At 62.2% G+C, this 55,329-nt stretch carries 57 protein-coding genes and 1 pseudogene (1 of these 58 only partly in view); 28 read left to right on the top strand and 30 right to left on the bottom strand.

Annotation, left to right across the window (positions count from 1 at the left end; all coding sequences use genetic code 11):
- Positions 1-184 (bottom strand): annotated as a pseudogene (locus L598_RS21385) (pseudouridylate synthase); the annotation flags it as partial.
- Positions 185-246: 62 nt separating this feature from the next.
- Here L598_RS21385 and L598_RS07300 point away from each other — a divergent pair.
- Positions 247-717, top strand: a complete 471-nt coding sequence (locus L598_RS07300) for a nucleoside deaminase (RefSeq protein WP_246658668.1) — start codon at positions 247-249, stop codon at positions 715-717.
- A 41-nt stretch (positions 718-758) separates the two neighbouring features.
- Here L598_RS07300 and L598_RS07305 read toward each other — a convergent pair whose 3' ends face one another.
- The 3 genes from L598_RS07305 to L598_RS07315 all read right to left on the bottom strand — a co-directional run bounded on the left by L598_RS07305 (position 759) and on the right by L598_RS07315 (position 3,857).
- Positions 759-1,526, bottom strand: coding sequence for a hypothetical protein (locus tag L598_RS07305; RefSeq protein ID WP_246658669.1), 768 nt, complete (start codon positions 1,524-1,526; stop codon positions 759-761).
- A gap of 111 nt (positions 1,527-1,637) precedes the next feature.
- A complete protein-coding gene (locus tag L598_RS07310; RefSeq protein WP_144861316.1) occupies positions 1,638-2,981 on the bottom strand; it encodes a cytochrome c peroxidase in 1,344 nt (447 codons plus the stop codon).
- Between the two features lie 12 nt (positions 2,982-2,993).
- Complete coding sequence (locus L598_RS07315; RefSeq protein WP_144861317.1) at positions 2,994-3,857, bottom strand: hypothetical protein; 864 nt, start codon at positions 3,855-3,857, stop codon at positions 2,994-2,996.
- 177 nt (positions 3,858-4,034) lie between these two features.
- Here L598_RS07315 and L598_RS07320 point away from each other — a divergent pair, with 177 nt between their 5' ends.
- The gene (locus tag L598_RS07320; protein ID WP_144861318.1) at positions 4,035-4,697 is read left to right on the top strand and encodes a Fe2+-dependent dioxygenase; all 663 of its coding nucleotides are present in this window, start codon (positions 4,035-4,037) and stop codon (positions 4,695-4,697) included.
- On the opposite strand, the gene ileS is transcribed toward L598_RS07320, so the two are convergent.
- The 3 genes from ileS to L598_RS07335 form a co-directional block, all read right to left on the bottom strand.
- Positions 4,694-7,684 carry an isoleucine--tRNA ligase gene (gene ileS / locus L598_RS07325; RefSeq protein WP_144861319.1) on the bottom strand — a complete coding sequence of 997 codons (2,991 nt, stop codon included), beginning with the start codon at positions 7,682-7,684 and terminating at the stop codon, positions 4,694-4,696. The genes L598_RS07320 and ileS overlap by 4 nt on opposite strands.
- 379 nt (positions 7,685-8,063) lie before the next feature.
- Entirely contained in the window at positions 8,064-9,050 is a 987-nt protein-coding gene (locus tag L598_RS07330) for a bifunctional riboflavin kinase/FAD synthetase (RefSeq protein WP_144861320.1), read from the bottom strand.
- A 14-nt stretch (positions 9,051-9,064) separates the two neighbouring features.
- Positions 9,065-9,925 carry a TIGR01459 family HAD-type hydrolase gene (locus L598_RS07335; protein WP_144861321.1) on the bottom strand — a complete coding sequence of 287 codons (861 nt, stop codon included), beginning with the start codon at positions 9,923-9,925 and terminating at the stop codon, positions 9,065-9,067.
- A 313-nt stretch (positions 9,926-10,238) separates the two neighbouring features.
- On the opposite strand from L598_RS07335, the gene hisS reads away from it, so the two are divergent.
- The 3 genes from hisS to hisG all read left to right on the top strand — a co-directional run bounded on the left by hisS (position 10,239) and on the right by hisG (position 13,628).
- The gene (gene hisS, locus L598_RS07340) at positions 10,239-11,702 is read left to right on the top strand and encodes a histidine--tRNA ligase (RefSeq protein WP_144861322.1); all 1,464 of its coding nucleotides are present in this window, start codon (positions 10,239-10,241) and stop codon (positions 11,700-11,702) included.
- A gap of 106 nt (positions 11,703-11,808) precedes the next feature.
- Entirely contained in the window at positions 11,809-12,930 is a 1,122-nt protein-coding gene (locus L598_RS07345; RefSeq protein WP_144861323.1) for an ATP phosphoribosyltransferase regulatory subunit, read from the top strand.
- Entirely contained in the window at positions 12,927-13,628 is a 702-nt protein-coding gene (hisG, locus tag L598_RS07350) for an ATP phosphoribosyltransferase (RefSeq protein WP_144861324.1), read from the top strand. The genes L598_RS07345 and hisG overlap by 4 nt, the downstream gene beginning before the upstream one ends.
- A gap of 129 nt (positions 13,629-13,757) precedes the next feature.
- Here hisG and rmuC read toward each other — a convergent pair whose 3' ends face one another.
- The gene (gene rmuC / locus L598_RS07355) at positions 13,758-15,014 is read right to left on the bottom strand and encodes a DNA recombination protein RmuC (RefSeq protein ID WP_144861325.1); all 1,257 of its coding nucleotides are present in this window, start codon (positions 15,012-15,014) and stop codon (positions 13,758-13,760) included.
- A 103-nt stretch (positions 15,015-15,117) separates the two neighbouring features.
- On the opposite strand from rmuC, the gene def reads away from it, so the two are divergent.
- Genes def through truA form a run of 4 tightly spaced genes read left to right on the top strand, consistent with a single transcriptional unit; the run spans position 15,118 to position 17,883 of the window.
- Entirely contained in the window at positions 15,118-15,648 is a 531-nt protein-coding gene (def, locus tag L598_RS07360) for a peptide deformylase (protein ID WP_144861326.1), read from the top strand.
- A gap of 49 nt (positions 15,649-15,697) precedes the next feature.
- Positions 15,698-16,633 carry a methionyl-tRNA formyltransferase gene (gene fmt, locus L598_RS07365; protein ID WP_144861327.1) on the top strand — a complete coding sequence of 312 codons (936 nt, stop codon included), beginning with the start codon at positions 15,698-15,700 and terminating at the stop codon, positions 16,631-16,633.
- On the top strand, positions 16,630-17,133 hold the full coding sequence (locus L598_RS07370) for an N-acetyltransferase (protein WP_144861328.1): 504 nt from the start codon (positions 16,630-16,632) through the stop codon (positions 17,131-17,133). Before fmt ends, L598_RS07370 begins: the two co-directional genes overlap by 4 nt.
- 3 nt (positions 17,134-17,136) lie before the next feature.
- Positions 17,137-17,883: a tRNA pseudouridine(38-40) synthase TruA gene (gene truA, locus L598_RS07375; protein WP_144861329.1), complete on the top strand. Its 747-nt coding sequence runs from the start codon at positions 17,137-17,139 to the stop codon at positions 17,881-17,883.
- Here truA and L598_RS07380 read toward each other — a convergent pair.
- The gene (locus L598_RS07380) at positions 17,874-18,413 is read right to left on the bottom strand and encodes an Lrp/AsnC family transcriptional regulator (protein ID WP_144861330.1); all 540 of its coding nucleotides are present in this window, start codon (positions 18,411-18,413) and stop codon (positions 17,874-17,876) included. The two genes, truA and L598_RS07380, sit on opposite strands and share 10 nt — an antisense overlap.
- A gap of 48 nt (positions 18,414-18,461) precedes the next feature.
- Between L598_RS07380 and L598_RS07385 the strand changes: the two genes are divergently transcribed.
- Entirely contained in the window at positions 18,462-19,622 is a 1,161-nt protein-coding gene (locus L598_RS07385) for an MFS transporter (protein WP_144861331.1), read from the top strand.
- Positions 19,623-19,627: 5 nt separating this feature from the next.
- On the opposite strand, the gene L598_RS07390 is transcribed toward L598_RS07385, so the two are convergent.
- The 4 genes from L598_RS07390 to dapD all read right to left on the bottom strand — a co-directional run bounded on the left by L598_RS07390 (position 19,628) and on the right by dapD (position 22,745).
- Complete coding sequence (locus tag L598_RS07390; protein ID WP_144861332.1) at positions 19,628-20,221, bottom strand: transporter; 594 nt, start codon at positions 20,219-20,221, stop codon at positions 19,628-19,630.
- Positions 20,222-20,227: 6 nt separating this feature from the next.
- On the bottom strand, positions 20,228-21,415 hold the full coding sequence (dapE, locus tag L598_RS07395; protein ID WP_144861333.1) for a succinyl-diaminopimelate desuccinylase: 1,188 nt from the start codon (positions 21,413-21,415) through the stop codon (positions 20,228-20,230).
- 67 nt (positions 21,416-21,482) lie between these two features.
- Positions 21,483-21,851: a DUF805 domain-containing protein gene (locus L598_RS07400; RefSeq protein ID WP_186444951.1), complete on the bottom strand. Its 369-nt coding sequence runs from the start codon at positions 21,849-21,851 to the stop codon at positions 21,483-21,485.
- Positions 21,852-21,890: 39 nt separating this feature from the next.
- On the bottom strand, positions 21,891-22,745 hold the full coding sequence (gene dapD, locus L598_RS07405; RefSeq protein WP_144861335.1) for a 2,3,4,5-tetrahydropyridine-2,6-dicarboxylate N-succinyltransferase: 855 nt from the start codon (positions 22,743-22,745) through the stop codon (positions 21,891-21,893).
- Between the two features lie 156 nt (positions 22,746-22,901).
- Between dapD and L598_RS07410 the strand changes: the two genes are divergently transcribed.
- From L598_RS07410 to L598_RS07420, 3 genes are all read left to right on the top strand, one after another.
- Positions 22,902-23,741, top strand: a complete 840-nt coding sequence (locus tag L598_RS07410) for an LOG family protein (RefSeq protein WP_144861336.1) — start codon at positions 22,902-22,904, stop codon at positions 23,739-23,741.
- A 104-nt stretch (positions 23,742-23,845) separates the two neighbouring features.
- Positions 23,846-24,262: a hypothetical protein gene (locus tag L598_RS07415; RefSeq protein ID WP_144861337.1), complete on the top strand. Its 417-nt coding sequence runs from the start codon at positions 23,846-23,848 to the stop codon at positions 24,260-24,262.
- A 63-nt stretch (positions 24,263-24,325) separates the two neighbouring features.
- On the top strand, positions 24,326-25,297 hold the full coding sequence (locus L598_RS07420; protein ID WP_144861338.1) for a DUF1775 domain-containing protein: 972 nt from the start codon (positions 24,326-24,328) through the stop codon (positions 25,295-25,297).
- A 37-nt stretch (positions 25,298-25,334) separates the two neighbouring features.
- Here the strand turns inward: L598_RS07420 and L598_RS07425 are convergent, their stop codons facing one another.
- The 3 genes from L598_RS07425 to argB form a co-directional block, all read right to left on the bottom strand.
- Complete coding sequence (locus L598_RS07425) at positions 25,335-26,039, bottom strand: pyrimidine 5'-nucleotidase (RefSeq protein ID WP_144861339.1); 705 nt, start codon at positions 26,037-26,039, stop codon at positions 25,335-25,337.
- A gap of 31 nt (positions 26,040-26,070) precedes the next feature.
- The gene (locus tag L598_RS07430) at positions 26,071-26,976 is read right to left on the bottom strand and encodes a DMT family transporter (RefSeq protein WP_144861340.1); all 906 of its coding nucleotides are present in this window, start codon (positions 26,974-26,976) and stop codon (positions 26,071-26,073) included.
- A gap of 79 nt (positions 26,977-27,055) precedes the next feature.
- Positions 27,056-27,952 carry an acetylglutamate kinase gene (gene argB / locus L598_RS07435; RefSeq protein ID WP_144861341.1) on the bottom strand — a complete coding sequence of 299 codons (897 nt, stop codon included), beginning with the start codon at positions 27,950-27,952 and terminating at the stop codon, positions 27,056-27,058.
- Between the two features lie 154 nt (positions 27,953-28,106).
- On the opposite strand from argB, the gene msrB reads away from it, so the two are divergent.
- The 4 genes from msrB (at position 28,107) to phnE (ending at position 31,205) form a co-directional block, all read left to right on the top strand.
- A complete protein-coding gene (msrB, locus tag L598_RS07440) occupies positions 28,107-28,607 on the top strand; it encodes a peptide-methionine (R)-S-oxide reductase MsrB (protein WP_144861342.1) in 501 nt (166 codons plus the stop codon).
- A 121-nt stretch (positions 28,608-28,728) separates the two neighbouring features.
- Entirely contained in the window at positions 28,729-29,589 is an 861-nt protein-coding gene (locus L598_RS07445) for a phosphate/phosphite/phosphonate ABC transporter substrate-binding protein (RefSeq protein ID WP_144861343.1), read from the top strand.
- A complete protein-coding gene (locus L598_RS07450) occupies positions 29,570-30,406 on the top strand; it encodes an ATP-binding cassette domain-containing protein (protein ID WP_144861344.1) in 837 nt (278 codons plus the stop codon). The genes L598_RS07445 and L598_RS07450 overlap by 20 nt, the downstream gene beginning before the upstream one ends.
- A complete protein-coding gene (gene phnE / locus L598_RS07455; RefSeq protein ID WP_144861345.1) occupies positions 30,399-31,205 on the top strand; it encodes a phosphonate ABC transporter, permease protein PhnE in 807 nt (268 codons plus the stop codon). The genes L598_RS07450 and phnE overlap by 8 nt, the downstream gene beginning before the upstream one ends.
- Positions 31,206-31,232: 27 nt before the next feature.
- Here phnE and L598_RS07460 read toward each other — a convergent pair whose 3' ends face one another.
- The 9 genes from L598_RS07460 to L598_RS07500 all read right to left on the bottom strand — a co-directional run bounded on the left by L598_RS07460 (position 31,233) and on the right by L598_RS07500 (position 39,298).
- Entirely contained in the window at positions 31,233-31,886 is a 654-nt protein-coding gene (locus L598_RS07460; RefSeq protein ID WP_144861346.1) for a class I SAM-dependent methyltransferase, read from the bottom strand.
- Between the two features lie 61 nt (positions 31,887-31,947).
- Positions 31,948-32,598, bottom strand: a complete 651-nt coding sequence (gene yihA / locus L598_RS07465) for a ribosome biogenesis GTP-binding protein YihA/YsxC (protein WP_144861347.1) — start codon at positions 32,596-32,598, stop codon at positions 31,948-31,950.
- Between the two features lie 243 nt (positions 32,599-32,841).
- Positions 32,842-34,656, bottom strand: coding sequence for a membrane protein insertase YidC (yidC, locus tag L598_RS07470; RefSeq protein WP_144861348.1), 1,815 nt, complete (start codon positions 34,654-34,656; stop codon positions 32,842-32,844).
- Positions 34,649-35,011, bottom strand: a complete 363-nt coding sequence (rnpA, locus tag L598_RS07475) for a ribonuclease P protein component (protein WP_144861349.1) — start codon at positions 35,009-35,011, stop codon at positions 34,649-34,651. Before rnpA ends, yidC begins: the two co-directional genes overlap by 8 nt.
- Positions 35,012-35,032: 21 nt before the next feature.
- A complete protein-coding gene (gene rpmH, locus L598_RS07480; protein ID WP_144861350.1) occupies positions 35,033-35,167 on the bottom strand; it encodes a 50S ribosomal protein L34 in 135 nt (44 codons plus the stop codon).
- 172 nt (positions 35,168-35,339) lie between these two features.
- Positions 35,340-36,266, bottom strand: a complete 927-nt coding sequence (locus tag L598_RS07485) for a DUF937 domain-containing protein (protein ID WP_144861351.1) — start codon at positions 36,264-36,266, stop codon at positions 35,340-35,342.
- 86 nt (positions 36,267-36,352) lie between these two features.
- Positions 36,353-37,726, bottom strand: a complete 1,374-nt coding sequence (locus L598_RS07490; RefSeq protein ID WP_144861352.1) for a glutamate--cysteine ligase — start codon at positions 37,724-37,726, stop codon at positions 36,353-36,355.
- 155 nt (positions 37,727-37,881) lie between these two features.
- Positions 37,882-38,619 (bottom strand): 16S rRNA (uracil(1498)-N(3))-methyltransferase, encoded by a 738-nt coding sequence (locus L598_RS07495; RefSeq protein WP_144861353.1) that lies wholly within the window; start codon positions 38,617-38,619, stop codon positions 37,882-37,884.
- Between the two features lie 31 nt (positions 38,620-38,650).
- Positions 38,651-39,298 (bottom strand): hypothetical protein, encoded by a 648-nt coding sequence (locus tag L598_RS07500; RefSeq protein ID WP_144861375.1) that lies wholly within the window; start codon positions 39,296-39,298, stop codon positions 38,651-38,653.
- A 253-nt stretch (positions 39,299-39,551) separates the two neighbouring features.
- Between L598_RS07500 and L598_RS21390 the strand changes: the two genes are divergently transcribed.
- A complete protein-coding gene (locus tag L598_RS21390; protein ID WP_186444952.1) occupies positions 39,552-39,695 on the top strand; it encodes a hypothetical protein in 144 nt (47 codons plus the stop codon).
- Between the two features lie 25 nt (positions 39,696-39,720).
- On the opposite strand, the gene L598_RS07505 is transcribed toward L598_RS21390, so the two are convergent.
- The 5 genes from L598_RS07505 to L598_RS07525 are packed head-to-tail and all read right to left on the bottom strand — an operon-like array spanning position 39,721 to position 44,145.
- Positions 39,721-40,416, bottom strand: coding sequence for a metallophosphoesterase family protein (locus L598_RS07505; RefSeq protein WP_144861376.1), 696 nt, complete (start codon positions 40,414-40,416; stop codon positions 39,721-39,723).
- Between the two features lie 41 nt (positions 40,417-40,457).
- Positions 40,458-41,129: a lactate utilization protein gene (locus tag L598_RS07510; protein WP_144861354.1), complete on the bottom strand. Its 672-nt coding sequence runs from the start codon at positions 41,127-41,129 to the stop codon at positions 40,458-40,460.
- Positions 41,126-42,562 (bottom strand): LutB/LldF family L-lactate oxidation iron-sulfur protein, encoded by a 1,437-nt coding sequence (locus L598_RS07515; RefSeq protein WP_144861355.1) that lies wholly within the window; start codon positions 42,560-42,562, stop codon positions 41,126-41,128. The genes L598_RS07510 and L598_RS07515 overlap by 4 nt, the downstream gene beginning before the upstream one ends.
- Positions 42,562-43,338, bottom strand: a complete 777-nt coding sequence (locus tag L598_RS07520; RefSeq protein ID WP_144861356.1) for a (Fe-S)-binding protein — start codon at positions 43,336-43,338, stop codon at positions 42,562-42,564. Before L598_RS07520 ends, L598_RS07515 begins: the two co-directional genes overlap by 1 nt.
- 9 nt (positions 43,339-43,347) lie before the next feature.
- Positions 43,348-44,145: an FCD domain-containing protein gene (locus L598_RS07525; protein WP_144861357.1), complete on the bottom strand. Its 798-nt coding sequence runs from the start codon at positions 44,143-44,145 to the stop codon at positions 43,348-43,350.
- Between the two features lie 175 nt (positions 44,146-44,320).
- On the opposite strand from L598_RS07525, the gene L598_RS07530 reads away from it, so the two are divergent.
- The 10 genes from L598_RS07530 to L598_RS07580 form a co-directional block, all read left to right on the top strand.
- The gene (locus tag L598_RS07530; protein ID WP_144861358.1) at positions 44,321-45,817 is read left to right on the top strand and encodes an FAD-linked oxidase C-terminal domain-containing protein; all 1,497 of its coding nucleotides are present in this window, start codon (positions 44,321-44,323) and stop codon (positions 45,815-45,817) included.
- A 39-nt stretch (positions 45,818-45,856) separates the two neighbouring features.
- Positions 45,857-47,065, top strand: coding sequence for a glycolate oxidase subunit GlcE (glcE, locus tag L598_RS07535; RefSeq protein ID WP_144861359.1), 1,209 nt, complete (start codon positions 45,857-45,859; stop codon positions 47,063-47,065).
- 40 nt (positions 47,066-47,105) lie between these two features.
- On the top strand, positions 47,106-47,486 hold the full coding sequence (locus L598_RS07540) for a DUF4870 domain-containing protein (RefSeq protein WP_144861360.1): 381 nt from the start codon (positions 47,106-47,108) through the stop codon (positions 47,484-47,486).
- Between the two features lie 11 nt (positions 47,487-47,497).
- On the top strand, positions 47,498-48,838 hold the full coding sequence (gene glcF / locus L598_RS07545; protein WP_144861361.1) for a glycolate oxidase subunit GlcF: 1,341 nt from the start codon (positions 47,498-47,500) through the stop codon (positions 48,836-48,838).
- Between the two features lie 342 nt (positions 48,839-49,180).
- Complete coding sequence (locus tag L598_RS07555; protein ID WP_144861362.1) at positions 49,181-49,819, top strand: DNA-3-methyladenine glycosylase I; 639 nt, start codon at positions 49,181-49,183, stop codon at positions 49,817-49,819.
- Between the two features lie 198 nt (positions 49,820-50,017).
- Positions 50,018-50,314, top strand: coding sequence for a co-chaperone GroES (gene groES, locus L598_RS07560; protein WP_144861363.1), 297 nt, complete (start codon positions 50,018-50,020; stop codon positions 50,312-50,314).
- A gap of 68 nt (positions 50,315-50,382) precedes the next feature.
- Positions 50,383-52,023, top strand: a complete 1,641-nt coding sequence (gene groL, locus L598_RS07565) for a chaperonin GroEL (protein WP_144861364.1) — start codon at positions 50,383-50,385, stop codon at positions 52,021-52,023.
- Between the two features lie 188 nt (positions 52,024-52,211).
- Positions 52,212-53,603 (top strand): class II fumarate hydratase, encoded by a 1,392-nt coding sequence (fumC, locus tag L598_RS07570; protein ID WP_144861365.1) that lies wholly within the window; start codon positions 52,212-52,214, stop codon positions 53,601-53,603.
- A 343-nt stretch (positions 53,604-53,946) separates the two neighbouring features.
- Positions 53,947-54,687, top strand: coding sequence for a VTT domain-containing protein (locus L598_RS07575; protein WP_144861366.1), 741 nt, complete (start codon positions 53,947-53,949; stop codon positions 54,685-54,687).
- Positions 54,688-54,718: 31 nt separating this feature from the next.
- Positions 54,719-55,329, top strand: the 5' portion of a protein-coding gene (locus L598_RS07580; protein ID WP_144861367.1) for an FAD-dependent oxidoreductase. Its footprint extends 814 nt past the window's final position; 611 of the gene's 1,425 nt are visible here — the first part of the coding sequence; its start codon is at positions 54,719-54,721; its stop codon lies off the right edge, out of view.

The raw sequence follows: 55,329 nt of genomic DNA on the forward strand, positions 1-55,329 counted from the left end.
TGAAGGCGGGCGAGTTCAGTACCTTGCCGTTGACGGCGTCGCGGCGCGACGCGATGCCGGCCCGCGCAAGCCGCTTGGCTATGCGCTCGCCGGAAACAGCGACAGGCCGCGCCGCCGAATCGTTGTCGCCGGGCGGCATGCCGAGCTTCGGTTTCCTGGTCTTGTTCTTGGGTCTGTCGTTCATTCTGGCCTTTGCCTTTCGGGGCGGCTAGGTATCAGGAAGCAGTGCAGCTTTCGAGAGGAAATATGAGCGACCGGCAAAAGGCCAGCCGCCCCGACTTCATGGGCGAAGCCCTGCGGCAGGCCCGGCAGGCGGCAGAGCGCGGCGAAGTGCCTGTGGGCGCGGTGCTCGTGCTCGACGGGAAAATCCTCGCCAGTGCCGGCAACCGTACCCGCGAGTACGGCGACCCGACCGCCCATGCCGAGATGCTGGTCATCCGTGAAGCCTGCCGCTCGCTCTCGGCCGAGAGACTGACGGGCGCCGATCTCTATGTAACGCTGGAACCTTGCGCCATGTGTGCGGGAGCCATTTCCTTCGCGCGCCTGCGGCGGCTCTATTTCGGGGCGGAGGACGAGAAAGGCGGCGCGGTGGTCAACGGGTCGCGCTTCTTTTCCTTGCCCACATGCCATCACGCGCCGGAGGTCTATTCGGGCATGTGCGAGACCGAGGCCAGCGATATCCTTAAAGCGTTTTTCCGCGAACGGCGGACGGATTGACCTACCCGCCGCAAAAACACGTCACTCCGTAGGATCTGCGATCAGTAGGGAACGGTATCCCGCTCCGGCGGCAGGTTTTCCTGTGCGCGGCCAGGCAGGTTGCGCCTTGCGTTACGCTTGGCCTCCCTCTGCTTGCGCCATTCGTCCTCGCCAACGTCGCCGACCGGCGCGGTGGACGCCGGCTGGCGATAGACCAGCGGCGGCTCGCTCAGATATTTGCGCTGGTTCGGGTTTCCCTGCTGACGCTCGGCCAGCCGCTCGTTGAATTCCTCACGGGTGCGGGCCGTATCGTTCATCGGTGCGATTTCGTTCCAGCGCCTGCGGGGCGGGGCCTTGCTTCGCGAGGCAGCTTTCATGATATCCGGATCAACTCCGCTGCTGTAGCTCGGGTTGTCCTGGTTGGCAGTCGCCTCGGCGCGGATGCGCGCCAGCCGCTGCTCGTTGGACTCCGGCCAGGCTGGATTCCCGACCGTCGCAACATCCTCCTGCGGCGGCGGCAGCACGGTCGTCGAAGCCGGCATCACGAGTCCGGGCCGCGGGGAATAGTCGATCGGCTCCTTCTTCTCGGAGGAGAAGGTCAGAGCCCCGGAAAGGTCTTCCAGAAGCTGTTGGTCGGCGGGCGTGCCGGTGCCATAGGTCGGCGCACCCATGCACCCCGCCAGGAGCAGGCCGGAAGCGGCCAATGTCGCGCAAAGGGCGGCCGATGCACGGAAAGACCGCAGACCGCGCTCATGCGCTCCAATGCCAAATCTCTTCACAGCTATCCCCTTCGAACCGCCGTGGCGGAATTCCACTTGTATTGCCCTCAAATGCCATTCCTCGGAAAATCCGGCGACAACAAGGCGTTCTGGTCGTTGTGCGCGTTTTATCGAACCTGTATGGCCGAAGCAATCACCGAAAGTGGCCGTCCGGCAACAGCGTCAGCGTGCTTCCACGTGCAATCGCATCCGTGGATGAATGGAGCAGACGACGGTGTAATCCCCTGGTTCCGGAAATATGATTTCGACCTTCTCGCCCGGTTTGTTGGCGCCGCTGGTAAATTTCAGCTTCGGATCGTTGACGTCGACGGTATGCGTCCGGGTGTCGTCGTTGAGAACCGAAACCGGGGCTCCGGCCTCGACCATCACCCTGCCGGGCATGAAAGCGAGATCCTGCTGCACGATCCGGTCCGTCTCGACCGGCTCCGCATCGGCAGCCGGCGGAAGCGGCGGACCGGCAAGCACGGCAATCTCCCTCTCCTCCATCGGGTTGGACACGTCGAGGCTCTCAAGAAATGCGATCAGATCGCTCCTTTCCTGCTCCGAAAGCGTAATCGGCTGGAGATCGGGCGACAGCGTCGGCCGCGCCACGATGCCGCTTTGGTAATGGTCCAGCACCGCCTGGAGATCGGGCAGCGAGCCGTCATGCATATAGGGCGCGCGGTCGGCGACATCGATCAGCGTTGGCGTCTTGAAGGCATGGCTGGCCTCGGCCACACCGATCACAGCCCCGCGCCCAGGATCATCCTCATCGGCAAGACCGATGTCGTGGAAGGCGCCGTCCGTGAAGGCGAAACCGGCATGGCAGCGGGCACAGCGCGCCTTGCCGTTGAAAAGGACGAAGCCGCGCTTCTCCGGGGCGTCCAACGCGTCCTCCTCGCCATCGATCCAGCGGGCAAAACGGTCAGGAGCGGGAACAAGCGTGCGCTCGAAGGTTGCGAGCGCCTCGAATATCCTTCCGGCGGTGACATCCGGGTTCTCTGGAAAAGCCCTGGCGAAGGCGGCGCGATAATCCGCGTCCGCCTTCAGGTCCGACACCACCACGTCCATCGACTGGTTCATCTCCACCCTGCTTTGGATCGGCATCATGGCCTGGGCTTCGAGGCTCGGCGCCCGGCCGTCCCAGAAGAAGGTCTCGCCCCAGGCAACGTTCCAGAGCGTCGGCGTGTGCCGATCGAGTTCCTCGCCGGCGGTGCCCGTACCCAGCGGTACGCCCTGTTCAAAGCCCAACTCGATCTGGTGACAGCTCGCGCAGGACATCGTTCCGTTGCCGGAGAGGACCGGATCGTGGAAGAGGCGGCGGCCGAGTTCGGCCTTTGCCGGCGAATAGGGATTTTCGACCGGGAACGGGATCCTGTCCGGCCGGGCATAAAGGGCCTTGAGACGGTCGAGCGCCGAGCCTCCGGCATCGGCGGAGGCTGCAAGCGCCATCCCGAAAAGGAAAGAGAGCCCCAGAGCCGCCATGAGGCCGCCGGGGCTACCCAAGCTACCGATTTTATGGGCCATTACGCCATTCGGCTATTCCGCTGGTAGCGCCAGCTCGATCTGCGAGACGGCCGCAAATACCTCGCCCGGTTCCATGACGGGCGCATCTGGGGGGACCGGCGCAGGCCATGCCTTTTTCAACTCCTCCAGGGCGGTTTCAACCGTCTTGCGCGTCCCTTCGTCAAGATCAATATCGGCAAGCATCTGCTCGGCCACCATCACGAAACCGCGTGAATCCTGATATTCCACCACCAGTACGAACTTGCCGTCCTCCAGCGAGGCTTCGTATTCCTCGGCAGCCGTGGCCAGCACCGCCTTCAAGGCCTCGACCTTGGTCGCATTGTCCATCTCGCCGGTCGTTTCCAGGGCGCCGTCCAGCGCCTTCTGGACTTCGTCGAGACGCGGTTGGAATTGACTCTCATCCTTGTTCTTGACGGCAGAGGCCAGCATCAGAAGCTCGTCACCGAAAGGATCGATGCCGTATTCGACGATCGCTTCAGAGACATCGGCATAAATCTCGATGGATGGATGCAGGAAATGGACCAGCGCCTCATCCCACATGCCTTCCTTGACAAGTTCGCTGCCGACCGAAAGATGACCGCGGATAAGCGCCATATTGGACAGGAAAGCAGCCGCGGGATCGGAAGCGGCGCCGCCTTCTCCACCCTCGCCACCTTCACCTCCTTCGCCGCCCATGGAATGCTGGGCCAGGCGAATGGCGTGGCCGGCATGGGAATCAGCAGAGGGGGAATCAGCAGCGGGGCCATGAAGCGCCGGCGCCGATGCTGCGGTTGCGGCAGCCGGAGGCGATGCCTGCGCATCCAGCGCTCCACCAAGCCCCACTCCGGTCAGGACGCTCGCTCCTACACCTACCCAGATCCGCGTGCGCTTTTTCATCTCATGTCCTCCGGTGGCGTCCATCAAGCCTGTCGACGGCCTTTTCATACCGTGCTAGCAAGTCAGGAGTCCAGCACGATTATGGACTAAGTTATTGTTTTTCTATCGGAATTTGGAATCCTTCTAAAACTGGACAGTGAAGTTCTTGTTTTTGAAGGAGAATCGGGAGAGCGGCCCATGTATCTGATCATTCCGGAAGTCCTGTCGCCTGAGGAGGTGGAGGAGGCGCGCGGCGTGATTTCGCGCTCCGACTTTGCCGACGGGCGCGAAACGGCCGGCTGGCACGCGCGCTTGGTCAAGAAGAACGAACAGGCCCGGCGCGGCTCGCCCGAGATGGAGGCGCTCAAGCGCAAGCTCTCGGCAAAGCTTCTGGAGAACGCGCTCTTCCGCAGCTTCGTCCGGCCCAAGGCGCTGACGCCGCTGATCATCAGCCGCTATCGCGAAGGCATGACTTACGGCAGCCATGTGGACGACGCGATCATGGGCGGGATACGCACCGACGTCTCCTTCACGCTCTTCCTGTCCGACGAGACGACCTATGACGGCGGCGCGCTGGTGATCGAGAGCACGGCCGGCGAGGACGACGTGCGGCTGCCGGCGGGCAGCCTTGTTGCCTATCCGTCCACCACCCTGCACCGCGTCGAGCCGGTGACGCGTGGAGAGAGGCTTGCCGCCGTCGGCTGGGCGCGCAGCTTCGTGCGTGATCCGGCGTCGCGCGAGATCCTGTTCGATCTCGACAATGCACGCCAGATGCTTTTCGAAGCGGGCGGCAAAACGCCTGCCTTCGATCTGGTCTCCAAAGCGCAGGCGAATCTTGTCCGCCGCTGGGCGGAAGATTAAAGCCTTCCCAGCGCCGCCAGTTCTCGCAGAGCTGCGGCGTCGCGCGCCGAGACGTCGGGATATTCCGGATCGGAGCCGACATCGTCGGTGTAGCGCCAGGAACGGGCGCATTTCCGACCTTTGGCCCGCGCGAAGACGACCGCCACGCCCTTCACCTCGTCAAGCGTGAAGGCATCGGCCGGCGGCTCCCCGGCCGAAATCGTGATGCCACTGGTGATGCAGATCTCGGCCATGTCGCGGTCGGCGATAGCAGCGCGCAGCTCCGGATCGGTGACATGGACGACAGGTGCCGCCTCCAGCGAGGAGCCGATCGTCTTTTCCTTGCGTTCGATCTCGAGCGCGCCGGTGACCACCCGGCGCACCTGACGCACCTTGCGCCACTTCGCCGCCAGCGCCTCATCCCTCCATTCGGCAGGAATGGCCGGAAACTGCTCCAGATGGACCGAAACAGCCTCCGGATGGCGATCCAGCCATGCCTCCTCCATGGTGAACGGCAGCATCGGCGCCAGCCATTTGACGATCGCATCGAAGAGATGGCGCACCACCTGGATCGCAGCCTTGCGGCGCATGCTGGAGGGTGCATCGCAGTAAAGCGCATCCTTGCGCACGTCGAAATAGAAGGCGGACAAATCGACCACCATGAAATCGAGCAGGGCCTTGGTGATCCGTTTGAAGTCGAAGGCGTCATAGCCCTTGCGCACCAGATCATCGAGCTCTGCCAGCCGATGCAGCATCAGCCGCTCGAGTTCCGGCATCTGGTCCAGCAGCACCTCCTCGCCCTCGTCATGGGCGAGCGTGCCGAGCATCCAGCGGACCGTGTTCCGGAGCTTGCGGTAGGCGTCGATATTGGTCTGCAGCACGTTCTTGCCGAGGCGCTGGTCCTCCCAATAATCGGTCGTCATCACCCACAGACGCAGGATGTCGGCGCCCGACTGCTTCATCACATCCTGCGGCACGACCACATTACCGAGGGACTTCGACATCTTGCGGCCGTCCTCGTCCATGGTGAAGCCATGGGTAATGACTGCCTCATAAGGCGCGCGGCCGCGGGTGCCGCAGCTTTCCAGCAACGAGGAATGGAACCAGCCGCGATGTTGGTCTGAGCCTTCCAGATAGACATCCGCCGGCCATTTAAGGTCGGGCCGATCCTCCAAGGTGAAGGTATGCGTCGAGCCGGAATCGAACCAGACATCGAGGATGTCGGTCACCATCTGCCACGGCTCGTTGGCACGCGAACCAAGGAAGCGCTCGCGCGCGCCCTCGGCGAACCAGGCGTCCGCCCCTTCCTTCTCGAAGGCTTCGAGAATGCGGGCATTGACCGCCTCGTCCTTCAGCACCTCGCCTTGATCGTTGGTGAAAACGCAGATAGGCACGCCCCAGGCACGCTGGCGCGAGAGGACCCAATCGGGGCGCTCCTCGATCATGGCGCGCAGGCGGGTCTGGCCGGCCGCCGGCACGAAGCGCGTAGCGTCGATGGCGGCCAGGGCGCGGGTGCGCAGCGTGTCAGGTGTTTTTTCACCCCCTCCCGCACCTTCGGCGCGACCTCCCCCATCAGAGGGGGAGGTAGAATCAGCGCCAAGCCCATAGCCGCCCAGCTCCTTGTCCATGTGGACGAACCATTGCGGCGTATTGCGGAAGATGACCGGCTTCTTCGAGCGCCAGGAATGCGGGTAGGAGTGCTTGAGCCTGCCGCGTGCAAAGAGCTTGTCGACGGCGATCAGCGCTTCGATCACAGCCTTGTTGGCATCGCCCTTCTTGCCGTTGTCGTCGATGACGCGCGCGGCACCACCCTCGCGATCCGGCCCGAAGCCCGGCGCGTCGGCAGTGAAATAACCGGCATCATCGACCGTGAACGGAATGCGCGTATCGATGCCGCGCGCCTCTAGCTCCTTCGCATGATCCATCCAGGCATCGAAGTCCTCGCGGCCGTGGCCGGGTGCAGTGTGGACGAAGCCGGTACCAGCGTCGTCGGTAACGTGGTCGCCGGGGAGCATGGGAACGGCGAATTCGTAGCCGCCGCCAAGGCCCTTGAGCGGATGCGCCAGCGTGATTGCCGCCAGTTCATCTGCCGGAACATCACGCAAACGGTTGTATTGCAGCTTGGCCTTGGCGAAGGATTCTTCTGCCAGCGCATCGGCGAAGATCAGCTTCTCGCCCGGCTGCGGTCCGAAATCGTTCTCGGCCACCGTGACCTCGTAAAGGCCATATTTGATGCGCGGCGAGTAGGAAACGGCACGATTGCCGGGGATCGTCCAGGGCGTCGTCGTCCAAATGACGACATGAGCGCCGGCATGCCCATCCGGCCCTGAGGCAACGGGGAATTTCACCCAGATCGTATCCGACTCGTAATCCTGATACTCGACCTCGGCTTCTGCGAGCGCCGTCCTTTCGACCACGGACCACATCACCGGCTTGGAGCCGCGATAAAGCTGGCCGGACATGGCGAATTTCAGGAGTTCGCCAGCGATCCGTGCTTCGGCATGGAAGGCCATGGTCGTATAGGGGTTCTCGAAATCACCCTCGACACCGAGGCGCTTGAACTCGGCAGTCTGCACATTGATCCAATGCTGGGCGAATTCACGGCATTCCTTGCGGAATTCCACGACTGGCACTTCGTCCTTGTTCTTGCCTTTGGCGCGATACTGCTCCTCGATCTTCCATTCGATCGGCAGACCATGACAGTCCCAGCCGGGAACATAGTTGGAATCGTAGCCGCGCATCTGGAAGGAGCGTGTGATCACGTCCTTGAGGATCTTGTTCAGCGCGTGGCCGATATGGATGTTGCCGTTGGCATAGGGCGGGCCGTCATGCAGCACGTAGAGCGGCCGGCCCTTGGCGTTTTCGCGCAGGCGCTTGTAGAGGCCGAGCTTCTGCCAGCGTTCGACAAGCTGCGGCTCCTTCTCGGGAAGCCCGGCCCGCATGGGGAAATCGGTCTTCGGCAGGTAGAGGGTCTTGGAATAGTCGATATTTTCGGACGTGTTCGTCATTGTCTCGCCATCGGGGAGAGCCGGCGCCGTATGGCCCGGCAAAGCCAAATCTCATGAAGCGGATTTGCGCGGCGGGCGCGCGGAAACTCCCGGACCTTCCGACGGCTCAGGCCGCCCGGAAGGCCGGGCCGATAATTCGTATGGCCAGCGGCATGAAACCGTTGCTCTCAGTCATGGCTCGCGCTTTTAGCCGAGACGGAGCCGATAATAAAGGGGCGATCGCGTGCCATCGGCCCGGCCGAGTGCTGAAGTTTCCCGGGCATCGTCATCCCGGCTGAACAAAGTGAGAGCCGGTATCCATTCCGTGATTGTTCATGCTCCGGAACGGCTCCCGGATAGCCTCCGCCGCGCTTCGGCGTCCGGGATGACGCCGTGGCATTCAGTCCTGAAACGCGAGGGCACGATCGAGCTCCGACAGCGGCCGGACACCGGAAAGCAGGACCCGCGCCTCCTCCTCGTCCCGCTTCATCTGGGCGACGAGCGCGTCCAGCCCGTCGAACTTCTCTTCCTTGCGGAGCAAGCCGAAGATGGAGACAGAGCAGGTCTCGCCATAAAGGTCGTCGGAGAAATCGAAGACGAAGGTCTCCAGCAGCGGCACGCCGTCCACGTCCACCGTGGGGCGTCGGCCGAAACTCGCCACCCCATCATGCAGACTGCCGTCGGCGCGGCGCAGGCGGACTGCGTAAATGCCGTGGAGAAGACCCGTCTCGACAGGCAGCGCCATATTGGCAGTCGGATAACCCAGGGTGCGGCCGAGTTTTTTGCCGCCCGTCACCTCCGCCTCGACCGTGAAGCGGTAGCCGAGCAGGCCGGCGGCTTCGGCCACGCGGCCTTCTCCAAGCAGGGCGCGGATGCGCGTCGAGGAGATCACCTCGCCGCCTTCATCGCCATAGGCTTCCGCCATGGTGACCTTGAAGCCATGCCGTTCACCGGAAACGGCCAGCGTTTCGGGATTACCCTTCCTGTCCTTGCCGTAGTGGAAATCGTAGCCGGTCACCGCATGCGAGACACCGAGGCCGTCCACCAGCACCTCTTCCACGAAGGCATCGGGCGAATGCGATGCCAGGTCGCGCGTGAAAGGCTGCTCTATCACTGCATCAAAGCCCAATTCGGCCAGGAGGCGCGCCTTCATGGAGGCTGGCGTCAGGCGGAAAAGAGGTACATTCGGACGGAAGAAGGTCTGCGGATGCGGCTCGAAAGTCAGCACCAGCGCCGGGATATCCTTCTCCGCTGCGATCTCCAGCGCCGGCTGCAACACGGACTGATGGCCGCGATGCACGCCGTCGAAATTACCGATGGCGACCACGCTGCCCCTGAGACTGGAAGGCAGACGGGCCGGGTCACCGATGCGCTGGAACCGCTTCATCGCCGCCGTCGCTCCTATCGCAAGCGAGGAATGGCAGCGGCGACCTCATAGCCATGCCGTTCCAGGAAGGCCGTGAGCAGCGCCGGATCGGGCGCGTCGGGCTCGCCATATTCGCGGGAATGGATGCCGGCCGTGACATAAAGCACATCGATACCCATGCCGGCGGCACCCTTCACGTCGGTCAGCATACCGTCGCCGATGGCGAGCGCATCCTTGGGACCGACCTCGCGGCCCAGTACCTCGCCGGCCGCCTTCAATGCCGCGTCGTAGATCGGCCTGTGGGGCTTGCCGGCGATCATGGTCCGGCCGCCGAGCTGGCCGTAGTCGCGTGCCAGCGCCCCGGCGCACCAGATCAGGACATCCCCGCGCTCGACCACGATATCCGGATTGGCGCAGATGAATGGAAGATCACGCATGCGCAGCCTTTGCAGCATCTCAGCATAATCCTCCGGCGTTTCGGTGCGGTCGTCGAACAGCCCGGTGCAGACCACCGATGAGGCCTCGAATTCCTCCACCAACTCGACATCGATCCCGTCATAGATCGTGACGTCGCGCTCGGGGCCGAGATGGAACACCCGGCGCGGCCCATTGCTGATCAGGTCCCGTGTCACGTCGCCGGAAGTCACCACACGATCCCAGGCCTCGTCAGGCACATCCAGCATGCGCAACTGCTCCTGCACCGGTCCGTGCGGACGAGGCGCGTTGGTAATCAGCACCACCGCCTTGCCTTGTTCACGGGCACGGATCAGCGCCGCCGCGGCCTCGCGATAGGAATGCAGGCCGTTGTGCATGACCCCCCAGACATCGCAGAGAATGACCGAATAGCGATCTGTCAGCACATCGAGCGTGTCGATCATGACCGGTGTCTGCTGCATCGTATCTCCCGGGATTAAAGGCGAGCATCGAGTGCTGCCAAGGTCGCGCAGTCGGGGATTAGCGGAAGCCGCCCGGGCTGTCACGGGGTTTCGCGCATCAAGGGGCGCGACATGGAAGCGCCGATGGTTAAGGCCGCTTGCGGGGGAAGAGATGCCGAAGGCCTGACATATCCGGGAATGCGCAGAGGGGCGGCCGCGTCCGGGTCAACCGCGAGACGCTCACCGTCGCCCTTGCCGCTTCTGACCTTATCGGCTAGGACAGCCGCGCCCGCGCAACAGGGCGGGATTTTCATCGCACGGACGGATTTTCGAAATGGCTGACAAGGCGGACAAGGTGAAGGCACGGCTGCCGCGCGGCTTCATTGACCGCGACCCGGCCGACTTGCGCGCCGTCGACGAGATGATGGCGAAAATCCGCAAGGTCTACGAGCTTTACGGCTTCGAGCCGGTCGAGACGCCGCTGATCGAATATACCGACGCGCTGGGCAAGTTCCTGCCGGACCAGGACCGGCCGAACGAGGGCGTCTTCTCATTCCAGGACGACGACGAGCAGTGGCTCTCGCTGCGCTACGACCTGACTGCACCGCTCGCCCGCTTCGTGGCGGAGAATTTCGAGCGCCTTCCGAAGCCCTATCGCAGCTACCGCGCCGGCTGGGTCTTCCGCAACGAGAAGCCTGGGCCGGGTCGCTTCCGCCAGTTCATGCAGTTCGACGCCGACACCGTCGGCACGCCTGGCGTGGCAGCGGATGCCGAGATGTGCATGATGATGGCTGACGTGATGGAAGCGCTCGGCATCGCTCGCGGCGACTATGTCATCCGCGTCAACAACCGCAAGGTGCTCGACGGTGTGCTGGAGGCCATCGGGCTGGGCGGCGAGGCGAATGCCGGGCGGCGGCTGACCGTGCTGCGCGCCATCGACAAGCTGGACAAATTCGGGCCTGAAGGCGTGCGGCAGCTTCTCGGCAAGGGCCGGCTGGACGAGAGCGGCGACTTCACCAAAGGCGCGGAGCTGGATGAGGCGGCAATCGAAAAGGTGCTGGCCTATATCGAAACCGGCGCGATTGAGGACAATGAAGGTGTGGCGGAACTGGAGCAGATACGCGCTCTCTGCGCCGCTGCCGGTTATGACGATGGCCGCGTGAAGATCGACCCCTCGGTGGTTCGCGGCCTCGAATATTATACCGGCCCGGTCTTCGAGGCCGAGCTTCTGGCCGAGATTCCCAACGAGGAAGGCCTGGTGGTGCGCTTCGGTTCCGTCGGAGGCGGCGGGCGTTATGACGGGCTCGTCTCGCGCTTCCGCGGCGAGCCAGTGCCGGCGACTGGTTTCTCCATCGGCGTTTCGCGCCTGATGACGGCCTTGAAGAACCTCGGCACGCTCGACGCATCGGACACCGTCGCACCAGTCGTCGTGCTTGTCATGGACAAGGACACTGAAAGCCTGGGCCGCTACCAGAAGATGGTTTCCGATCTCCGCCGGGCGGGCATCCGCGCCGAGATGTATCTCGGCGGCGCCGGCATGAAGGCGCAAATGAAATATGCCGACCGGCGCGACGCGCCTTGCGTCGTCATCCAGGGCGGCGACGAGCGCGCGGCCGGCGAGGTACAGATCAAGGACCTGATCGAGGGCAAGCGTCTTTCGAAGGAGATCGAGGACAACAGGACCTGGCGCGAAAGCCGCCCGGCGCAGGTTTCTGTGCCCGAAAGCGAGCTGGTTGAGACGGTGAAGGCCGTTCTTGCCGCCCAGGCAGAGGACCGGGCGCGGGAAATCGGGCGCTAGCAATGCCTACTGAAAGAGGCAGCTTGTGCTGCTTTACCCCCCTCTGGCCTGCCGGCCATCTCCCCTTCAGGCCAGAAGAGGGTGCTCTTTTGCATCTTTCCCAAAAATGACTCTCCGCTATCCCGATTTCGCGCCGGATATTCTGGCTCTCTTCGCCGAACGGAAGGTTGAGCAGGTGGACGTGCCGATCATCCAGCCGGCCGATCCCTTTCTCGATATGGCCGGCGAGGATCTGCGCCGGCGCATCTTCCTCACCGAAAGCGAAACGGGCGAAAGCCTATGTCTGCGTCCGGAATTCACCATCCCCGTCTGCCTCGACCATATCGCCAAGGATGCCGAGACACCGCGGCGCTACGGCTATCTGGGAGAGGTTTTCCGGCAGCGGCGCGAAGGCGGCAGCGAATTCTTCCAGGCCGGCATCGAGGACCTTGGCGAGGCCGATACGGCGGCTGCCGACGCGCGTTCCGTCGCGGATGCTCATGCTTTGCTTGCTCGCGTGCTGCCGCAGCACATCCTGGACATCACCCTCGGAGACCAGGCGGTGTTTGAGGCCGTCCTTGCCGCCCTCGGTCTGCCGCGCGGGTGGCAGAAGCGGCTCGCGCGCGCCTTCGGCTCGCCGGAAATGCTGGAAACCGCGCTCGCCGACCTTGCCGATCCGGCCTCCAATGGCGAGTTGCCGGCTGACCTCGCCCGACTGGTTAACGCCGGCGATGACAGCCCGCTTGCCGCTCACATAGCAAAACAGATGAAAGCGACGGGCATCTCGCCCTCGGCCGGGCGAAGCCCCGAGGAGATAGCCCGCCGGCTGCGTGAAAAGGCCGAGCTTGCCAATGTGCGGCTTCCCGAAACCGCCTTTGCAGCGCTCAAGGAATTTCTGGCAATCCGCGTGCCCCTCGAGCAGGCGCCCTGCCGCCTTGCCGAATTCGCCGCCGGCGCCGGCATAGGCCTGGGTTCCGCACTCGACAATTTCATCGCCCGCGCGAAAGAGATCGGCCGGCAGGGCCTGCCGGTCGACGGCATACATTACGACGCCGCTTTCGGTCGGCCGCTAGATTACTATACCGGTCTCGTGTTCGAAATATCCACTCCTGGATTGGATCGTCCCCTTGTGGGCGGTGGCAGATATGACCGGCTCTTGACGCTATTAGGTGCGGAAAGTCCAATCCCGGGGGTCGGCTTCTCCGTCTGGCTCGACCGCATCGAGGCTCTTCGCGAGGGTTCGGCATGACACTGACGCTCGCTTTGCCCTCGAAGGGCCGCCTCAAGGAGGATGCCCTGGCGCGGCTTGCCGCCGCCGGCTATCCCGTGACACAGCCCGGCGACGAGCGGCGCTACCGGGCCCGCATGGAGGGGCATCCTGACATCCGTGTCGCCTTCCTGTCGGCCTCGGAGATCGCGCGGGAACTCGGCAATGGCGGGGTCGATCTGGGCATAACCGGCGAGGATCTCGTGCGCGAGGCGATTCCTGCTTGGGAAAATCGCGTCGAGATAGCCGCCCGGCTCGGCTTCGGCCAGGCAGATGTCGTGGTCGCCGTGCCGGAAGTCTGGTTCGACGTGGCAACCATGGCCGATCTGGACGACGTGGCGGCCGATTTCCGGCAGAGGCATGGGCGCAGGCTGCGCATCGCGACGAAATACTGGCGGCTGACGCAGCAGTTCTTCTCGCAGAAGCATGGCATCCAGGTCTACAGGATCGTGGAGAGCCTCGGCGCCACTGAAGGCGCGCCTGCGGCGGGATCGGCAGATGTGATCGTCGACATCACCTCGACCGGCTCGACGCTGGCGGCCAATCACCTCAAGGTGCTCGATGATGGCGTCATCCTGAAGTCGCAGGCCTGCCTGGTCGCTTCGCGAAAGGAAAGGCCGGCGGAAGCCGCCGGAATGATCGCGGATATGGCGAAGGCGCTGGAAAAGGCGGTCGGCTGACCGGAGCGCTGCATTTGTCGGGACCGCAACGGATAGCGAAACCGAAACGGAATCCTGTCTAGCCGTTCATCTTTAAATGGAAGCAGTTGGATGGCAGGGAAGAGGGGTGCGAAAACTAGGAAGCGATCGCTACTCCTCCACCACGCGCAGGCGCAACGAGCCGGAGCCGCGTACGCTCGTCGATGATCCGCCGTCCTCCGCAGCCTCGTCATCGGACACGGCCTTCCCCTCCAGCGCACCGAGCTCCAGCGCCTCGATCTTGGCGCCGCGCTTGGTCACCTTGTCGGTCGAGGTGAGGATCAGGTCGATATCCTTGTTGGCCTGCAAGAAATGAGTCTGCAGCTTTCGCACGCGGTCGTCCAGCCGCGATACATCCTCCATCAGCCGCGCCACCTCGCCCTGAATCAGATGCGCCTGCTCACGCATGCGGGCATCCTTCAAAACCGCCTGGATGACCTGGATGGACAGCATGAGGAGCGAAGGCGAGACGATGACCACGCGGGCGCGATGCGCCTTCTGGACCAGCGCCTCGAAATTCTCGTGGATCTCGGCGAAGATCGATTCTGACGGCACGAACATGAAAGCCGTGTCCTGCGTCTCGCCGGAAATCAGGTATTTTTCGGCGATCGCCTTGATATGCACCTCGACATCACGGCGAAAATTCTGCTGCGCATGTTTCTGCGCTTCCGCGCCACCCTCCTCCTCCGCAGCGCGGATCGCATGCCAGGATTCCAGCGGAAACTTGGCGTCGATGACGAGACCCGGCGCGCCGTTGGGCATCTTTATCAGGCAATCCGGCCGGCTGTTGTTCGACAGGGTCGCCTGGAACTCATAAGCCGAAGGCGGCAATCCGTCGGCAATGATCGCCTCCATGCGGGACTGGCCGAAGGCGCCACGCGTCTGCTTGTTGGCAAGGATCTGCTGCAGTTGCACCACCTGGCCGGCAAGCGACTGGATATTGTTCTGCGCCGTATCGATGACGGCAAGCCGCTCCTGGAGCTTGGCAAGATTCTCATGCGTCGACTTCGTCTGCTCGGTGATGGAATGGCCGAGCCGCGAGGTCATGCCGTCCAGCCGCTCGCTGATTGCCTTGTTCAACTCCGACTGGCGCGAGGAAAATATCTCGGCCAGCGTGCCCATCCGGCCCTGCATCTCGGCCTGCGCGCGGGTTATCTCGGTAAGCCGCGCCTCCGCCTCGCGGGCGCGCAAGGCCGCTTCCGCCTCGGCTTCGACGCGCGCGCGGCTGGAGCGCCACAGCATTGCAAGCATCACGACGAACACAGCAGACAGGCAAAGCCCCGAGAAAACGACAAAAGCGCCAAGCGTCACCGTGGTGGCGCCGAGTTGCAAAAGAGGCGCGGAGAAGAGTTCCTGAAGACCGTTCATGAAGCCAGCCTAGCCGATTCGGTTGGTCAATATAAGATCAAAACGTGAACATTCCATGCCATTCTCTGTTGACGCTTTATGGTCAAATGATTAGGTGACAGGCATGACGATCAGGCCCCTTGTTCTTCTCCCCGACCCCATCCTGCGCCAGGTTTCCAAGCCGGTGGAGCGTGTCGACGACGACCTCCTGCGGCTTGCCGACGATATGTTCGAGACCATGTATGACGCGCCGGGCATTGGCCTTGCTGCGATCCAGATCGGCGTGCCGTTGCGCATGCTGGTGATCGACCTCGCCAAGGACGAGCAGCCCAAGGAGCCGCATATCTTCATCAACCCGGAGATCGTGAAGCGCTCGGACGGGCTGAACATTCACGAGGAAGGCTGTCTTTCCATTCCTGAATATTATGCCGAGGTGGAGCGTCCGGCCGAGGTGACGGTCAACTATATCGACCGCGAGGGCAAGGAGCAGGTGATCGAAGCAGACGGGCTGATGGCCACTTGCCTGCAGCACGAGATCGACCACCTGAACGGCGTCCTGTTTATCGATCATATTTCGAAGCTCAAGCGCGATATGGTCGTCAGACGCTTCAAGAAGCTGGCGCGTGAAAAGGCGCCGGACCGGCTGGTCGGCTAAAACGACAGCCGCATCTCCGTATCCGACCGGCTCCCGAGGAGTGGATCGCATGCCGTTACGCGTCGTCTTCATGGGAACGCCGGAATTCTCCGTCCCCACACTCGAGGCAATCGCCGCGGCTGGCCACGAGGTCGTTACCGTCTATACCCAGCCGCCACGGCCGGCAGGACGACGCGGGCTGGAACTGAAGAAATCGCCGGTCCATGAGGCGGCCGAACGTCTCCGCCTGCCCGTCCGCACGCCCGCTTCCCTCAGGCCGGAATCCGAGCAGAACGCATTCCGTGAGCTTGACGCGGATGTGGCCGTCGTTGTCGCCTACGGCCTTATTCTGCCCAAGCCGATCCTTGACGGCACACGGCTTGGCGCCTTCAATGGACATGCCTCGCTTTTGCCGCGCTGGCGCGGCGCCGCACCGATACAGCGCGCCATCATGGCAGGCGACGAGAAGACCGGCATGATGATCATGAAGATGGACGAAGGTCTCGATACCGGCCCGGTTGCGCTGACGCAGGAAGTCGCTATCGGGACCGACATGACGGCAGCGGAACTGCACGACCGCCTGAAGCTCGTCGGCGCCGACCTGATGGTACGCGCGCTCGACGATCTGGAGCACGGTAACCTGTCGCTCACGCCGCAGGCCGATGAGGGCGTCACTTATGCAAGCAAGATCAGCAAGGAGGAAACGCGGGTGGACTGGAACCGCCCTGCCCGTACCGTCCATGACCATATCAGGGGCCTTTCGCCCTTTCCGGGGGCATGGTGCGAAATGCCGATCGCAGGCAAGAGCGAACGCGTGAAGCTTTTGCGTTCAACCGTGGTGGAAGGCAATGGCCCTGCCGGTCAGCTACTGAACGGCGAGCTTACGGTTGCCTGCGCCGAAGGAGCCGTTCGCGTCACCGAATTGCAGCGTGCCGGCAGCAGGGCGATGACGGCGGCGGATTTCCTGACCGGCGCCAAGATTCCCGTTGGGACGAGGCTGCAATGAGCGCCGTCATCATCCGCCCCGAGGAACCCGGCGACGAGGCCGCAATCGCGCGCGTCGTGGAAGCTGCCTTCGGCAATCCCGGCGAGGCGCTGCTGATCGAAGCCTTGCGCGCCGATGGCGATGTGGTGCTGTCGCTGGTGGCGGAACGCGACGGCGAGATACGCGGCCATATCCTGTTCTCCCGCCTCTTCGTAGTGAAAGACGAGAACCGGATACCGGCCGTGGCGCTGGCGCCGCTGGCTGTCGATCCGGACCATCAGGACGAAGGCATCGGCACGGCACTGATCGACGAGGCCCATCTGCGCCTGCAGCAGAAGGGTGAGGACCTGTCGGTCGTGCTGGGCGACCCGGACTATTATGGCAAGTTTGGCTACACCCACGAGCGCGCCAGGGACTTTGCCAGCAACTATCAGGGCGAGGCGCTGCAGGCCTTGGCCTGGAATGATACTCCGCTGGAGGGGCAGCTCGTCTACCCTCGCGCCTTTTCCGCCCTTTCGTGATCCATGCCACGTTACCGCATCGACGTCGAATATGACGGGAGCCCCTATTCCGGCTGGCAACGTCAGGCGGGACAGCATTCCGTGCAGGCCGCGATCGAACAGGCAATCCTGCGCTTCTGCAGTCAGGAAGTGGTGCTGCGCGGAGCCGGGCGCACCGATGCCGGCGTGCATGCGACCGGCCAGGTGGCTCATTTCGATCTCGAAAAGAATTGGCCGGCGGAGACCGTGCGCGACGCGCTCAACGCGCATCTGACGATGGCCGGAGAGAAGGTCTCCATCCTCAATGCCGGGCGCGTCACGGACGATTTCGATTCCCGCTTCTCGGCCAGAAGGCGGCACTATCTCTACCGGATCATCAACCGCCGGCCGCCGCTTGCCCTGGAGTCCGGACGGGCCTGGCATGTCGCAAAGAGGTTAGACCATGAAGCCATGCATATGGCCGCGCAAAGGCTGATCGGTACGCATGACTTCACCACCTTCCGCTCGGTGCAGTGCCAGTCGAAAAGCCCGGTCAAGACGCTGGACCGGCTGGAGGTGATGCGCAGCGGCGAGCTGATCGAGATCCGCACCGATGCGCGCTCCTTCCTGCACAATCAGGTCCGCTCCATGGTCGGCACCTTGAAGCGGGTGGGCGAAGGAGCGTGGAACGCCGATGACGTGACAGCCGCGCTGGAGGCCAAGGACCGCGCCGCCTGCGGCCCGGTCGCGCCAGCCTGCGGGCTTTATCTGGTCGGCGTCGACTATGCCTGAGCTTCCGTCAGGACGTGCGGCTTCGGCCACGCCCCGGTGATGCCCGCCTGCGGCGGACGTTCCAGATAAGTCGAAAGCACGACATAGCTGCGCGTGGCGACAACTCCCGGCGTGGCGTAGAGGCGGGCGAGCAACCCTTCCAGCGCATGGGTATCATGCGCCCGTACCTTCAAAAGCATGCAGGTGTCGCCGGCAACCGAATGGATTTCCTCGACTTCCGGATGATCGCCGATAGCGATCAGCTCAGGGGTCTTGCCCCAGCCTCGCGTGTCCACATGAACGAAGGCAAGCAATGGTTTGCCGACTGCCTCGGCATCGATCAAGGCTGCGGTCCGCCGAATGATACCCGACCGTTTCAGCCGCTTGACCCGTTCATGTACTGCCGGGGCCGAGAGGCCAATGCAATCGCCCAGCTCGGCATAGCTTAGCGTGGCGTCGTTGGTCAGAATGCCTAACAGCTTTCGGTCCAAATCATCGATTCCACGATCCGAACCGCGTGCGCGCCGAACCATATGTGTTTTTTCTTGCATTCGGCTAATTCCTGTTGTCGCCGTTTCTTGTTCTGTCATCATAGCAATATGACGAAAATTGTTCAATCTACAGCACTGAATGCCTCCTCCATCCCTGCCGCAGCCTATCTTCTGACCGGCTGCATCAGCGTCATCGGCTCCAACTCGCTGGTGCTGGCGCCCATCGCGCCGAAGGTCGCCCGTTCTCTCGATGCGGCATTGCCGATGGTCATGTGGGCCTCGGCCGCTTTCGGCCTCGGCACGGCGCTCAGCGCCCTCTTTCTGGCTCGCTATATAGACCGCATGGGCGCATGGTGTATGCTGCGCCTCGCCTTTGCGGCGCTCGCCGCAGCCTTGGCAGGCAGCGCCGTCGCGCCCGGCCTTGCAATTCTGGTCGTCATGCAATTCGCTGCGGGTCTCTGCGCCGGCATTGCACTTCCTGCGATCTACTCCAATGCAGCCGCTATCGCGCCGCAGGGCCGCGAAAGCGCTACCATCGGCGTCGTCCTGACCGGCTGGACGCTGAGCATCGTCGCCGGCGTCTCACTCTCGACAGTCGTGGCCGATCATCTCGGCTGGCGGGCTGTCTATGGAGGCGTCGCCATGCTTGCCGCCACTGCCCTGGCGGCTCTGTGGCGCGGCGGATATCGCGACCGGCCCACAGCCCATGCGGCTCCCTCGCCGCTGGTCGGGCTTTCCGTGCCGGGCGTCGTGCCGCTGCTTCTGGCCTGCGGTGCCTTCATGTCCGCTTTCTACGGCGTCTACGGCTATCTCGGCGACCATCTGGTCAACGGGCTCGGACACCCAGTGAGGGCAAACGGCCTTGCCGCAATCGCCTATGGAGCAGGCTTCGGCGGGGCCGCCTTCCTCGACCACATCGTCGATCGGCTCGGCGCCCGGCGTGTCATGCCCTTCGCCTTCACGGCTGTCGCCGGCGTCTATGTTGCAATGATGTTTTCGGCCGGCAGCTTCGCGCTGCTCCTGGCGCTGCTCTTCGCCTGGGGCCTCACCAACCATTTCGGTCTCAATGTGCTGATCATGCGCCTCGGCTCCAGCGATCCCGAAAAACGCGGGACCATCATGGGGTTGAACAGCGCCGTGACTTATCTGGCAGTCTTCGTAGGCACGCTCGGCTTCGGCCCGCTCTATTCCACGTCCGGCTTCTCCGCGCTGACAGGTCTGGCGGCCGCATTGACGCTGGCTGCGGCCCTTGCGGCGGCATGGAGATAGCAGCCCTACTGCATGGAGAGGCCAAGCAGCGTCTGCAGGACGAACAACGCCACGAGCGAGGCGACGAACATGCCGCAGAACACCGACGTAGCGATGGCCGGTCCCTTGCCGATGGCAACATTGGTGAGCCGCCACAACAGCACCAGCGTCACGACAAACAGGCCCAGAGACAGCAAGGTGACCAGTTCAGTCGCGCCCGGCCAGAAGAGGCGGATCAGCGCCGGCGGCAACATGATCCACAAAGTGAGCGCCGAGGCCCAGTTCGTCGCCACCACATAATGCACGAAACGGTCGGCGATGCCGGCAGGCCTGGCGACGAGGGCGAGCACCGCGATGGGCAGGACCCAGGCCCCGAGATCGATGATGGCGAGGCGGATGACCAGTGCCAGCCGGCCCGCAAAACCCGGATCGAAGAGTGAGGAGTCATTGGCCACCGCCACCCAGCCAACCACCAGCGCCGGCAGGGCAACGATGATGGCGAAGAAGGAATTCCAGAAGCCGTCGACCGTGAGATCAAGCATGCGCAGCCCGTCCTGCCGGCCCATCATCAGCCTCCAGGCGCCGGAAAGATAGCGTTGGATTTCCTCGGCGGGCGGCATCTCCCGTTACCCGAACCAGTCTTCCAGGAAACGCTGGTAAATGCGTGTCAGCATTTCCAGATCCGCCAGCGGCACGCGCTCGTCCACCATATGCATGGTCTGGCCGACAAGGCCGAATTCGACCACCGGGCAATAATCCTTGATGAATCGCGCATCCGACGTACCGCCCGAGGTGGAAAGCCGCGGCTTCCGGCCCGTGACCGCCTCGATCGATCCGCTCAGGGTCCCGATCAGCTTCCCGTCGCGCGTCAGGAAGACCGGGCTCGGACGGTCGCGCCATGAAAGCTCGTAGGCGACAGGTTCCTCACGGCCCGGCCGCAGGCGCTTGTCCGCGGCGGCCCGATCGAGCCGCGCCATGATCTCCGCTTGCAGGCTCCCGACATCCCAGCAATCGTTGAAGCGGATGTTGAAAGCCGCAGTCGCCTTCGCCGGAATGACATTGGTCGCGGGATTGCCGACATCAATGCTCGTCACTTCCAGATTGCTCGGCTGGAAACGTTCGTTGCCCTTGTCCAAGGGGCTAGCGAGAAGCGCATCCAGCAAGGTCAGGAGACCGGGCACCGGATTGTCGGCCAGATGAGGATAGGCCACATGGCCCTGCCGGCCGGTCACGGTGAGCACCGCCGACAGCGAACCGCGGCGGCCGATCTTGATCATGTCGCCCAGTGTTTCAGGATTGGTCGGCTCGCCAACGATCGACGCGTCCCAGCGCTCGCCTCTGGCGGCGGCCCATTCGAGCAGCTTGACCGTGCCGTTGACGGCGGGACCCTCCTCGTCGCCGGTTATCAGGAAGGAGACGGAGCCTTTCGGCGTCCCCTTCGCCTCGACATACCGCGCAAGGGCAGCGACGAAACAGGCGATGCCTCCCTTCATATCGACAGTACCCCGGCCATACATCTGGCTATCGGCTACTGCGGCAGCGAATGGAGGATGCGTCCAAGCCGCATCGTCGCCCGGCGGCACGACATCCGTATGGCCGGCAAACATCAGATGCGGGCCTTCGGTGCCGAGGCGGGCATAAAGGTTCTCGATGTCAGCGCTGCCATCCTCCCGGAAGACCGGGCGTTCCACCGCGCAGCCGATCGGCTCGAGCATGGCCTGCAGCGCCGACAGCACGCCTGCCTCGTCGGGGGTGACCGAGGGGCAGCGGACAAGCGTGGTGAGATTGGCGGCGGGGTCGGTGGGCAGGCTCATGTAATGGATTGATAATCCAAGCAAACCCGTCTGTCACGCAATGAGAACGGTCCGCCCGCTTCTCGCCTCATTGCGGCGTGTTGGTCTGCGCTCCGTATTGGTTCGATCCCTCTTCGCCCGGTATCAGGCAAAGCGCGATGAAGGCGAAGAAATTGATGGGCGGGATGAACATCACCACCGACCACAGGCCCTGACGGCCTATGTCATGCAGCCGCTTGACGGCGAGCGCGGCCTGGCACCAGAGCGAGACAAAGACGACGATGCCGAAGATCGATTCCCACAGCTCCAGCCCGCGCCCGACCTCCTGCGCCACCGAAAGCCGGTAAAGGACGAAGGTCGTCACGACCATCATCATGAGGCCGGCAAGCAGGAATGCCGCCCGGCTGATGCGGCCGGACAGCCCGAAGAAGAGCCAGAATATGGATGGCTGGTTCACTGCTGGGCTCCGGTGAGCGCTGGGTCGAATCGGGTAATCTTAATCGCGAAGCAACTCGTTGATGGAGGTCTTGGAGCGCGTCTTCTCGTCCACCTTCTTCACGATCACAGCGCAATAGAGGCCGGGGCCGGGCTCGCCATTGCCCATCGGCTTGCCGGGCAGCGTACCGGCCACGACCACCGAATAGGGCGGAACCTCGCCATAGGTGATGCTGCCGGTCTCGCGATCGACGATCTTGGTGGACTTGCCGATGAAGACGCCCATGCCGAGCACCGAGCCTTCGCGCACGATGCAGCCTTCCACCACTTCCGAGCGGGCGCCGATGAAGCAGTTGTCCTCGATGATGGTCGGGCCGGCCTGCATAGGCTCCAGCACGCCGCCTATGCCGACGCCGCCTGAAAGATGCACATTCTCGCCGATCTGCGCGCAGGAACCCACAGTGGCCCAGGTATCGACCATGGTTCCCTTGCCGACATAGGCGCCGAGATTGACGAAGGAAGGCATCAGGACCGCGCCAGGCGCGATATAGGCGGAGCGGCGCACGACGCAATTAGGCACCGCGCGAAAACCCGCCTTCTCGAACTCGTTGGCGCTCCAGCCGTCGAACTTGGAAGGCACCTTGTCCCACCAGACGGCTTCGCCCGGTCCGCCTTTGATGACCTCCATCGGATTGAGCCGGAAGGAGAGCAGTACGGCCTTCTTGAGCCACTGATTGACATGCCAGTTTCCGTCGCTGCCGCGCTCGGCCACCCGCACCTCGCCACGATCGAGGAGATCGAGCGCCGTCTCCACGGCCTCACGGATTTCTCCTCGCGTGCTGGAGCTGATTGCCTCGCGCCCTTCGAAAGCCTCCTCGACGGACCTCTCAAGCGCGCCTATATCCGGTCTGGTCATGGAAATTATCCCGCTACACAAGCTGTTAAGAGCAAGTCTCTACGATCTGCGATATGAGCGACCTGCAAGTCGGCGCGGAACCTATGCGAAGCATTCAGGAGGGTCAATCAGGAGACGCGTCACAGGGCGACGCCAAATATCGGGGAGACGGGCGAAATGAATCCTGAAGACAAGTCGGGCTGGACGCCCCTGCCCCATTCGGACGAGGATCTGAAACGCGCCAAAAGCGTACCGGATACGCCGCAGACGCGAGCGGCCACCTATCGCCTTGCCTGGGATGACGAAGATTTCCTGACGCGTCGCGAATTGCGGCCGGTGCGGCTGCAACTGGAACTGCTGAAACCGGAAATGATTCTTGCCGAGCGCGGCATCCGCTCGACGGTGATCATGTTCGGCGGTGCCCGGATACCCGAGCCCGGCGGCGAGGCCTGGGCGGCCAAGAACGAGACGCAGAAGAAGAATCTGGAGGCGAACAGCCGCTATTACGAGGAAGCGCGCCGTTTCGCCCGTCTGTGCTCGGAGCATTCCGCCACCGCCTATTACCGCGAATTCGTCGTGGTGACCGGCGGAGGTCCGGGCGTCATGGAGGCCGGCAACCGGGGTGCCGCCGATTGCGGCGCGCCCTCCATCGGCCTCAATATCGTGCTGCCGCATGAGCAGGCGCCGAACCTCTATGTGACGCCGGAGCTGTGCTTCAACTTCCACTATTTCGCCGTCCGCAAGATGCATTTCATGATGCGCGCCAAGGCGGTGGCCGTGTTTCCTGGCGGCTTCGGCACAATGGATGAACTGTTCGAGACACTGACGCTCATCCAGACCGGGCGCATGGAACGAGTTCCCGTGACCCTCTTCGGCAAGGAATTCTGGCAGCGCGCAATCAATCTCCAGTTCCTCGCGGAACAGGGAACCATCTCGCCTGGCGACGACGAGCTCATAACTTTCGTCGATACCGCGGAGGAAGCCTGGGAGACGATCCGCGCCTTCTACGAGTTCTGATCCTCGATTCGAAATTCGCGCCGAGCCTCATAGGTATCCAACGCGCGTCCATGCCGCAGCACATCCTGCTGGCGAGCGCGTCCCGCATGCGCTAATCAGACAGCATGGAGGATCGGCAGAAATATCTGAACTGGTTCGAGCAGTTGCGACGCGAGAGGAAGCTCTTCGCGCTTGTCGCCTGTCTTGCGCTTCTGCTCGGCATGTTCCAGCCGATCACGCGGACACACAGCGTCGGGCTAGACGGCCTTTCCATCATATGCCTGACGCATGACGGGGCGCTGCAGGACAAGGCGACGGGCAAATTACCGCCCTCCGGCCAGCACGACTGCCCCTTCTGCATTGCCGGCCATTTCTGCGGCGGCGCGCCGGCGCTCGCCAAGATCCTTGTCGCGGGGAGTCCCCTTTTCGGCCTGCCGATGGTCAGGACACTCACCAATCTCGCCGGCCTGCACGACCCTCTCTGGCACCTTCGCCCGAGTGCAGCGCCTCCTTCGATAAGGGCGCCGCCCGCCTCCGTCTGATCACTTCGAGCGCATCCGCAATGCAGGATGCCGTGCAATCAGATCAGATCGGATGACATAATCATGCACAGGAATATCACCATATTTGCTGCAGCCTCGGCGCTGTCGGCGCTTGCCACTCTGCCCGCTTCGGCGCATGCAACACTGGAAAAGGCGCAAGCCTCGGCCGGAGGCTACAAGGCCGTGCTGCGCATCCCGCATGGCTGCGACGGCGAGGCGACAAACCAGGTCCGCCTCGAAATCCCCGAAGGCTATATCGGCGTAAAGCCAATGCCGAAGCCCGGCTGGACTGTAGAGACCGAGAAGGGCAACTACGCCAAAAGCTACAATCTCCATGGGGAGGAAGTCGGCTCCGGCGTCAAGGCCGTCATATGGAAGGACGGCAATCTGCCGGACGAATTTTATGACGAATTCGTGGTCAACGGCACGCTTTCGGGGGTCGAGCCGGGTCAGCAGCTCTTCTTCAAGACGACGCAGACCTGCGCCAGCGGCGAGGTCGCCTGGACCGAGGAGCCCGCCGAGGGTCAGAACCCGCACGACCTCGAGCATCCGGCGCCGATCCTGACCGTCGCAGCCGGCGCTGACGAGCATTTGCATCATGCGCATGGCAGCGGGAATGCAGAGGCAGCGGAGGTCAAGGCAGGCGACCTGACCATCGGCGCCTCATGGGCACGCGCCATGTTGCCCGGCCAGCCGGCAGGCGGCGGGTACCTCGCCGTCACCAATGCGGGCAGCGAGGCCGACCGGCTGATCGGCGCTTCCTCGCCGGTTGCCGGCAAGGTCGAGATCCACACAATGTCCGTCACGGACGGGGTGATGACCATGCGCCCGATCAAGGACGGGCTGGAGATTCCGGCCGGAGCCACTGTCGAGCTCAAGCCCGGCGGCGAGCACATCATGTTCATGCAGGTCGAAACGCCCTTCAGGCAGGGCGATACGGTGCCGCTCACGTTGGAATTCGAGAAGGCCGGCAAGGTGGAAGTTTCGCTGCCGGTCCGCGCAGCCAATGGTGGCGAGGATCATTCCAGGCACTGAGACGCGTTAGCCACCGAGGGCCGGGTTGTCCCGGCCCTCAGCCCTGCTGCACAAGTCCTTGCAGGAAAGTGGCAAGATCGTCGGTGACAAAATCGACATCGTCCTCGAACTCAGGATCGCGCTCCCATATCTCCGAAAAGGTCGGCTCGAAATTGCGCGGCACGATCAGCACGGTGACCATGCCCAATGCTTTCGGCACCCTGAGATTGCGCGCCAGATCCTCGAACATAACCGCCTTGTTGCCTACGATGCGGTGCAGGGCCAGGAACTTGTCATAGGCGAGTTGTGCGGGTTTCGGCTCCAGCCCGGCAGCCACGATATCGAAGATATCGTCGAAATCATCCAGCACGCCGAGCCGGCGCGCCGCGCGCTCGGCATGAGCGCGATCGCCATTGGTGAAGATGAACTTGCGGCCGGGAAGCGAGCGGATCGCTATGCCAAGCGCCGGGTTCGGCTCGACCGGCGAATAGTCGATGTCATGGACTTTCTGCAGGAAATCGTCCGGATCGATTCCATGGCGCTCCATCAGTCCTTTCAGGGTTGTTCCGTAGTCCCGATAGAGCTCCTTCTGCACCTTGCGCGCTTCCTCGCGCGGCAATTGCAGAAGCTCCGACACATAGGCCGTCATCTTCACGTCGATCTGCGCGAAGAGATTGGAGTGATGCGGATAGAGCGTGTTGTCGAGGTCGAACACCCAGTCGGTCACATGGGCGAATCGCTCGGGATCGGGACGGTCGGTCATTCTTCTCCTATAGCACCGATGGTTACGGGGCTCACCCGACGATCAGCAGCACCAGAATGCCGCCCACGATGAGCACACAGCCGGCGATTTCCGCGCGGTTGATGTGCTCGCGGAAGAAGAATACCGACGAGGCGAAGGTGAAGATCATCTCGATCTGCGCCAGGGCTTTCACCACAGCCGCGTGCTGCAGGGTCATGGCCATGAACCAGCCAAAGGACGCCGAGGCACCGAACAGGCCGACGAGCAGCGAAGGCTTCCAGGCTCTCGCGATGTGGCCCATCTCTTCCGGCTCCTTCCAGATCATCCAGGCGAGCATGATGACGGTCTGGAAGGCGATGGTGAAAAGCAGTGTCGTTGCGGCCTGCATCATGAAATTCGGCCCGGCGAGGGAGGTGGAGGCGGCGCGGTAGGCGACGGCGGCAATGCCGAAGAGCGTCCCAGAGGCCAGGCCGATCAGGGCGTTGCGACCCACCATGGAAGCAAAAAGATTGCGCCAGCTCATCGGTACCCGGGCCACCGAGATCAGCATGACGCCGAGCACGCTGATCGCGATGGCAAGAACCGTACCCGCCGTTACGGTCTCGTGCAGAAAGATCAGGCCGAAGACCGCGGCCTGCGCCGGCTCGGTTCGCGAATAAGCTGTCCCTACAGCAAAATTGCGGAAGGAAAACAAATGGATGAGCAGGAATGTGGCGGCGATCTGGCCAATGCCGCCGACAGCGACCCAAAGAAGAAAGGTGGGGTTCGGATGAGGAAAGGCGTACCCGGCGGTACGGTTCAGGACCGCCACGAAGAGTACCGCGAAGGGAAGTCCGAAGCCGAAGCGCACGAAGGTCGCCCCAGTGGTACCCATGAAGCCTTTGAGGTGCTTCTGCATCGCCGACCGCAGGTTCTGCAGGAAGGCGGCGGCGATGGTGATCGGAATCCAGAGTTCCATGACAATATCCGGCGGGCCTGTGACATAGGGCCCGTAGAGGTGGCCCGCCAAGGGGCGGCGGGCGCGGCAGGAGAGATGGTCAGGGCACGATCAGGGTGCCTGCACCATGTTCGGTGAATAGTTCGAGAAGAACGGAATGCGGGGTCTTGCCGTTGAGGATGACGACGCCTTCCACGCCCCGCTCGATCGCCTCGATGCAGGTTTCGACCTTGGGGATCATGCCGCCGGCAATGGTGCCGTCCTTGATAAGAGCGCGCGCTTCCGCGACAGTCAGTTCGTCTATCAGCTTCTTGTCCCGGTCGAGGACGCCGGGCACGTCGGTGAGGAAAAGCAGGCGCTTCGCCTGCACGGCACCGGCGATGGCGCCGGCGAAGGTGTCGGCATTGATGTTGTAGGTGTGACCGTCGCGGCCGGGAGCTACCGGCGCGATGACGGGGATCATCTCGGAGCGCGCGAGCAGGTCGAGCAGGGTGCGGTCCACCTCCACCGGCTCGCCCACGAAACCGAGATCGAGGACGCGCTCGATATTGGAATCGGGATCGGTGACGGTCTTGCGCGCCTTCTCGGCGAAGACCATGTTGCCATCCTTGCCGCACAGGCCGATTGCCCATTCACCCTCGGCATTGATGAGGGCGACGATCTCCTTGTTGATGGAGCCGGCCAGCACCATCTCGACGATCTCGACGGTCTTTTGATCGGTGACGCGCAGGCCACCCTCGAATTTGGATTCGATCCCCATCTTGGTCAGCATGGCGCCGATCTGGGGACCGCCTCCATGCACGACGATGGGATTGACGCCGGACTGCTTCAGAAGCGCGATATCGCGCGCAAAGGCCTGTCCGAGGGCGATGTCGCCCATGGCGTGACCGCCATATTTCACGACCACGGTCTTGTTTTCGTAGCGCTGCATGTAAGGCAGCGCGGCCGAGAGGAGGCGCGCCTGCGCCTCGGCGGTTTCGGCAATATCCGACGTCATGTCTTGCCCTCGAGCGGAAAGGAACCGCCGGTCTCATATCGACATTCTCGGCCATGCGCAAACCTTGCGTTGGACCGTGGGGAACTCAAAGCGAGTTGACTTGGCCGTGAGGGCGGCTCTGGCGTAATCTGTCGGCCGACAAGGGAGGCTGGACATGAATCGGCGTATTTTCCTCTATGGGACCATGGGGGCGATTGCAGCCCTTGCGGGCGGTTCCTTTCTCTTGCGCGAACGGTCCGGGTACCGCGCCATGGCCGAAACATTCGAGGTGACCAGGACCGAAGCCGAGTGGCGCAAAATCCTGACCGGGGAGCAATATGCGGTGCTGCGCGAGGAAGCCACGGAGCGCGCCTTCACCAGTCCCCTGCTCGAAGAACATCGCAAGGGTATCTTCCATTGTGCCGGTTGCGACCTGCCGGCCTATTCCTCGGAAGCCAAATATGATTCCGGCACTGGCTGGCCGAGCTTCTGGGAAGCGCTGCCGGATGCGATCGGCACCAAGCAAGACAATTCCCTGTTCATGACCCGCACGGAGGTGCATTGTCGACGCTGCGGCGGCCATTTCGGCCATATATTCGACGATGGCCCGCCGCCGACTGGCAAGCGCCATTGCCTGAACGGCCTGGCATTGGCCTTCAGACCGGCCACCGCGTGACGCCCGCATAGACGCGCGTCTGTGGGCTGTCATGTAAGCGCGACAAATCCGTCATCCGGCTGTCAAGCAAGGTCCGTAGCGTCCGCCCAATCACAATAAGGTTGGGACAGGAGCAACGACAATGCTACGCACCATGATCGCCGGATTGGCACTGATGGCGACCACGCTGGTTGCGAATGCCGCCGAGACGGTCCGCTTCGCGGTCACCGACATCGAAGGGCTGGAGGCGCTCCAGCAGGAATTCGGTCCCTTCCGCGACACGCTCGAGGAAGTGACCGGTTTCCAGGTCGAGTTCTTCCCCGTCAATTCGCGCACCGCCGCCGTTGAGGCGCTCACGTCTGACCAGGTGGATTTCGTGCTGACCGGCCCGGCGGAATATGTCGTCATGAAACAGCTCACCGACGCCAAGATCGTCACCGCATGGCAACGTCCCGACTACTATGCGCAGGTGGTCGTGCTTGCCGACGGGCCGATCAAGAGTGTCCAGGACCTGAAGGGCAAGACGGTCGCCTTCGGTTCGGTCGGCTCCACCTCGCAACATCTCGGGCCGGCGCAGACGCTGACCGATCTCGGCCTGAAATACGGCACCGATTACGAGGCGCAGATCATCGGACGCAATGTCGCCGTGGAGGCACTGATCAATGGTGACATCGCTGCAATCGGCATGAATGCGGACCACCTGCAGTCAGCCCGCGAGGCTTATCCGGAGGTCGCCTTCACCGTTCTGGCGCGCGGCCGCGACCTGCCCAACGATGTTCTGGTGGCGCGGCCTGATGTTTCGGAAGATGTCTTCAACACGATGCGCGATGCATTCGTGAACGAAGGCAAGAAGCTCATGGCCTCGGTCATAACCGACGGCGACAACCGCAAATATGAAGGCGGCTTCTTCATCACCTCGGTGGATGACTCCTCCTACGACTACGTCCGCTCCATGTACCGCACGATCGGCGTAGACAGTTTCGATGCCTTTGTCGGCAACTAAGGCCGATCCCGGCAAGCTGAAACCTGCCGAGATCGTCGATGCGCTTCGCCCTGCGCCGACCGCGCGGGGCGAATGCCTGATTGCCTTGTCGGATGTAGTGAAAGCCTATGGCAACGGAAAGCCTGTCCTGAACGGCGTTTCCATATCCGTCCATGAAGGCGAGACAGTCGCACTGATCGGACCCAACGGGGCGGGCAAATCCACGCTCTTGAAGACGCTGATCGGACTGAACGAAGCGAGTGCCGGCAGCGTGACCGTTTTCGGGGACACACTCTCCCGGCGCGACGGTCGGCGGCAGAAGGCAAGGCTGCGGCAGCAGATTGGCTTCGTGTTCCAGCATCACGGTCTGGTCATGCGGCTTTCCGCGCTTTCGAACGTCCTCCATGGCAAGCTGGGACAGAAAGGCGGCTGGCGCGCCCTGCACCACTCCATTGCGCCGACGGAATGGCGCGCCGAAGCGATGACAGCTCTGACGACGGTCCGTCTGGCGGACAAGGCCGGCGACCGGGCTGACCAGCTTTCCGGCGGTCAGGCGCAGCGGGTTGCGATCGCGCGGGCGCTGATCCGCAAGCCGCTCCTTTTCATCGCGGACGAACCTTCCGCCAGCCTCGACCCCGCGGCTGGACATGAGGTTATGCAGACCTTCGCCGACATAGCCGAAAAGACGAAGACCACGCTGGTCTTCACCACGCATGACATGGATCATGCCCTTTCCTATGCACGGCGCGTCATCGCCTTGAAGAACGGCCGCATCTGCCTGGATGCGGAAAGCCGGGATCTCAGGACGCGCGACCTGGAGGCCATCTTCCATGGCTGACCACGCAATAACGCGCGATGCGCCGCCGCGCATCCGCTCCATTTCGGCACTGCAATTCACGGCATTTGTCGTGCTGGCCGCGATCGTCATAGCCTCAATTTCCCAAGTGGCACCTTCCGGCGAACGGCTCGCGAATGCAGCGCCCCGCATGGGCCGGCTTGTTGCCCGCATGCTGCCGCCGGAGACGGATCCCGCCTTTCTGTGGCGCGTGATGGAACGCCTGATCGAGACCTTCCAGATCGCCATAGCCGGCACCGTGATCGGTATCGTCATCAGTCTGCCGATCGCATGGATGTCGGCCCGGAGGATCACGCCGGTTGCGGCTACCGCCTTCCTCTTCAAGGGGCTGGTGTCGTTCTTCCGCACGGTCCCCGATCTCGTCTGGGCTCTCGTCTTCGTGGCTTCGGTCGGGCTCGGCGCGGCAGCAGGCACCATGACCATCATCGTTGATACGATCGGCTTTTGCGGCAGATTCTTTGCCGAGGCGATGGAGGATGCCGACAAGAAACCACAGGAAGCACTGGAAGCGATCGGCGCCAGCCGGTTCTCGGTCCTGTGCGGCGCGGTCATACCGGATGCCCTGCCCTCGATGGTCAACACGGCCCTTTTCGCGCTGGAAAAGGCTGTCCGGTCATCCGTTGTGCTAGGGCTCGTCGGCGCCGGCGGGATCGGACAGGAATTGAAGGTCGCCTTCGACCTTTTTCAGTATCGCAACGCTTCGACGATCATCATCGCCATCTTCATCGTCGTCATCGTCATGGAATATCTGACGGACAGGCTGCGGGCGAAACTGGCCTGAAATTCAGGCCAGTTTCCTGTCGGGCAATCAGAGCCGCTCGGCGATCACATGCCAGTGCCAGTGGGCGGGCTTGTGCTCGCGGTCGATGAGGCTCCTGATCTCGAAGCCTTCGAGCAGGGCGATCAGTTCGGCAGCATTGCAGTAGAAATGAGGATGGACCTTGTCGTCGAGTGCATTGGGATCGACGAAGGTGTTGGGCGCGATCTCCTCGCCCTTGCCGAAGAAGACGTTGCGCTTGGAAAGCATTGTAAGCTGCAGCGTGCCGCCCGACTTCACCACCCGCCTGATCTCGGAAAGCGCCTTTCCAACGATCTTCGGATCGCCATGATAGATGACGTTGAAGGAGAGCAGATAATCGAAGACACTCTTTTCGAAGGGCAGATCCGTCATCAGTCCGTTATGTACGCGGATCGGTAGGCCGAGGCTTTCGGCGGAGCGCTTCAGTTCCGCAGGGCCGCTTTCGCTACCGTCCAACGCATCGACATCGAAGCCGATCTCGGCAAGTGCCAGCGCGTGGCGGCCGATGCCGCAACCGAGATCAAGCGCACGGCGAGCGCCCTTATCGAAACATTCCTGCGCGCAGGCGAGCACATCTTCTTCCGGCCGCGACCAGGCGAGCCGACCCTCGGCCGACCTCCAGGTCTCATCCCATTTCTGATGGGCGGTATCGGTCCTTGCCATCTTTCCCTCTTCACAAAATCAGCGATCGGAAAGTCTAGCCAGCTTGCATGACAGGTTTGCGTCAGTGCGCCACGGCCTGTGCGATCGCCTCGCGCAGCGCGTCGAGGCCGATGCCTTTTTCGGAAGAAGTCGCCAGAATTTCCGGGAAGGCCGCAGCCCGCTTGCGGATGAGCCCTTGCGTCTCGGTCAGCAGGCGCTCGACGGCAGGCGGCTTGATCTTGTCACTCTTGGTCAGCACGACCTGATAGGAAACGGCCGCCTTGTCAAGCAGGTCCATCACCTCCAGGTCGTTCTTCTTGATGCCATGACGGGCGTCAATCAGGAGATAGACGCGCTTCAACGTCACACGTCCTTTGAGATAATCGAAGACGAGCTTCGTCCAGGCGTCCACCTGCGCCTTGGGGGCCTTGGCATAGCCGTAGCCCGGCATATCCACCAGCGCCATGGGCGGCAGGTCGTCCGCCTGACCGGAATAGCCGTCGGGCACGAAATAGTTGAGCTCTTGGGTGCGGCCGGGCGTATTGGAGGTGCGGGCAAGGCCGCGCTGCCCCACCAGCGCATTGATCAGCGAGGATTTACCGACATTGGAACGGCCGGCAAAGGCCACTTCGGGCGGGCCTTCAGGCGGCAGGAACTTCATCGCCGGCACGCCGCGGATGAAGATCCAGGGTCGTACGAAAAGCTCCGCCGCCAAGATGACAGCTTCCGTCATGATACGGCCTCCGGCCGGGAAAGGTCCGTGCCAACGATCTTCATATTTGGCTGTTCGACCAATAGTCCGAGGAAGCAAGCGCGGCCATGGAGGGGAGCCATCGGGTGCTTGATATGCGGTCAGGACCAGTCATCGCGCCCACTCCTCTGAAATCCCCGATTGCGTGCCGGTTCCAGCAGCCTACAGAAAACAAATGACCGCGGAGGCTTACAGCATCCGCGGCCGCTGTGAAAGTTCGAGGAGCTACTCTGCGGGTGTAGGTTTCTTCTTGAAGAGACCCGCAAGATTGTCCCAGAGCTCGATCTTGGCGCCCTGCCGCTTCATGATCACCCCTTGCTGGATGATCGACAGAAGGTTGTTCCAGGCCCAGTAGATGACCAGACCGGCAGGGAAGCTTGCCAGCATGAAGGTAAAGACCACCGGCATCCAGTTGAAGATCATCGCCTGGGTCGGGTCCGGCGGCGTTGGGTTCATGCGCATCTGCAGGAACATGGTGATGCCCATGATAAGCGGCCAGACGCCGATCATCAGAAATTGCGGAACATCGTAAGGCAGCATGCCGAACAGATTGAAGATCGACGTCGGATCGGGCGCGGCAAGGTCCTGTATCCAGCCGAAGAAGGGCGCATGCCGCATCTCGATGGTGACATAAAGCACCTTGTAGAGCGCGAAGAAGACCGGAATCTGGATGAGGACCGGCCAGCAGCCGGCCACCGGGTTGATCTTCTCCTTCTTGTAGAGCTCCATCATCGCCTGCTGCTGCTTCATTTTGTCGTCCGCATATTTCTCGCGGATTTCCATGAGCGCAGGCTGCACCTTCTTCATGTTCGCCATGGACTTGTAAGACTTGTTGGCAAGCGGGAAGAAGATCAGCTTGACGATGACGGTCGTGCCGAGAATGGCCAGACCGAAATTCCCAAGCAGACGGTAAAGCCAGTCGATGAGATGGAACATGGGCTTGGTGATGAAGTAGAACCAGCCCCAGTCGATCAGAAGCTCGAACTGGCGGATGTTCTGCGACGTCTCATAGCCATCCACCACGGCCACTTCCTTGGCACCGGCAAAAACCAGCGTTTCGACCTCGACCGAGGCACCAGGCGCGACACTGACCGGATCGCTCAGGAAATCGACCTGATAGCGGGGCTGACCATCAGCAAAATAGGAATAGCGTGGCTGGAAGGATTGGCCGGTGCGCGGCACCATGGCCACCGCCCAATATTTGTCGGTGATGCCGAGCCAGCCGTCACTGGATTTACCGGGCGTGATCTGGCGCTCTTCCTCGACATCGGAATAGTCGATTTCCTGCAGGCCTTCCTCGCCCGTCACGCCGATAAGGCCCTCATGCAGAATGTAGATGCTGTTCGTTTGCGGCTTGCCGATGCGCGTGGTGCGGCCGTAACTCATCAGCGAGACAGGCTCGCCACCCGCATTCTCCACCGTGTCGGTGAAGGTGAACATGTAATTTTCATCGACCGACACGGTACGGCGGAAGGTGAGGCCGCGATCATTCGTGTAGGTCAAGGTCACCGGGGAAGACGGCGTCAGCACCGCATCGGCAGGCGCCTGCCACTGGGTTCCCGGGCCGGGAACCTCGCCGGTCGCGTCATTCCCGACGAAGCCGACCTCGACATAGTAGCCATTCGGCCCACCCGACGGATTGAGGAGTTCAATGGTCGGCGACCGGTCGTCAACCGTGACACGATAGTCCTTCAGGCGAAGATCGTCGATGCGCGCGCCGGTCAGGTTGAGCGAGCCGTTGACGCGCGGCGTGTCGATCCTGACGCGCTGGGCCCTGGCCAGCGCCGCTTCCCGATTCTGCTCGACCATATCGGCCGAGGGGGTTCCGCCGGGGGCGGTTGCCCCGTCGGGAGTTGGAATGGTTCCTTCCTGGCCTGCCGGCGTGGCCTCCTGGTTCTGCGCAGTTTCGGTGCGCTGCGCTTCCACTTGTGCGGCCTCACGCTGCGCCTCGATCCGCGGGTTCATGTAGAAAACCTGCCAGAGCGTCAGGATCAGCACGGAAAGCGCGATCGTGATCAGGAAGTTGCGGTTGTTATCCATCGAGTTTCTTGCCCTTGCCGCGCATCCGGCGGGAAAGTTCGTTCTTGAGCGAAGCGAAAGGTGCTTCGAGAATTTCCCTGCGCCCGACGACCACATAGTCGTTGCCGGGCCTCATGTCACCCGCAGCCTGCAGCCGGCAGGCTTCTTTTATCCGCCGCCGGATGCGGTTTCTTGTCACCGCATTGCCAACTTTCCTGGTGACCGTGATGCCGAGACGGGGCGGGGCATCGTCCTTGCGGTCGAGCACTTCCAGCAGGAAAAGCGGTCCGCGCCGCTTCTCACCGCGACGGACCGCCAGGAATTCGTCACGTTTCCTGAGCCGCGCGGGAGGCTTTTGCACCGGCCGGCGGGTCAAAGGCCACGGACTCGTCCGGCCTCAGGCCGAAAGCCGCTTGCGACCACGATTGCGACGGGCAGCGATGACGCTGCGGCCGCCCTTGGTGGCCATGCGGGCACGGAAACCGTGACGCCGCTTGCGGACGAGCTTGGAGGGCTGGTAGGTGCGCTTCATTTATCTTAATACCGCGGAGTGCGGCCCTTCTTCATTCTGTTGCAGTGAACAGGAGCTTTTTCCGGTCGGAAGGCGCAAAATAGATCGCGCCGGATTACCCATCCGAACGTCGCCGGGCTTATAAGAAGAAGGAGCAGCGAAGTCAATCGGCGAGAACTCGCCGCGAATGCATCTACCTGTGGCGGTCCATGCCTTTGCGGAACTGGTCGAAGATCGACTCCATGCCGCGCTGATATTCGTCGCGCGTCTGGCGGCCCGTCTCGAACATCTGACCGAAGAGGTCGTCATAGGGATTGCGCGCACGGCCGCTCGGGTTGGCGGAAGGCTCAGGCTCGCTCTGCCGCCGCTCCGTCTGGCGTTGCGTGGTCTGGCGTTGCGGTGCCTGGCGCGGCTGCTCCTGCGGCTGTCCTTGCCCCTGGCGAAGCATCTCCTCGAAAATCCGGCCGAGAGGATTGTCGCCATAGGGAGTTTGCGGCTGCCCTTGCCCTTGAGCGCCGCTACGGCCACCGCCGAACATCTCCTCAAGCACCTTGCCGAAGGGGTTGTCGAACGGGTTCGCGCCAGGCTGCGGCGCCTCGGGATGCGGCATGCGCATTGTGCCTCCGCCACCCTGACGCATCATCTGTTCCAGAATTTCGCCCAGCATCCCCCCGCCGGAGGATGCGCCTGCCTGCATTCCGCCTGTCGACTGCTTGAAGATGCCGCCCATGATCATGGCGGCGAGCACCGGCAGCATTTTCTTCAAGGTCTCCTGGGCTATGCCGGTAGACATCGCCGCCTGAGCCGCCACGGCGCGGCTCAGCTCCTTGGACCCGAAGAGATGACCGAGTATGCCATTGCCTTCCGTCGTACCCTCCGGCGAGGCTGCGCGCGTGGCGTCCTCGAAATATTGCGCATGCCGACCGGTGGAGACCGCATTGAGGAAGGCGCCGATCCCATAAGGATCGGAGGCGTTGCGCTTCAGGCCCTGGCTGAAGGCAGGCAGCAGCGCCTCTATGGCTTCCTGCGTCTGCGCCTGGGAGAGACCAAACTGACGCGACAATTCTTCAATGCCGCGCCCGTTCTGGGCATTGGCGATCATGTCGAACAACGGAAGCATGGCAGCACCTCCTCCAACAACAGTTGAAAGAGCTTAGCGCAAAGCATCAAGCAGGCAAATGCCGATAGCCTCCTTGGGGTCAAGACCTAGTAAGCGTATTCCAAGAAAACCGGCTCGATCGAGCCGCCCCAGCGGGTATGGTACGCGTTGAGCATTTCCTCGGCACTCGTGGTGCCGCGCGCGACCGCCTCGTCGAGCGGGCTCAGAAAACCGGTTTCGTCGAACCCTTCCGAATTCTTGCGGGCGCGGTTCTTCAGGCCCATGCGCGCAATGGCCAGCACCTCGCGAGCAGTGTCTCGCAGCGGGTGGCCCCGGAACTCCGCCGCCAATGCCTGGCTCGGCACCGCATCGCGCAACCCCCGAACTTCTTCAAAGGCCCAGTCGCGGGTCAGATTCTCTGCCGCATCGAGCGCAGCATCGTCATAGAGCAGGCCGACCCAGAAAGCGGGCAAGGCGCAGATGCGCCGCCACGGCCCGCCATCCGCTCCGCGCATTTCGAGGAACCGCTTCAGCCGCACATCGGGAAAGAGCGTGGAAAGGTGATTGGCCCAGTCGCCCATGGTCGGCAGGCCGTCCGGCACGGAATTGCGCAGGGCACCGTCCATGAACTGGCGGAAGGTGACATGCGTCACGTCATAATAGCGGCCGTCGCGGATCAGGAAATACATGGGCACGTCGAGCGCCCATTCCACGTAGTCGGCAAAACCGTAATCAGGGGAGAAGGCAAAGGGCAGAAGGCCGGCGCGCTGATTGTCGGTATCGCGCCAGATGTCGCCGCGCCAGGACTGCAGGCCGTTCGGCCGGCTTTCGGTGAAGGGCGAGTTGGCGAACAGCGCAGTGGCCAGCGATTGCAGCTTCAGGGAAACCTGCATCTTGCGGCGCATGTCGGTTTCCGAGGAGAAGTCGAGGTTCACCTGGATCGTGCAAGTGCGATACATCATGTCGAGGCCCTGCTTGCCAACCTTCGGCATGTAAGCGGTCATGATGTCGTAACGCGATTTCGGCATGCGCGGCGTTTCAGCGAGCGTCCATTTTGGGCTGCCGCCGAGGCCAAGGAAACGAATCCCGAGCGGCTCGGCGATCTCCCGCAACTGCGCCAGATGTGCGTTGCCCTCCCGGCAGGTCTGGTGGATGGTTTCCAGCGGCGCGCCTGAAAGCTCGAACTGACCGCCCGGCTCCAGAGAGATAGCGCCGCAGCCGGTTGGCTCGACAAGACCGATAATATGCCCGGCATCCTCGATCGGGTCCCAGCCGAGAATGCGCTGCATGCCCTCCAGAAGCGCCCGGATGCCACGATCGCCGCCATAGGGCACGGGCCGGTGACCATCAACATAGAAGGGAAACTTCTCGTGCTCGGTGCCGATGCGCCATTGCTCTTTCGGCTTGCAGCCCTGGGCTATGTAGGCGACCAGCTCGTCAATCGATTCGATAGGCCGGATGTCGGTGGTGTCGCGAGCCATCAAAAGTCCTTCCGGCCGTCCGGCCCAATCCATGCATTGCAGACGAAACAGGACAGATATCAGCCCATCCTTCTCGCCGGTCCGCGACTGATTGGCGAAAAGCTTTCAAGCGATCAAGCGAATTCTGCTTATAACCCGGTCAACTGGCGTTGAACTTAGCACCAGTCACCAATACTGGCCTGGATCACGGCGAGCGCTGCAACCGCAGCGGTGTCGGCACGCAGGATGCGAGGGCCCAGCGGTATGGCCGTCACGAAGGGGAGCGCGCGCAACTGCCGGCGCTCGTCCTCGGAAAAACCGCCTTCAGGTCCGACCAGAAGACCGAGCCTCTTCGATTCGACCGACCGAAGGATTTGCAGCGGGCCGTTCGTTTCGGCTGCTTCGTCGCAAAAGATAAGCGCGCGGTCCGTGTCCCAATCCGCCAAAAGCCGATCGAGCTTGAGCGGTTCGCGCAATTCGGGAACGGCTAGGATACCGCATTGCTCCGCCGCCTCGATCACATTGGCCTCCAGGCGCGACAAGCCGAGCTTCAACACCTGCGTGTGCTGGGTCAAGACAGGCTGAAGCACCCCTGCCCCCATCTCCACCGCCTTCTGAACCATGTAGTCGAGCCGCCCTTGCTTCAGCGGCGCAAAACAATAGACGAGATCGGGGTGCGGCGACTGCGGCCGGGTCTGCTCCCTGACAGTGAGAGACACAGACTTCTTTTTCACGGCCGCAATCTCGGCGCGCCATTCGCCGTCGCGGCCATTGAAGACGAGGATTTCCGCGCCAGTGCCGAGCCGCAGGACATTGGCGAGATAATGCGCCTGCTCCGGCTTCACCTCGAAGGTCGCGGAGGGGGCCAAAGCATCGCCGACGAAAAGCCGCTGCATCCTGTAGTTCGCTCGCATCCCTTCGACATGCGGCAGCCGCGCCCAGCGGTCAAGCGCGAGGCATGTCCAGGTGCCATTTTGGCCTGTAGCCCTTGGCAAGAACAGCAACTGTCGCGGGCGGCGTGATCAGCCTCCATTCGCCGTCGACTTCGGAAATGCCAAGCGATTTGCCGTAACCGGCAAAGGACCAGGGTAGCAGGCGACCGGCGCGGAGGGCAAAGGCATCGCAGCCGGCCGAGACCACGGCGCCGTCGGGCAACGTCTCGACCTCGCGTGGCGCGAGCGGTCTGGCCTTGCCGCCGGAAGCGAGCCGCTGGGAATGAAGCAGCTCATCCATTTCGCCCGCTTTTGGAGCAGCGACCCGGAAGGCATCGGCGAAGCAGGTCGCAAACTCCCTGGCCTTCTCGCGCCGGCAGTAGAAGCAGGGGCGATGGCCGGCGGCGAGCGCGGTCACTTCGTCGAGAAAGAAGAGCTCCGTCCAACTTGCCCGGCCGGATGGCGCGTTTCGGCCCATGACGTCGCGCCGGCGGCCGCGAAACGAGCATTCGCAGATGATCCAGGCCTTGGCGCTCCAGCGCCGTTTCAGCAAGGTTTTGGTAGCGGGATCGTGGATGATCCCGCGATTCCCCGTGAACATGCCACGACTTTCGACGGCGTGGATTGCACCGAAAGGATCGACCCTGTTCTGCAGCGGTATCGCCCGGCTCCAGTTTCTTGAAGCACAATCCCGGAAACCGTCCTGGTCTTCGGGATCATGCATAAGAATGCGTTGCATTTTTAACACGCCCGAACTGAATATTGTGGAGGGCCTGAGGAGGGACTGGTTTTCGCCCATCGGCGAGCATAGATCAGCGCCGCTTCACGGCAGGGATCGCAATCACGACGCCTCTGCCGGGAACCGAATGCTAACTTTCTCCGTTGCATCATCAACAGACGAAACGAACCGCAAGATGAGTCTCATGCGTGCCGCCCTGCTTTCCTTCATGATGCTTTGCGCCCTCGCCATCAGCGGCGTCGGAATCTACACGGCAGGTGCCGCAGGCGGTTACGGCGCGGTCAACGGCTACGGCGTCGGCAGCCTCGCATCCCGCTAATATCTAGGGTCAGGATCTATTGATCCTAGACGGCAGCCTCGAGCAGTTGCTTGTCGTCTCCATCGATGACAAGAGCGGTCAGCCGGTTCGAATACCAGGCGCCGGTGTCCAGATTCACGCGGTTGGGTCTGATCTCGGCATGAGAGACGGGTGTGTGGCCATGCACAATGACTTTCGGATGGAGCGCAGCATGGTTGTGGAAGCTCTGCCGAATCCAGATCAGATCATATGGTGACTGCGCCTCCAATGCGACGCCCGGCCTGATGCCGGCGTGGCAGAAGAAGAAGTCCCCGAACTCGGCCGAATAAGGCAGCGACCGGAGGAAACCCAGATGCCTGTCCGGCATCGCCTCCAGAAGCGCGGCATGACCCGATAGAAGCGCCCGGCGAGAACCGAAATCAAGTTTCACGCCATAGGACAGCCCCGTCTCAAAGCCGCCATTGTTCGCGAACAGCCCGTCAGGACTGGGATGGGCAAGAAATTCGAGAAAACCGACATCATGATTGCCCGCCAATGCGATAACCCGAGGCTCCTTTTCGCAGGTACGCGAAAGGAATTCGAGAACGCCACGCGATTCCGGGCCGCGATCGACATAGTCGCCGACATAGATGACGCGCCAATCCAGCGGTCGGTCGGCAATGATCTCCTCCATGATATAACCATGTATGGCGGACAACAGATCGTGCCGGCCGTGGATGTCACCGACCGCATAAAGGCGCATGCCTCTCGGCCCGCGTGCATTGAGATAGTGGACGCCCTCGCTCACCCCACCACAATCAGATGCAGGGCACGCGGACCATGGGCACCGAGCAGCAATTTCTGCTCGATATCGCCGGAGCGAGAGGGACCTGTAATGAAATTGAGCGTGCGCGGCATCTGTCCCTTGCCGAATTTCTCGCGGACTCGTGACATGACGGATTCAAGGTCGCCCTCGATGTCTTTCGCATCCACGACGACGATGTGATGCTCGGGAAGAAAGTTCACCGTGGTCGGATTACCGGGGCCGGAGAACATGGCGATGGTACCCGTCTCCGCGACACCGACGGAGGCATGGCTTACGCCGACCTCATCCTCGTAACCTGCCTTGCCGTTCTTGATCTCAAGCGATTTTAGCCGGGCCCAGGGCATGGCCTCAAGGCGTGGATCGCCCCCCATGCGAACCGAGGCCGGCAGGTTTCTGGCGCGCAGGTAGTCAGCAACGGCCGCCGGCACGTCTTCCGCTCTTTCCACCCGCTGCACGGATGCCGAGACCTTCTCGGCCATTTTGCAAAAGAGCACGACGCGCTCCTCGTCGCCGAGCTGGCCACGAGCAGGAATGATGCCCCGCGGCGGCGAGGCCAGTCGGTGCTCCGCCGCCTCCCTCCGAGCGCCGTCCTCAGGCGATGCGCCGAGCGAAGCGCGGACTTTTTTCAGGATTGCTTCGCGCGCGCTCATGCCACCCTCGCCCGGACGGATGCGCCGCCGTCCCGCCATTGCTGCATGAAAGTCCGGCCTTCAGGCGCGGGCAGGTCGCGATACTTCGTCCAGCCTCCGGCGAGAGGCAGGTAGCGGAAACGTCTCTTGCCGCCTCCAAGCAGCGAAAGCACCGGAATGCCGAGAGACGAGGCGAGACGGTAAAGCCTCGGGCGCTTGGCAAAGAAAGCCCACAGACCGAGCCCGTAGCGCTGGGTGGCGGGGTTGAGCCCGCGCTCGAATTCGCGCTCACGCCAATGTCGCATCATCTTCGGCAGCGGAATGCGCATCGGACACACTTCCTCGCAGCGCCCGCAGAAGGTAGAGGCATTGGGCAGATGTCCTGCCTTGTCGACACCGATCAGGGAAGGTGTGAGCACCGCGCCCATGGGTCCGGGATAGACCCAGCCGTAGGCATGGCCGCCGACGGCATGATAGACCGGGCAATGGTTCATGCAGGCGCCGCAGCGGATGCAGCGCAGCATCTCCTGGAACTCGGTGCCGAGCATTGACGATCGGCCGTTATCGAGGAGCACCACATGATATTCCTCGGGGCCATCTGGATCGCCAGGCCGGCGCGGCCCAGTCGACAGCGTCGTATAGACGCTCATGTCCTGCCCCGTTGCAGAACGCGCCAGCACGCGCAGGATCTGACTGGCATCGTCCAGCGTCGGTACGATCTTCTCCAGCGAAGCCATAACGATATGCACGCGTGGCAGGATCTGCGTCAGGTCGCCATTGCCCTCGTTGGTGACGATGATCGAAGTGCCAGTTTCGGCGACCAGGAAGTTCGCGCCAGTGATGCCGACATCGGCGGCGAAATATTCCGAGCGCAACACGCTGCGCGCCTCGCCCAACAAGGATTCCGGCTCTGAAAGGTCCCGCCCCTCGGCGAGATGCTTGTGGACGCGGCGGAAATCGGCCTCCACCTGCTCCTTGTTCAGGTGCACAGCGGGCGCGATGATGTGGCTAGGATGTTCGCCGCGAAGCTGGATGATGTATTCGCCAAGATCGGTCTCGACCGGGCGGATGCCCTCCGCTTCCAGGAAATCGTTGAGCCCGATCTCCTCGGTTATCATCGACTTGCCCTTGGTCACGGTGCGGGCATTCGCCTTTCTGCAGATGTCGAGCACAATACGGCGCGCGTCCTCGGCGGTTTCGGCCCAATGAACATGGCCGCCGGATTCGGTCACCTTCTTCTCATAGGCTTCCAGATATAGGTCGAGATGGGCGAGCACATGGTCCTTGATGGCGCGGGCATTGTCGCGCAGGAGGTCGAATTCCGGCAGGGCCTCGACCGCCTTCAGACGCTTGTCGATGAAGCCGGCGCGCACATTGCCGAGAGCCTTCTGCAATTGCGCATCGGCCAGCGCGCCGCGGGAATTTTCCTTGAAGGAGGGCGATGTTATCTGCATCAGTTCCTCCCCCCGCCGATCGGCGGCGTATCGTCCATGCCGGCGAGCACTTCGGCGACGTGTCGCACCTTCATGCCGGAGCCTTCGCGCTGCAATTTGCCGGCCATGTTCATCAGACAGCCGAGATCGCCGGCAAGCAGGGTGTCGGCGCCGCTCTCGCGGATATTTTGCGTCTTCTTGCCGACGATCGCATTCGAGATGTCGGGATATTTCACACAGAAGGTGCCACCAAATCCGCAGCAGACATCGGCCTCCTTCATCTCCCGGATCTCGAGCCCCTCGACGGAAGAAAGAAGCGCACGCGGCTGGCTGCGGATGCGCAATTCGCGCAGGCCGGAGCACGAGTCGTGATAGGTGACGGAGCCCTCATGCCGGGCGGAAACGCTTTTGACCCCGATCACGTCGACAAGGAAGCTGACAAGCTCATGCACCTTGTTCGAGAACTCGACCGCTTGCTGCTCTATCGCCTCGCCCTTGAACAGCAATGGATAGTGCTTCTTCAGCATGCCGGCGCAGGAACCGGACGGGGCAACGATATAGTCATAGCCCTCAAAAGCCTCGATCGTGTTCCTCGCGATCGCCCGCGTGTCCTCCCGGTCGCCGGAATTATAGGCCGGCTGGCCGCAGCAGGTCTGGGCTGGCGGAACCTCGACCACGCAGCCGGCATCCTCCAGAAGCTTGACGGCGGCAAAACCGACACTCGGACGGAAGAGATCGACCAGGCAGGTGACGAAGAGGCCCACTTTCGGCGCGGAATTTGTCTTGGTATCCAACATATCTGCTTTCTAGGAATTGCCCAGCCTCACCGGCCGGGATTGCGTCCGCTGGCGAAGTCTGAGCCGTGAAACGCGCTGCCAGTCGTCGGTGCGCTCCGCTTCTGCCGTCGCCCTGCCGACGAACTCCATATGGGCCCGTGCCGCGAGCTTTGCGCCTTCCGGGTCGTTTCTCATCACCGCTTCATAGATCGCCTTGTGCTGCTCCAAAAGAGCCGCGCGCGCACCGGAAAGCCGATAAATCATCGTGCGGTTATAGAATACGCCTTCGGCAAGAAGCCGGTAGCAGGAACGCAGCGTATGAAGAAGGATGATGTTGTGGGCGCATTCGCCGACGGCATTGTGGAACTCCACATCGAGCGCGGCTTCCTCCTCGAAATCATCCCTTTCATAGGCCTGCTCCATGCGCTTCACAATGCCCGCAAGCAAGGCGCGGTCGTCGGCGGTTACCCGCCTGGCCGCATATTCGGCGGCGATGGCCTCGACCTCGCGGCGATATTCCAGATAATCCGCCGTCGCCTTGCGATGAGTGGCGATAAGTTCGGCGACCGGCTTGGTGAAAACCTGACCGATCACGTCCGCGACCTGAGTGCCGCCGCCATGACGGGTAACAAGAAGCCCCCTTGTCTCCAGCGATTTGAGAGCCTCGCGCAGGACAGGCCGGGAAACCTCGAACTGGCTTGCCAGATCGCGCTCGGCGGGCAGCCGGTCTCCGACACGCAGCACACCTTCCAGAATCAGGCCCTCGATCTGCTGAACGATCTCATCGGCAGTTTTCGAATGCTCGATCCTGGAATAGATTTCGTTCACTGCGGATGCCGTCTTTCGAACCGGAGCCGGATTGCCATAATTCTAGTGAGAACGAGCGCAAATGGTCAATCTTTTTGTCCACTTCTACGAGACGCGGCGAGACTCTCGGTCACAGTTTGCGCTCTCTGGCAGTAACTGGTAAAGCATTTTTACCAATTTCTGGAAGAGGTACACCTTGTCCGGTCCCAGTCTGCCCAAGCCTGATGCTGAGACCCTTCGGCGGCGCCATGAGATCGTCGCCGACATGCGTATCATCGTGCCGGGCGAAGGCGTGGTGGACACGGCGAACGAAATGCGGGCTTTCGAGAGCGACGGGCTGACGGCCTATCGGCAGCTTCCGCTGGTCGTCGTACTGCCGGAAACGACGGCGCAGGTCTCGCGCATCCTGAAATATTGCCACGACCGCAATATCCGCGTCGTGCCGCGCGGCTCGGGAACCTCGCTTTCGGGCGGTGCGCTGCCGCTCGAGGATGCCGTGCTCCTCGTGATGAGCCGCTTCAACCGCATCCTCGACATCGATTTTCCGAATCGCGCGGTGGTCGCGCAGCCGGGCGTGACCAATCTCGGCATTACCAATGCCGTGGAGCATGAGGGCTTTTACTATGCACCGGATCCGTCATCGCAGATCGCCTGCTCGATCGGCGGCAATGTGGCGGAGAATTCCGGCGGCGTGCATTGCCTGAAATACGGGCTGACGGCCAACAACGTGCTCGGTATTGAGATGGTACTGATTAATGGCGAGGTCGTCCGCCTGGGCGGCAAACACCTCGATTCGGAAGGCTACGACCTTCTCGGCATCATGACCGGCTCCGAAGGGCTGCTCGGCGTTGTGACGGAAGTGACGGTGCGCATCCTCAAGAAGCCCGAGATGGCGCGTGCTCTGCTGATCGGTTTCCCTTCCAGCGAGGAAGCGGGACAATGCGTGGCTGATATCATAGGCGCCGGCATCATCCCCGGTGGCATGGAGATGATGGACCGGCCGGCGATCCATGCGGCGGAGGATTTTGTCCATGCCGGCTACCCGCTGGAATGCGAGGCGCTGTTGATCGTTGAACTGGACGGGCCCGGCGCGGAGGTCGACCACCTGATCGCGGAAGTGGAAGCGATCGCGGCCCGAAACAACTCCACTACCTGCCGCATCTCGCAATCGGAGGAAGAGCGCCTGACCTTCTGGGCCGGTCGCAAGGCCGCCTTCCCCGCCGTCGGCCGTATCTCGCCGGACTATTACTGCATGGATGGCACCATCCCGCGCAAGGAACTGCCTAAGGTGCTCTCCGGAATGCGCGAGCTTTCCGAGAAATACGGCCTGCGCGTCGCCAATGTTTTCCATGCAGGCGACGGCAACCTGCATCCGCTGATCCTCTACGACGCCAATGAGCCGGGTGAACTGGAACGTGCCGAGGCTTTCGGGGCTGACATATTGCGGCTTTGCGTCAAGGTCGGCGGTGTGCTGACTGGCGAACATGGCGTTGGGGTGGAAAAGCGCGACCTGATGCCGGAAATGTTCGACAAGGCCGATCTCGACCAGCAGATCCGGGTCAAATGCGCCTTTGACCCGAACCACCTGCTCAATCCGGGCAAGGTCTTCCCGCAACTGCATCGCTGCGCCGAGCTCGGCCGCATGCACATCCACCGCGGCCAGATGCCGTTTCCCGACATTCCGAGGTTTTGATATTTCCTCTTCCCGCTTGGGAGAGGAAAGCTGTCTTCCATGACCACCTTTACCCCATCCACCGCCGAAGAAGTGTTGGAAACCGTGCAATGGGCGGTTTCCGAGGAAGTGCCGCTGGAAGTCGTGGGCCATGGATCGAAGCGCGGGATCGGCAGGCCGCTACAGACCGAGCATACGCTCGATCTCTCCGCCCTTTCCGACATCACCCTTTACGAGCCTGCGGAGCTCGTTCTTTCGGCGCGGGCTGGAACGCCGATCCGCGAGATCGAGGAGCTGCTTTTCCAACACGGCCAGCAACTCGCCTTCGAGCCGATGGATTACGGCCCGCTTCTAGGACAGGAAGCCGGGCGCGGCACGATCGGCGGAGCGCTGGCGGCCAATCTTTCCGGGCCGCGGCGCCTGAAATCGGGAGCCGCGCGTGACCATGTGCTCGGTATCCATGCCGTTTCCGGGCGTGGCAAGGCCTTCAAGTCTGGCGGCCGGGTCGTCAAGAACGTCACAGGTTACGACCTCTCCAAAGCCATGGCGGGGTCGTGGGGTACGCTGGCGGTCGTCACCGACGTCACCTTCAAGGTGCTTCCGGCGACCGAAACCGAGACGACACTTGCCATCGCAGGTCTCGACGACGTGCAGGCCACGGCGATCATGGCCGAAGCCATGGGCTCCAGCGCCGAGGTCTCGGGTGCCTCGCATCTGCCCGAGATGGTCGTGCGGCGGTTCCTGAATGGCGCTTTTGGCGGCGGGCCCCGAACTGTCCTGCGCGTCGAAGGCTTTGCCCCCTCCGTCGCCTATCGTTCGGAGAAGCTCCACAAGCTCTTTGCGGGGCTCGGGCCAGTTGAATTCCTGGAAGCGGATATTTCGCGCACGCTCTGGCGCGAGATCCGCGACTGCAAACCCTTTGCCGACGGAACGAACGCGCCGGTCTGGCGCGTCTCGATGGCGCCGACTGACGCGCATCAGATGATTGCGGCCCTGCGCATGGAGGCAGGCGTCAACGCCTTTTACGACTGGCAAGGCGGATTGATCTGGCTGCGCATGGAGGCCGACCCGGAAGCCGAAACCTTGCGCGGCATGATCACGCGTTTCGGAGGCGGCCATGCGACGCTGGTGCGGGCGCCGGCTCCCTTGCGGGCTTCCCTGCCCGTCTTCCAGCCGCAGCCGCCGGCCTTGGCGGCGCTTTCCGCCCGCCTCAAGGAGCAGTTCGATCCGAAAGGAATCCTCAATCCTGGCCGAATGGCCGCAGCCTGAGCCTGTGATATAGAGAGGCGTTGTAACGTGGAGGCCGGCGATGACCGACACAGGCCCTGAACGACCGGAACAGCAGATCGGCGGCGGATTGCTCGAACCGGGCAAGAACAACCTCCAGCTCATCTACGTGCTCTATCTCATCGGACTCGCTATCGGTGTCTCGGCGCTTGTCGGCGTCGTGATCGCCTATATCAATCGCGGCAAGGCGGGTGGTTGGGTCGAGACCCATTACGACTGGGCGATCCGAACCTTCTGGCTCGCGCTGCTCTACAGCCTGATTTCGACCCTGCTGATGATCGTCGGGATCGGCGTCGTGCTCATTCTGGTCGTGGCTGTCTGGGTGGTGGTCCGCTGCATCATCGGCTTGCAGGCGGCCGCCCGCGGCGAGGCGATCAAGAACCCGAAGAGCTGGATCATATAGAAGCGGACCGAATGCAGACCATCTTCTCTCCCGAGCAGCTTGCCGATCCGAATATCGCGGAGTCCGAGAAGATCCTGCGCAAATGCGTCCATTGCGGCTTCTGCACGGCGACCTGTCCTACCTATGTCGAGCTCGGCAATGAACTCGACAGCCCGCGCGGGCGCATTTATCTCATCAAGGACATGCTGGAGAACGGCCGGCCCGCGGACAGAGAGGTGGTCACGCATATCGACCGGTGCCTCTCCTGCCTGTCCTGCATGACGACCTGCCCTTCCGGTGTGAACTACATGCATCTGGTCGATCATGCGCGGGCGCATATCGAAAAGACATACAGGCGGCCGCTGATCGATCGTCTTACACGGACGCTGCTGGCCAGGGTGATGCCCTATCCACGACACTTCCGCGCCTCGCTGAAACTGGCCAAGATCGGCCGCCTCTTCGCGCCTCTTTTCCGCAGTATCCCTGCCTTGAAACCCGTCGCGTCGATGCTCGACCTCACACCGACTGCGATTCCGCCGGCTTCCGCGGCTTCGCGCCCGGCGGATCATAAGCCGGATGGCGAAACCCGCGGCCGCGTAGCGCTTTTGACGGGCTGCGTTCAGCCTGTGCTGGAGCCTGGCATCAACGAAGCCGCCATCCGCCTCCTGACACGCCTCGGCATCGAGGTCGTGGTACCGGAAGGCGAAACATGCTGCGGTTCGCTTACGCATCACATGGGCCGGGAAGCCGAAGCGCTGGCTTCCGCCCGCCGCAATGTCGACGTCTGGATGCGGGAGATAGAGCGTGGCGGACTCGATGCCATCATCATCACGGCCTCGGGCTGTGGCACGACCATCAAGGATTATGCTTACATGCTGCGGCTCGACCCGGATTACCAGGAAAAGGCCGCCCGCGTTTCAAGTCTTGCCAAGGACGTCACGGAATATCTGTCAACCCTGGATTTGCCTGATCCGGCGCTGGTGCCTGGCCTTGCCGTCGCCTATCACTCCGCCTGCTCCATGCAGCACGGCCAGGGGATCAGGCGGCAGCCAAAGGACCTTCTGGCGAAGGCCGGCTTCGTCGTGAAGGAACCGCGGGAAGGACATCTGTGCTGCGGCTCGGCCGGCACCTACAACATTATGCATTCCGAGATCGCCACCCGCCTGCGCAACCGCAAGGTCAAGAACATCGAGGCTACAGGGGCGGAAGTGGTGGCGACGGGCAATATCGGCTGCATCACGCAGATCGCCGCCGGCACCTGCATACCGGTCGTACACACGGTCGAACTCCTCGACTGGGCCTATGGTGGGCCGAAACCGAAAAGTGTCCCGGAGACCAAGCTTACCGCACCGATTGTTGCCGCACAGGCCTGAAAACACAAAGGGCAGCGCGGATCTCACGCGCTGCCCCTTGCCGACGGCCCGGAACGTTCCCCATTCGGCGATCCGGCCCGTCCCCCGAGCCGAGAATCAGATAACAACGACCTTGGTATCGATATTCACCCTCTCGTAAAGATCAATCACATCCTCATTGCGATGCGGATGCAACCGGACGAGACACTGCCGCCCATGATGCTGCCCCAAGAAAGACAACCGAAGGTAAATTCGGCTTCGCGAATAGCCTTCCTGTCAGGAAAGTTTCCGGTGTGGTTACCGCCGGGTTCAGGAATCTGGTAAAGACAACGTTAACGGTCGCGTGGGATTGAAAACACCGAGATGGCGGAAAACATTACCGGATTGATCGAAGGTCCCGACGGCCAGCTTCGGTGCTTCTGGCATGGGAATCTGCCCGACTATCTGCACTATCACGATAATGAATGGGGACGTCCGGTCGACAATGATCATCGGCTGTTCGAGAAGATTTGTCTCGAAGGCTTTCAATCCGGCCTCTCCTGGCTGACAATCCTGCGCAAGCGCGAGAATTTTCGAGAAGCCTTCGAAGGCTTCGACTTTGAGCGCATCGCTCGCTTCACCGAGGCGGATGTGGAACGGCTTCTCGGTAATCCCGGCATCATCCGTCATGGTGGCAAGATCCGCTCGACCATCAACAATGCCCGGCGCGCCATCGAGCTTTGTGAGAAGGAAGGGTCATTGGCGCGTTATTTCTGGCGCTTCGAACCGGGACCGCAGGACCGCCCCGCGACATTCGACTATCCGACCCTTGTCGCCAATCCGAAGACGGAAGTCTCGACCAGAATCTCAAAGGATCTGAAAAAGCGCGGCTGGTCCTTCGTCGGGCCAACCACCGTCTATGCCTTCATGCAGGCGATCGGCCTCGTGAACGACCATATCGAGGGTTGTGTGTACCGTCCGACGGTCGAAAAGGAACGGCAGACATTCAAGCGGCCGTCATAGACTCCGACGATAATCGGCAATCCCGGCATTCTGAACCGCTTGCAAGCGGTGAATGTTCCACGCTTCACTTGACAGCAAAGGGCCGACCCTCTATTCAGCGCGGCATTAGCACTCACCGATAGAGAGTGCTAACAGACGTCCGATCCTACCCGGACGGAGAGAAATCTCATTTCATTATCCGAATCAAGGGTTCAGAACATGGCCAAGTCGAAATTTCGCCCGCTTCATGACCGTGTGGTCGTACGCCGGGTGGAGTCGGAGGAGAAGACCTCCGGCGGCATCATCATCCCCGACACCGCGAAGGAAAAGCCGCAGGAAGGCGAAATCATCGCAGTTGGCTCGGGTGCGCGCGATGAGAGCGGCAAGCTGGTTCCGCTGGATGTAAAGGTTGGCGACCGGGTGCTTTTCGGCAAGTGGTCCGGCACCGAAGTGAAGCTCAATGGCGAGGATCTCCTGATCATGAAGGAATCCGACATCATGGGCATCATCGGCTGAGAACCATTCCGGCAAGCTACTGATCGAAACAAGTTTATGGACCTGGAAAGGTCCGGGAGCAGAGAGAAATGGCTGCAAAAGAAGTAAAATTTTCCCGTGACGCCCGCGAGCGTATGCTGCGCGGCGTCGACATCCTCGCCGACGCGGTGAAGGTCACGCTTGGCCCGAAGGGCCGCAATGTCGTGATCGACAAGTCCTTCGGCGCACCGCGCATCACCAAGGACGGCGTCACCGTCGCCAAGGAGATCGAGCTTGAAGACAAGTTCGAGAACATGGGCGCGCAGATGGTGCGCGAGGTGGCCTCGAAGACCAACGACATTGCCGGTGACGGCACCACCACCGCGACGGTTCTTGCCCAGGCGATCGTCAAGGAAGGCGCCAAGGCCGTTGCCGCCGGCATGAACCCGATGGACCTCAAGCGCGGCATCGATCTGGCCGTATCCGAGGTTGTTGCGGATCTCGTCAAGAAGGCCAAGAAGATCAAGACCTCGGAAGAAGTCGCCCAGGTCGGCACCATTTCGGCCAATGGCGAGCGTGAGATCGGCCAGATGATCGCCGAGGCGATGCAGAAGGTCGGCAATGAGGGCGTGATCACGGTCGAGGAGGCCAAGACCGCCGAGACCGAGCTGGAAGTGGTCGAGGGCATGCAGTTCGACCGCGGCTATCTCTCCCCTTACTTCGTCACCAATCCCGACAAGATGGTGGCCGAACTCGAAGACGCATATATCCTCCTGCACGAGAAGAAGCTGTCCAACCTGCAGGCCATGCTGCCGGTGCTGGAAGCCGTCGTTCAAAGCTCAAAGCCGCTGCTCATCATCGCCGAGGATGTCGAGGGCGAAGCTCTTGCGACGCTCGTCGTCAACAAGCTGCGCGGCGGCCTGAAGATCGCTGCTGTCAAGGCTCCGGGCTTCGGCGATCGCCGCAAGGCCATGCTGGAGGACATCGCGATCCTCACCGGCGGCCAGGTCATCTCCGAGGATCTCGGCATCAAGCTCGAGAATGTCGGCCTTAACATGCTCGGCCGCGCCAAGAAGGTCTCCATCTCCAAGGAGAACACCACGATCGTCGACGGCGCCGGCAAGAAGGCCGAGATCCAGGGCCGCGTCGCCCAGATCAAGCAGCAGATCGAGGAGACGACCTCCGACTATGACCGCGAGAAGCTGCAGGAGCGGCTGGCCAAGCTGGCGGGCGGCGTTGCCGTCATCCGCGTCGGCGGTGCGACCGAAGTCGAGGTGAAGGAGAAGAAGGACCGCGTGGACGACGCCCTCAACGCGACCCGCGCGGCCGTCGAGGAAGGCATCGTCCCGGGTGGCGGTACCGCCCTCCTGCGCTCCTCCTCCATCATCAAGGCTACCGGCGAAAACGCCGATCAGGAGGCAGGCATCAACATCGTTCGTCGCGCGCTGCAGGCTCCGGCCCGCCAGATCGCTGCGAATGCGGGCGCCGAGGCTTCGATCGTCGCCGGCAAGATCCTCGAGAACAAGTCAGCTACCTTCGGCTACAATGCCCAGACGGGCGAATATGGTGACATGATCGCCTTCGGCATCGTCGACCCGGTCAAGGTCGTCCGCACGGCGCTTCAGGATGCTGCGTCGGTCGCCGGCCTGCTCGTCACCACGGAAGCCATGATCGCCGAGGCTCCGAAGAAGGAAGCAGCCGCTCCGGCAATGCCCGGCGGCATGGGTGGCATGGGCGGCATGGATTTCTGATCCCGTCTTCGGGCTGGACCCGAGGATTGATAGAACAGCCTATGTGGAGGGCGGCAGGAATGCCGCCCTTTTCTCTTTCCCGGCCCGTTGGACCGGCCGTTGAAACATGAGCCAATTTGCCAAGATTAACTCTTGCTCTGCCGCGAATCCGGCATATGAAAGTCTCAAGGAAAGTCGGAGCGATCGATATGGCCCAGACCCGCACGGAAACCGATACCTTCGGGGAAATCGAAGTCCCCGCCGACAGCTATTGGGGCGCCCAGACGCAACGCTCCATCGGCAACTTCCGCATTGGCACCGAACGCATGCCGCTGCCGCTTATTCATGCACTGGGCATCGTCAAGCGGGCAGCAGCCGAGGTGAATATGCAGCTCGGCAAGCTTTCGCCGGAAATCGCCACGGCCATCGTGAATGCCGCGACTGAGGTGTCGGAAGGCCGGTTCGACGACCAGTTTCCGCTGGTGGTCTGGCAGACGGGTTCCGGCACCCAGTCCAACATGAACGCCAATGAGGTGATCTCCAATCGCGCGATCGAGATGTTGGGCGGGCAGATGGGTTCGAAAAAACCCGTGCATCCGAACGACCATGTGAATATGAGCCAGTCGTCCAACGACACGTTTCCGACGGCCATGCATATTGCTGCCGCCACTCAGGTGAAATTCCTGCTTCTGCCTGCGCTCGATCACCTGGCGTCTGAACTGGAAGCGAAGGCGGCCGCCTTCGAGCCGATCGTAAAGATCGGCCGAACGCACACGCAGGATGCAACCCCGCTAACGCTGGGACAGGAGTTTTCCGGCTATGCGGCGGCATTGCGGCTCGGAACCAAGCGCATCGAACAGAGCCTCGACGATGTCTATGCCCTGGCGCAGGGCGGTACCGCGGTCGGCACCGGCCTCAATGCCCCGGTTGGCTTTGATACAGCCTTTGCCGCACGGGTTGCCGATATAACCGGCCTACCTTTCCGCACTGCGGAGAATAAATTCGAGGCTCTGGCAAGCCACGGCGCACTGGCCAATTTGCATGGCAGCCTTGCCGCCCTTGCAGCCGATCTCTTCAAGATCGCCAACGACATCCGCTTTCTCGGTTCGGGCCCGCGCTCGGGTCTCGGCGAACTGAAGCTGCCGGAAAACGAGCCCGGCTCCTCCATCATGCCCGGCAAGGTCAATCCCACCCAGGCCGAGGCGTTGACGATGGTCGCCACCCAGGTCATGGGCAACCAGGCCACGGTCACCTTCGCGGCGAGTCAGGGACATTTCGAACTCAATGTCTTCAAACCAGTCATTGCCAATGCGGTGCTGCAGTCGATCCGACTGCTTGGGGATGCCATGCGTTCCTTCGCAGACAATTGCGTTTCCGGCATCGAAGCCGACGAAGCGCGCATCAGTGATCTCATGCAGCGCTCGCTCATGCTGGTGACGGCGCTTGCGCCGGCCATCGGCTACGACAATGCGGCCAAGATCGCAAAGGCCGCGCACAAGAACGGCACCACCTTGCGCGAGGAAGCGCTGGCGAGCGGGCTTGTCTCGGCAGAGGACTATGACAGGCTCGTCCAACCGGCGGAAATGGTGAAGCCGAAATAGCATCGGATCCTAAAAGGCCTTCAAACCTACAGGAATTCCGCTTTTTGCCGCCAGCCCGGCTATCTGGCATTCCGAAATCGCGCCGGGTTCGTTGAAAAGATGCAGATGCCATTCTCCGGTGAAATCGGGGCTCATCGCAGGATGGGGAACCACGTTTCGTTGCCAGGAATTCACGAAAGAGTGAGTTTTATCGAGCTTTCCACTCAAAACGGGGTGAGACTGTCGCAAAATATTTGCTTTTCGCCTGCATGCGCATCATCTGGCTATTGATGCCGGGCTTGGGACACGCGGCTTCAGCTATAGCAGAAAGCAAGCGGTGGCGCGGAAGGCGACGGTGAGCGGAATGGCAGACATCAAGGAACAGCATACGCGGCACACTCGCCTGTGGCGATATGTGCCTGCGGGGCTGATTCTCGCTGGCATCATGCTCGCCTACGCTCTCGGCTGGCACCAATATCTGACCCTCGGATCGCTTGCTGACAGCCGGGAAGCCCTGAAAAGTTTCGTCGCAGGACATCCGGTCGGAGCACCGCTCGGTTTTGCCGTTTTATATGCGCTCGCTGTTGCCTTCTCAATTCCAGCCGCCTCGGCGCTTACAGTCTTCGCGGGGTTCCTTTTCGGCTGGCTTCTCGGCGGCATGCTGGTCGCGGTCGCAGCGACAGCCGGCGCCACCGGCCTTTTTCTCGCCGCCCGCTCGGCATGCGGCGACAGTTTTCGCTGCCATCTCTGCGGGCGCGCGGCCCGGTTTGCAGAGGGGCTGGAAAAGGACGCCTTCAGCTATCTGCTGGTGCTCAGGCTGGCGCCCATCTTCCCCTTCTGCGTTGTCAATATCGCCCCTGCCTTCTTCAAGGTTCCTCTCCGCACCTATGTCGCAGCGACATTCCTCGGGATCCTGCCCGCCACCTTCGCCTTCGCCTATCTCGGAAGAGGCGTCGAAAGTGTTCTGATGGCTGCCACGCGGTCCGGCCACGAAGCCACGATCGCGGATCTGGTCACGCCGGAGATCACGCTGGCCTTCGCCGCACTTGCGCTTGTAGCGGCAATTCCCATCATCATAAAGAAAACCAAGGTCCTGGGTCGCTGACGCCAGCGGGATCCTCCGGAGAAACCCCTCGATGACGAAGAAGCTGCGGCCCGATATCTGTGTGATCGGAGGCGGTTCCGGGGGATTGACCGTGGCGGCCGTAGCGGCCCATTTCGGCGTTCCAGTGGTCCTGGTCGAGAAGGGCAGAATGGGCGGTGATTGCCTGAACTACGGCTGCGTTCCGTCAAAGGCGCTGATTGCCGCAGCAAAACAGGCGCACGGGCTCAGGCAAGGCTCCCCCTTCGGCATAGCCGATGTCGAACCACGGATCGATTTTCATAAGGTGACGGCTCATATCCGTTCCGTCATCGCCGCCATTGCCCCCAACGATTCGGTCGAGCGTTTCACCGCTATGGGCGTGCAGGTGATCCAGGCCGAGGCACGTTTCGTTGACGACAAATGCGTCGTGGCCGGAGAATATGAAATCCAAGCTCGCCGCTACGTCGTCGCCGTCGGTTCGTCACCTTCCATTCCGCCGATTCCGGGTATTGAGAATATACCTTTCCTGACCAACGAAACGATCTTCGATCTTGCGGAAAAGCCCGATCATCTCCTGATCCTGGGCGGAGGGCCGGTCGGCTTCGAACTGGCACAGGCCTATCATCGCCTCGGCTCCGCCGTCACGGTGATCGAGGCAGGCAG

It is taken from the genome of Mesorhizobium sp. J18 (genome assembly GCF_007829525.1).
In the GTDB taxonomy this organism is placed as follows: domain Bacteria; phylum Pseudomonadota; class Alphaproteobacteria; order Rhizobiales; family Rhizobiaceae; genus VLJP01.

What these genes read in the sequence shown, in the direction of transcription:
- L598_RS07300 (WP_246658668.1), top strand. Translation starts at nt 247, where the DNA reads ATGAGCGACCGGCAAAAGGCCAGCCGCCCCGACTTCATGGGCGAAGCC.
- L598_RS07310 (WP_144861316.1), bottom strand. Translation starts at nt 2,981, where the DNA reads ATGGCCCATAAAATCGGTAGCTTGGGTAGCCCCGGCGGCCTCATGGCG.
- L598_RS07315 (WP_144861317.1), bottom strand. Translation starts at nt 3,857, where the DNA reads ATGAAAAAGCGCACGCGGATCTGGGTAGGTGTAGGAGCGAGCGTCCTG.
- L598_RS07320 (WP_144861318.1), top strand. Translation starts at nt 4,035, where the DNA reads ATGTATCTGATCATTCCGGAAGTCCTGTCGCCTGAGGAGGTGGAGGAG.
- ileS (WP_144861319.1), bottom strand. Translation starts at nt 7,684, where the DNA reads ATGACGAACACGTCCGAAAATATCGACTATTCCAAGACCCTCTACCTG.
- L598_RS07330 (WP_144861320.1), bottom strand. Translation starts at nt 9,050, where the DNA reads ATGAAGCGGTTCCAGCGCATCGGTGACCCGGCCCGTCTGCCTTCCAGT.
- L598_RS07335 (WP_144861321.1), bottom strand. Translation starts at nt 9,925, where the DNA reads ATGCAGCAGACACCGGTCATGATCGACACGCTCGATGTGCTGACAGAT.
- hisS (WP_144861322.1), top strand. Translation starts at nt 10,239, where the DNA reads ATGGCTGACAAGGCGGACAAGGTGAAGGCACGGCTGCCGCGCGGCTTC.
- L598_RS07345 (WP_144861323.1), top strand. Translation starts at nt 11,809, where the DNA reads ATGACTCTCCGCTATCCCGATTTCGCGCCGGATATTCTGGCTCTCTTC.
- hisG (WP_144861324.1), top strand. Translation starts at nt 12,927, where the DNA reads ATGACACTGACGCTCGCTTTGCCCTCGAAGGGCCGCCTCAAGGAGGAT.
- rmuC (WP_144861325.1), bottom strand. Translation starts at nt 15,014, where the DNA reads ATGAACGGTCTTCAGGAACTCTTCTCCGCGCCTCTTTTGCAACTCGGC.
- def (WP_144861326.1), top strand. Translation starts at nt 15,118, where the DNA reads ATGACGATCAGGCCCCTTGTTCTTCTCCCCGACCCCATCCTGCGCCAG.
- fmt (WP_144861327.1), top strand. Translation starts at nt 15,698, where the DNA reads ATGCCGTTACGCGTCGTCTTCATGGGAACGCCGGAATTCTCCGTCCCC.
- L598_RS07370 (WP_144861328.1), top strand. Translation starts at nt 16,630, where the DNA reads ATGAGCGCCGTCATCATCCGCCCCGAGGAACCCGGCGACGAGGCCGCA.
- truA (WP_144861329.1), top strand. Translation starts at nt 17,137, where the DNA reads ATGCCACGTTACCGCATCGACGTCGAATATGACGGGAGCCCCTATTCC.
- L598_RS07380 (WP_144861330.1), bottom strand. Translation starts at nt 18,413, where the DNA reads ATGCAAGAAAAAACACATATGGTTCGGCGCGCACGCGGTTCGGATCGT.
- L598_RS07385 (WP_144861331.1), top strand. Translation starts at nt 18,462, where the DNA reads ATGACGAAAATTGTTCAATCTACAGCACTGAATGCCTCCTCCATCCCT.
- L598_RS07390 (WP_144861332.1), bottom strand. Translation starts at nt 20,221, where the DNA reads ATGCCGCCCGCCGAGGAAATCCAACGCTATCTTTCCGGCGCCTGGAGG.
- dapE (WP_144861333.1), bottom strand. Translation starts at nt 21,415, where the DNA reads ATGAGCCTGCCCACCGACCCCGCCGCCAATCTCACCACGCTTGTCCGC.
- dapD (WP_144861335.1), bottom strand. Translation starts at nt 22,745, where the DNA reads ATGACCAGACCGGATATAGGCGCGCTTGAGAGGTCCGTCGAGGAGGCT.
- L598_RS07410 (WP_144861336.1), top strand. Translation starts at nt 22,902, where the DNA reads ATGAATCCTGAAGACAAGTCGGGCTGGACGCCCCTGCCCCATTCGGAC.
- L598_RS07415 (WP_144861337.1), top strand. Translation starts at nt 23,846, where the DNA reads ATGGAGGATCGGCAGAAATATCTGAACTGGTTCGAGCAGTTGCGACGC.
- L598_RS07420 (WP_144861338.1), top strand. Translation starts at nt 24,326, where the DNA reads ATGCACAGGAATATCACCATATTTGCTGCAGCCTCGGCGCTGTCGGCG.
- L598_RS07425 (WP_144861339.1), bottom strand. Translation starts at nt 26,039, where the DNA reads ATGACCGACCGTCCCGATCCCGAGCGATTCGCCCATGTGACCGACTGG.
- L598_RS07430 (WP_144861340.1), bottom strand. Translation starts at nt 26,976, where the DNA reads ATGGAACTCTGGATTCCGATCACCATCGCCGCCGCCTTCCTGCAGAAC.
- argB (WP_144861341.1), bottom strand. Translation starts at nt 27,952, where the DNA reads ATGACGTCGGATATTGCCGAAACCGCCGAGGCGCAGGCGCGCCTCCTC.
- msrB (WP_144861342.1), top strand. Translation starts at nt 28,107, where the DNA reads ATGAATCGGCGTATTTTCCTCTATGGGACCATGGGGGCGATTGCAGCC.
- L598_RS07445 (WP_144861343.1), top strand. Translation starts at nt 28,729, where the DNA reads ATGCTACGCACCATGATCGCCGGATTGGCACTGATGGCGACCACGCTG.
- L598_RS07450 (WP_144861344.1), top strand. Translation starts at nt 29,570, where the DNA reads ATGCCTTTGTCGGCAACTAAGGCCGATCCCGGCAAGCTGAAACCTGCC.
- phnE (WP_144861345.1), top strand. Translation starts at nt 30,399, where the DNA reads ATGGCTGACCACGCAATAACGCGCGATGCGCCGCCGCGCATCCGCTCC.
- L598_RS07460 (WP_144861346.1), bottom strand. Translation starts at nt 31,886, where the DNA reads ATGGCAAGGACCGATACCGCCCATCAGAAATGGGATGAGACCTGGAGG.
- yihA (WP_144861347.1), bottom strand. Translation starts at nt 32,598, where the DNA reads ATGACGGAAGCTGTCATCTTGGCGGCGGAGCTTTTCGTACGACCCTGG.
- yidC (WP_144861348.1), bottom strand. Translation starts at nt 34,656, where the DNA reads ATGGATAACAACCGCAACTTCCTGATCACGATCGCGCTTTCCGTGCTG.
- rpmH (WP_144861350.1), bottom strand. Translation starts at nt 35,167, where the DNA reads ATGAAGCGCACCTACCAGCCCTCCAAGCTCGTCCGCAAGCGGCGTCAC.
- L598_RS07485 (WP_144861351.1), bottom strand. Translation starts at nt 36,266, where the DNA reads ATGCTTCCGTTGTTCGACATGATCGCCAATGCCCAGAACGGGCGCGGC.
- L598_RS07490 (WP_144861352.1), bottom strand. Translation starts at nt 37,726, where the DNA reads ATGGCTCGCGACACCACCGACATCCGGCCTATCGAATCGATTGACGAG.
- L598_RS07495 (WP_144861353.1), bottom strand. Translation starts at nt 38,619, where the DNA reads ATGCGAGCGAACTACAGGATGCAGCGGCTTTTCGTCGGCGATGCTTTG.
- L598_RS21390 (WP_186444952.1), top strand. Translation starts at nt 39,552, where the DNA reads ATGAGTCTCATGCGTGCCGCCCTGCTTTCCTTCATGATGCTTTGCGCC.
- L598_RS07505 (WP_144861376.1), bottom strand. Translation starts at nt 40,416, where the DNA reads ATGCGCCTTTATGCGGTCGGTGACATCCACGGCCGGCACGATCTGTTG.
- L598_RS07510 (WP_144861354.1), bottom strand. Translation starts at nt 41,129, where the DNA reads ATGAGCGCGCGCGAAGCAATCCTGAAAAAAGTCCGCGCTTCGCTCGGC.
- L598_RS07515 (WP_144861355.1), bottom strand. Translation starts at nt 42,562, where the DNA reads ATGCAGATAACATCGCCCTCCTTCAAGGAAAATTCCCGCGGCGCGCTG.
- L598_RS07520 (WP_144861356.1), bottom strand. Translation starts at nt 43,338, where the DNA reads ATGTTGGATACCAAGACAAATTCCGCGCCGAAAGTGGGCCTCTTCGTC.
- glcE (WP_144861359.1), top strand. Translation starts at nt 45,857, where the DNA reads ATGACCACCTTTACCCCATCCACCGCCGAAGAAGTGTTGGAAACCGTG.
- L598_RS07540 (WP_144861360.1), top strand. Translation starts at nt 47,106, where the DNA reads ATGACCGACACAGGCCCTGAACGACCGGAACAGCAGATCGGCGGCGGA.
- glcF (WP_144861361.1), top strand. Translation starts at nt 47,498, where the DNA reads ATGCAGACCATCTTCTCTCCCGAGCAGCTTGCCGATCCGAATATCGCG.
- L598_RS07555 (WP_144861362.1), top strand. Translation starts at nt 49,181, where the DNA reads ATGGCGGAAAACATTACCGGATTGATCGAAGGTCCCGACGGCCAGCTT.
- groES (WP_144861363.1), top strand. Translation starts at nt 50,018, where the DNA reads ATGGCCAAGTCGAAATTTCGCCCGCTTCATGACCGTGTGGTCGTACGC.
- groL (WP_144861364.1), top strand. Translation starts at nt 50,383, where the DNA reads ATGGCTGCAAAAGAAGTAAAATTTTCCCGTGACGCCCGCGAGCGTATG.
- fumC (WP_144861365.1), top strand. Translation starts at nt 52,212, where the DNA reads ATGGCCCAGACCCGCACGGAAACCGATACCTTCGGGGAAATCGAAGTC.
- L598_RS07575 (WP_144861366.1), top strand. Translation starts at nt 53,947, where the DNA reads ATGGCAGACATCAAGGAACAGCATACGCGGCACACTCGCCTGTGGCGA.